Consider the following 54,407-nt stretch of genomic DNA (forward strand, 5'->3'; position numbering starts at 1 on the left):
ACGCCGGATGCTGCATCAACAGCATCCACGATGGCATCCACCCACCCGAGCGGCGTCGCCGATGCCATCCGCGCCTGGATCAGGTGCAGCGCGTGGCCAGGGGCATATGAGGAGCAGACGTCGCCGAACTCGCACATGCACGCCGCACGCTCACGCACCTCGAGGGGCGAAAGGCGAGTCAGTGGCGTGTTCACGGGAGTCCTCCTCAGGAATCGGATTCTCCGAGGCTACGTCCGGTTCGCGCTGCGGTCGATCTGCGCCGAAATGCGGCGAAACACAGCCGCCTCAGTCAAGGTCAGCAGCAGTCACAAGGTCAGCAGCAGGATGGCGCCGGTCACCGCGAGTCCGATGCCGATGCCAACGGCGATGCCGCGAGCCTGGCGGATCAGCAGCAGCACCAGCATCGCGAAGGCCAGGATTCCCAGCGGCCACGCCATCAGCTGCACGGTGCTCTGCGGTCCCGCGAACGGAAGGGCGAACGACGAGAACCCCATCCACCCCGCAGCGATGAGCACGCCGATCACGACCGACCAGACCCGCTTGCGCATCGGCACTGGAGGCAGTGCTCCATTCCAGCCATTGCGGGCCCGCGTGCGCGATTCGCTCGTCGCGGGCGTGGTGCTGCCGGCGGGTGTGGTGCGGTCAGTGGGCGCGGAGGTGTCCATGATGTTCTCAGTCTGACTGGCGCGGCGATGCGGCACCTGAGAGCCGCGGACGTCGCGCCGGGTGTACGCTCGTCGGATGCATTCGGAGCAGGAGAAGGTGATCGTCGGCGCATCTCGCGCCGACGGCAGAGGCTGACGATCAGCCGGTGGCGGACCCCGTCACCGGGCATTCGTCGCACCCGGCATCCGATCGGGCCTTCCTTCTCCTCTTCTTCGCCGCCTGACTCGGCGGCCGTACCGAAAGCACCTCATGCTCCCTCTTGACGAGCGCGCCATCCGCGCGTCCTTCATCAACGCCTCCCGCAAGGAGGTCTCGGTCCTGAACCTGCCCGCAGGGTTCGACGAGATCGACTTCGACCGGCTCGACTTCCTCGGCTGGTTCGACCCGAAGCTGCCCAAGCGCGCCTACGTCATCGCCATCGTCGACGACAAGCCGGTCGGCGTGGTGCTGCAGCGCACCGATCAGCGCACGGCGGCCAGGGCGCAGTGCTCGTGGTGCGACGACGTGACGCTCCGCAACGACGTGCAGTTCTTCTCGGCACGCAAGGCCGGACCCGCTGGACGCAACGGCGACAGCATCGGCACCCTGATCTGCGAGAACTTCGGCTGCTCCGACAACGTGCGCCGGCTGCCTCCGCTCGCCTACGAGGGCTACGACAGAGAACTCGCTCGAGACATGCGGATGCTGCGACTGCGCGAGCACGTCGCGGCGTTCCTGCACGAGGTGGGCTGACCGCCGGACTCAGGTCGTGGAGCGCGCGTGGGCGAGCGCGGGCGCTGACAGCTGCTTCGACAGATCCTGGAACACGGCCACGCTGCGTGCCCCGGGCCAATCAGCCGGCAGCAGCTCGGGTGCGAGCCCGGGATCGACGTAGGGCAGCACTCGCCAGCTGTCGATCAGGCGCACGTAGGCGTCGAAGGGCTGCGACTGATCGAGTGCGTCGGTGGATGCCAGGAAGCGGTCGTGCTCGGCGCGCAGCGCCGTCAGGTCCCACCAGTCGGCCACGGCTTCGGCCAGCGGGCGCGGCGGTACAGGGTCGGACGTGCGGAACAGGGTGGCGAACTCGCGCGCAGCGACCTCGACGAGCAGCTCTTCGACCTCGTCGGCCAGGTGGCCAGGCACGATCCACAGTCCAGGGGCGATGGAGCCGGCCCCCAGGAACAGCAGACGCCGGCGCAATTGGTGGCGCACGTCTCGCCTGGTCTCGGGGATGGTGGCTGATATCAGCATCCACTCGTCGCCCCGCGCCATCGTGCGCACCTGGAAGATGCGCCGGTCACCGCGCTCGAGCATCGACATCGCCGCCGGGTTGAGCGCGTAGCCGCGCGTCGCCGTCGGCAGCAGCAGACCTTTCTGCTTGATGCGGGCGATCGCGGTGCGCGCCTGCGGGGCGGGGATGCCGAGCTCACCGCCCAGTCGAACCAGCGCCGCCGATGAGATCTCGCCGCCGAGCGGACGCAGGTACAGCCCGATCACCGTGCGCAGCAGCGAGGTGGCGCTGCCCGGTCGCGCCTCGATGTCATCGAGCACAGATCCCGCAGGTGAAAGTGCGGTCATGTCAGCAGGGCGTCGCGCACCGCGAGCACGCCCCGAAGGGTCTCCTCATGCGAGGTGCTCAGCGGCGACAGGCCGAGTCGGATGCCATCGGGGAAGCGGAAGTCGGGGATCACGCCGTCCGCCCACAGATCCTGCGTGACCTGCTGGAACGAGTCGTGCCCGATCGTGACGTGTCCGCCGCGGTGCGAGGCATCGCGGGTGGAAAGCAGACGCACGCCGAGCGGTACGAGCAGAGCGTCGTAGGCGCGCACCGCGAAGTCGGTCAGCGTGATCGACTTCGCCCGCACGGCGCCGATGCCCTCGGCCTCGATGAGATCGAGCATGCCCTGCATGGCGAGCATCGACAGCACCGGCGGGGTGCCGCTGAGAAGCTGTCGGATGCTGCCGACCGGTGCGTACTCCGGACCCATCGCGAAGATGTCGGCGGCGCCCCACCAGCCGTGGATCGGCTGGGTGAGGGCGCCCTGGTGCTCGGCGCGCATATAGCCGAAGGCCGGCGAGCCTGGTCCGCCGTTCAGGTACTTGTACGTGCATCCGACGGCCATGTCGACGCCCCACTCGTCGAGCTGCATCGGCACGACGCCCACGGAATGGCAGAGATCCCAGAGCATCAGTGCCCCGGCATCCTTCACCACCTTCGTGATCTGCGGCATGTCGGCCAGTGCGCCCGAGCGGTAGTCGACGTGGCTGAGAACGACGAGCGCGGTGCGCTCGGAGACGATGGATGCCACATCCGCCGCACTCACGCCCGTGACCGGGTCTGGCTGCACCCAGCGTAGGGTCGCGCCGGTCTCGTTCGCGACGCCGGCGGCGATGAACCGGTCGGTGGGGAAGTTGCCCGATTCGATGACGATCTCATCGCGGCCTGGGCGAGCGGCGACTGCCGCCCGCATGAGCTTGTACAGCATGACGCTCGTCGAATCGGCGACGACAGTCTGCCCTGCTGCGGCGCCCAGCGTGGCGCGGGCGATGCGGTCGCCGAGCTGCATCGGCAGCTCCATCCACTGCTCGTCCCACGAGCGGATCAGCCGCGTGCCCCAGTCGTCGCGGATGAACGCCGCGGCCTTCTCGGGCATATCGCGCAGTGGGCGGCCGAGCGAGTTGCCGTCGAGGTATGCGGTCACGCCGGGGGCGTCGGCGAATGCGGTGAGGTGGTGCGCCAGAGGGTCGGCGGCATCGAGCGTGCGGGCCTCGGCGAGCAGGGCGGCGTCGCGGGTCTCGGCATCGGTCATCATCTCAGGGCTCCAGATCGGTGGTGGTGAGTCGGCGCGCCCGGTTCGGGTCGGCGTCGGGAAGAAGCAGCAGGGGAGTGCCAGGGACGAGCGGGTCGGCGGGGTCGAGGGTGCTGAGCAGGTCGAGTCCGTCGATGCCGGCGGCGCGCAGCGCGTCGATCTCGGCCTCGCGCAGATCGACCGGTGTGGGGCCGTTGCCCATGTCGCTGCCGTAGACGACCTCGCCGCCGGCGGCGAAGAACCGCCGCACGTTGTCGGTGACGATCGCCAGGGCTTCGCCGTCGTGGATCGCCATCGTCGAGATCCACGAGGCGGATGCCGCCTGCTCGCCGATCTCGTCGTCGGTCAGCCGCTCCGAGAAGGGCGAGTGCGCGAGACGGGTGGCGCCGAGGCGCACGACGCGCTGGGCCTGGCCAGGCCCCTCGGCATGTGCGACCAGCGGAATGCGGTGCTCGGCGGCGAGGTGCGCGAGGGTGCGCAGCAGATCGTCCCTCAGCACCGGTCCGGCGTCGCTGTTGCCGACGATCTTCAAGAAGGAGACACCTTCGGCGGCCAGGTCCGCGACGATCGCGGCCGCGTCGTCGGCATCGATGATCTGGTGCACGGAGCCGGTCGGCGCCCAGTCCCGGTCGGACGGGTAGCCGCCGACGGCAGTCAGGAACGGTCCGGCGTAGCGGACGGTCAGCGTGTCGCGTTCGGCCAGGTCATCCGAGAGGTCGCTGATCCATCCGATCTCGGCGCCAAGATCGACGACAGTGCCAAGGCGCGACCCCAAAAGCCCCGCAGGGTCGATCAGCTGCAGGTGCACGTGGTGGTCGGTGAACAGACCGGTGATCAGGCCGGGCAGGCGGGCAGTGCCCGCGGGGGCTTCGTCGTCACTGAGACGCCAGCCGTGGGTATCCGACGTCAGCGTCCCCTCACGGACCGTCGCGCCATCGAAGAACCGGACCGCCTTCATCCAGCGCTCGGCTTTCCGATCTCGGTGCGCACGCTGTACAGCTCGGGGAAGAAGGTGAGATCGAGCGCCTTCTGCAGGAAGCCGACGCCGCTCGATCCACCAGTGCCGACCTTGTGGCCGATGGTGCGGGCGACGGTGCGCAGGTGGCGGAAGCGCCAGAACTGGAAGTTGTCCTCGACGTCGACGAACTCCTCGCACGCCTCGTACAGGTCCCAGTGCTCGCGCGGGTTCTCGTAGATCTCGCGGATCGCATCGACCAGCTCGGCGTTCTCGCGGTACGGCTGACGCACGTCGCGCTCCAGGACCTCACGCGGCACTGGCAGGCCACGGCGGGCGACGAAGCGCAGGAACTCGTCGTAGAGCGTCGGCCGCTCCCACTCCGCCGTGAGCATGGCGAGGTTCGCCGGGTGGTCGCGGAACAGGCCCAGCATCCGCTCGTTCTTGTTGCCGAGCGCGAACTCGACGCAGCGGTACTGCACCGACTGGAATCCGGAGGAGCTGCCGAGGTCGCCGCGGAACTCGGCGTACTCGGTGGGAGTGAGCGTGGCCAGCACGGACCACTGCTGGGTGAGCACCTCTTGGATGTGTTTGACGCGCGCGATGTGCTTGAGCGCCGCGCGCAGGTCGTCGCCCGCGAGCCGGTCGCGGGCGGTGCCGAGTTCGTGCTGCACGAGCTTGAGCCACAGCTCGGTCGTCTGGTGCTGGATGATGAACAGCATCTCGTCGTGGTGCTCTGGTTTCGATACCGGATGCTGCGCCGTGAGCAGCCGGTCGAGATCGAGGTACGAGCCATAGGTCATCCGATCCTTCAGATCGGTGACGATGCCTTCTTCCAGGGAGCGCTCATTGTCGGCCATCCCGAAAACATATCACTTTCGTGGCGGCCGTCACAGGGGTGAAATCTCACGATGTCTGAGGCCGTGGAGCAGGTGATCGAGCCCATACGAGAAGGCGGCGTCGACATCACCGCCGAGCCGGAAGGCGCCGGCCAGTTCCATCTGCAGGAACCCGGTTGCCCACGCGGTGAACAGACGCGCGGCATCGAGCGCATGCTCGTCGCCCACGCGGGCGCGTGCCGCGCTGACGACAGGGGCCGCGGCCCGCTCCAGCGCGGCGATCGGGGCGGATGCGGTGAACATCAGCCGAAATCCCTCTGGCTGCGCGTGTGCGTGGGCGCGATAGGCCCTGGCGAGTGCGGCGAGGTCATCGTCGGCGGTGGCCAGCAGTGTGCCGAGCTCGTCGATGATGGATTCCGCGACGGCCGACAGCAGCGCGTCACGGTCTCGCACGTGCTTGTACAGCGAGGGTGCGCGCACTCCCACCCGCTCCGCGACGGCCTGCATCGTCAGCCCCGCGGGGCCACGGGCTTCGAGGATCTCGCGACCTGCGGCGATGATCGCCGCGAACGATGTGCGCTGCGGTGTCGGCATCCGAACCTCCAAAGACTGTTGACATCACCCACGATAGCTACGTATCGTAGCCATCGCAAGAGTCAGCGCCACCAGCCCCCGGAGGAATGTCATGAAGCTCGCCCCGCACCTGCACAGACTCGGTAACGACATCGTCGCGTCGTATCTCGTCGACCTTCCAGGCGGCATCACGCTCATCGACGCCGGCCTGCCGGGGCATTGGAACGATCTGCAGCGGGAGCTGGAGGTGATCGGCCGCCCACTGGCCGACGTCCGCGGGCTCGTTCTCACGCACGGCGACTCCGACCACATCGGCTTCGCGGAGCGACTGCGCGTCGAGGCGGGTGTTCCCGTCTACATCCACGCGGCCGATGCCCATCGGGCGCGCACCGGTGAGAAGCCGAAGACGCCGATGGGGCCGGCGCGCATCCGGGCGACGCTGGGGTTCTTCGCCTATGGGCTGCGCAAGAACGCGCTGCGCACCCGATACGTGCAGGAGGTCGTCGAAGTCGCTGACGGCGATGTGCTCGACCTGCCGGGCGCGCCGGTCGTGATCGGCATGCCGGGGCACTCGCCCGGCAGCATCGCCGTGCACATCCCGGCCGTGGATGCGGTCTTCGTCGGAGACGCGCTGACCACCCGCCACGTTCTCACCGGCCGCGAAGGCGCCCAGCCCGCACCGTTCACGGATGAACCCGCCGAGGCGCTGGCCTCTCTCGACCGCCTCGCATCGCTGCCGGCAACCTGGGTGCTCCCAGGCCACGGCGCCCCCTGGCACGGCTCACCCACCGACATCGCGGCTTCGGTGCGCGCCGCCTGACCCGCTCCCGCTCCCACTCTCTTTCGGTCGAGAGCACGGGATCTCGCCGAGTGCACGGGATCTTGGCGTGAACGAGTCGTGCACTCGGCAGCATACGGTGCACTCGGCGATCAGTCAGCGTGCGGTGAGGATCTCCGCCGTCGTCGCCAGCGCGATCTGCGGGGGATAGAGGCCCATCACGTGCAGGGCCGCCGCGTGGTTCTCGGCGGTCGAGCCCGCGCAGGCGTCGGTCGCGATCGTGAGGCGTGCGCCGGCATCCGCACCAGCCAGCGCCGTCGACAGCACGCAGCAGTCCGTCGAGACGCCGGCGAGCACGACGTGCGCGCCGCGACCGACAACCTGTTCGATCTCGGCACCCCACTTGCCGAAAGTGGGCAGGTCGAGCGTCGGATGCTGAGACACGCCGCGCGCCGCGGGAACGAGGTCGTAGAGCGGATCGGATGCCGGCTTGTCGGCGAACGGCCACGCGTCGAAGTACTCGCCCCACGAGGTCGAACGGTCAGCCGTCGGCATCCACCGCGTCACCAGCACGTTCTCGCCGAAGCTATCGGCGAGCAGCCGGATGTTGGCCATCGCACCCTCGAAGAACGGCGACCCCCATTCGGAGTCCGGCGAAGCGAAGATGTTCTGCGGATCGATGATGACCAGCCACGAGGACTGCGTCACGCCTGCTCCTGCCGCCTGATCTTGCCCGCACGGGCGAACCAGGTCACCACGAACGACAGCACCAGGGCGACGAAGACGCCCACGTTGGCGAATGCCCACTCGCCGTCCTTGCCGCCGATGAGGAACAGCAGGTAGCCCTGCCAGTTGTTCCAGGCGGCCTCCTCGGCGAACAGGTTCACGACGAGGCCCCAGCCGATCACGCTGGTGGCGACCATCGTGAGCACCGACGTCCAGTCCCAGGCGCCGTAGCGGCCGTTCGCGTCGAACAGGGCATCCTCGTCGTAGTCCTTGCGGCGACGCAGGATGTCGGCGATGAGGATGCCGGCCCACGATGCCAGCGGCACGCCGAGGGTGATGAGGAAGGACTGGAACGGGCCGAGGAAGTCGGCGGCGAAGAACACGACGTAGATCGTGCCGAGCGTGAGGATGACGCCGTCGATGGCCGCGGCGCTCGGTCGGGGGATGCGAATGCCGAGGCTGATCAGCGTGAGACCGGACGAGTAGATGCCGAGTACCGCGCCCGAGACCAGCGCGAGCACCGCGGTCAGAAGGAACGGCACGAGCACCCAGATCGGCAGGATGGTGGCCAGGGCTCCGATCGGGTCGGCGCCGACAGCATCCATCAGCTTCGGATCAGACCCGGCCAACAGCACACCGAAGATGACCAGGATCACCGGGGCGATTGCACCGCCGAAGGTGTTCCAGAACACGATCGCACCGTCGGACGCCGTGCGCTTCTGGTATCGCGACCAGTCGGCGGCGATGTTGATCCAACCGAGGCCGAAGCCGGTCATCACCATCACCAGCGCACCGATCACCGCGCCCGTGCTGCCGTTCGGGATGGCCATCACAGCGGCCATGTCGATGTGGCTGCTGGCGAGGATGATGTACAGGATCGTGACGGCGCCGGTGATCCAGGTGAGCACCGACTGCATCTTCATGATGGTGTGGTACCCGAGCACGGAGGCCGCCACGATGAGGGCTGCGACCACGATCGTCGCGATGATCTTCAGCGCCACGCTGTCGCCGTCACCGCCGAGCTGGGTGATGACCGTCGCGGTGGCGAGCACCGCCATGATCGCCAGGAACGTCTCCCAGCCGATCGAGGTCAGCCACGAGACGATGCCTGGCACCTTCTGCCCATGCACGCCGAAGGCGGCGCGCGAGAGCACCATCGTCGGTGCGGAGCCGCGTTTGCCGGCGATCGCGATCAGGCCGCACAGGAAGAACGACACGACGATGCCGATGATCGAGACGAGCGTCGCCTGCCAGAACGAGATGCCGAACCCCAGCACGAACGAGCCGTAGCTCATGCCGAACACCGAGACGTTGGCGGCGAACCAGGGCCAGAACAGGTCGCGTGGCTTGGCGGTGCGGTCGGATTCAGGGATGATCTCGATGCCGACGCGCTCGATCAGCGCGGGGGTGTTGTCGCTCATGCCCTCATCCTGGCACCGACTCCGCCAGGCCGCGAGGATATCCGCGGCGGCTCAGCGCCCGAGCAGTTCGGTGACGGTGTCGATCGCGCCGTCCGCGATGCGGAAGAACGCCCAGGTGCCGCGCTTCTCGCGCTCGAGGAATCCGGACTGCACGAGGATGCGCAGGTGATGCGAGACGGTCGGCTGACTGAGGCCGAGCGGCTCCGTCAGATCGCACACGCACGCTTCGCGGTCGGCATGGGCCGAGATCATCGAGAGGATGCGCAGGCGCGCCGGATCGGCCAGCGCCTTCAGCGAGGCGGCGAGCGAGACGGCGTTCTCCTGGCTGATCGGCGCGCGAGTCAGCGGTGCACAGCAGGATTGCAGGTCGCGCAGCGGGATGAGCTCGAGAGTCGGCATACCTCGATTGTGCGCAAGATATTGACAGACGTCAATATCTACGCGACGATCGCAACGTCCGAATATCGATGAGTATCGATGAAAGGAGTGCGAAATGGACGACTGCTGCGAAGCCGGCTGCGAGCCGATGCCTGACGGCACGTGCCCGACCGGATGCTGCTGACGCACACCGAAGCGGGGCCGCCGATCAGATGATCGACGGCCCCGCCGGGTGCGGCGGATCTCAGCCGGCGAAGAATGCGCGCGCGACGCGCGACAGATCGTGCAGGTCGCTGACGCCGGCGAGTTCGCGCGCCGAATGCATCGACAGGATCGGGATGCCGACATCGACCGTCCGGATGCCAAGGCGCGTCGCCGTGATCGGCCCGATGGTCGAGCCGCAGGGCACCGCATTGTTCGAGACGAACTCCTGCGAGGCGACACCCGCCGACTCGCACCAGTCCGCCCAGGCGGCAGCACCAAGGGCATCGGTCGCATAGCGCTGGTTGGCGTTGATCTTCAGGATCGGGCCCGAGCCCAGCAGGGGCTGCACGACGGGGTCGTGGCGTCCAGCGAAGTTCGGGTGCACCGAGTGGCCGACGTCGCTCGACAGGCACCAGGAGGTTGCATATGCGCGGCGCAGGTCTTCAGCATCCGCGCCGAGCGAGCCGTAGATCCGCTCCAGGATGTCTTCCAGGATCGGGCCAGCGGCCCCAGAGCGCGAGGCCGAGCCGAGTTCTTCGTGGTCGAATGCGGCGAGCATCGGGATGACTCCGGACGCCGAGGGCGCCGCTTCGATCAGCGCGACCACGCCGGCGTGCACCGATGCCAGGTCGTCGAGGCGACCCGAGGCGAAGAACGCGTCGTCCTTTCCGAAGACCGCTCCGCGGGCAGCATCCGCCACGACCGCGTCGAAGCCGCGGATCTCGGCGGCATCGACGTTCGCCGTCGCCGCCAGTTCGGCGAGGATGTCCGCCGACTCGGCTGAGCCGAGGCCCCACACCGGCTGCGTGCCGGTCTGCTTGTCGAGCGCGAGCCCGTCGTTCACGCCCCGGTCGAGGTGGATCGCGAGCTGCGGCAGGCGCAGCAGCGGTCCGGTGGCGGCGAGCACGACGCGGCCGTCGGCCAGAGCAAGCCGCCCGGCGAGACGCAGCTCGCGGTCGAGCCAGGAGTTCAGCAGCGGCCCGCCGTAGACCTCGACGGCGGCCTGCAGCCAGCCGTGCGAGCCGGTCGTCGGCTTGGGCTTCAGCTTGAAGCCGGGGGAGTCGGTGTGGGCGCCGAGAACGTTCGCGGGAGTGATGGCAGTGGCATCTGAAGGCACGGCCCAGCCGATCGCCGCGCCGTCGCGCACGATGACGAATCGGCCGCCCGGCTGCGTCGGCCAGGCGTCGGCTTCGTCGAGGCGGGTGAACCCAGCATCCACCAGCCGCCGCGCGACCTCTTCGGCCGCGTGATAGCTCGACGGCGAGGCGGCGACGAAGTCGGCGAGGTCGGCGGCGTGCGCCAGCGCGGCAGGAGAGGGTGCGGCAGAAGACGTGTCAGGCATGCCTTCGATGCTATCCCGCACCTTGCGCCGACGAGCATGAGCGCAGGGGTGATCAGTGGAATGGGCCGCCGCGCTCTGGGTATGCACCCGAGGTCTGTTCGCGAGCGCTAATGTCGGATCGGCTCGGTCGTTTCATGAGCCACACACGGAGGGGCGAGAGAAATGTCAGACATCAAGAGCACGAACGCCTGGCAGCGCTTCTGGGAGAAGGGCGGGTGGTGGCGGTCGGCGATCGCCGTCGCCGCGTACTTCGTCGTCTACCAGTACGTCCCGCTGCTGTTCGCGCCGCTCTTCCCGGATTCCGCGGGGCTGGATGACGCCGCAAAGGTGTGGATCTTCACGGTCATCCCGATCGCGTTCGGCGGTCTGGTGCTCGTGCTGTTCGCGTGGTCGCTCGGCTGGTTCCGCGAGCTGTTCGGTCCGCAGCCGATCCGTGGCCGTGGGTGGATGTGGATCGGCGTCGCGACCGTGCTGGTGTTCAACATCGTGCATTTCGCAACTGTCGACTACGGCACGGCCGGTGCCAGTGCCGTCATCGCATGGCTCGTCGCCGGGCTGTGCATCGGCTTCGCCGAGGAGACGCTGACGCGCGGCGTCGTGGTGAACCTCATGCGCAAGCACGGTTACCGGGAGATCGCCGTCGCCACCGTCTCGGCTGCGCTTTTCGCAGTGCTGCACGCCGGGAACCTGCTCACCGGTCAGTCGCTGCTCGCGACGCTGTTCCAACTGGTGTACACCTTCGGATTCGGCATCCTGATGTACCTCACCTTGCGCGTCACCGGCAGTCTGGTCTGGCCGATTCTGCTGCACGCGTCGACGGATCCCTCGATCTTCCTGGCGACGAGCTACCCGACCACGGGGCTGGGGGCCACGCTTGGAGGGCTCGGCAATCCGGCTGTGATCATTGTCGGACTCATCCTGCTGATCTTCATTCGCGGCAAGGTGACCCCGGCAGCCGATGTGATCAGCACTCCCGGCGAGGCGAGATTCTGACCCGCGCCCGCGAAGACGCCAACGCGCCTCGCGCCGTCACCGAGCTGTCTCGGCGCTCGTCGCCCCCGCGCTAAGGTCGTCGGGTGTCCGGTCTCGCCATCGCCCTGGCGCTTGCCGCCGCCGTCGCGCACGCCGCGTGGAACGTCATCGCGCACAACGTAAGCCGCGCGGGCGTGCCGTTCCTGTGGTGGGGCGCTCTGGCGAGTGCCGTGATCTGGGCGGGCGCGATCCCGTTCACCGGCGGGCTCGGCACCGACGACCTTCGCGGATTCCTGCTCGGCGTGGGCGTATCGGCCGTGCTGCACGTGCTCTACATGGCGGTGCTGCAGCGCGGATATCAGGTCGGGGACCTCTCGACCGTCTACGCCACCGCGCGGGGGAGTGGGCCGTTCCGGTCGGTCATCATCGCCATGGTGCTGCTGGGTGAGCGACCCTCTGCGGTTGCGCTGGGCGGTGTGGCGCTGGTGCTGCTCGGAGTCATCGGCATCGGACTCGTCGACCGCGACTCCTCAGGAGTGCGCCGCGGCGTCGACCCCGCGGTGCTGTTCGGACTGCTCACCGGCGTGATGATCGCGACCTACACGATATGGGACGCCCACTCGGTGCGTGAATGGAGCCTCTCGCCGGTGGCCTTCATGGTGGGCACCACGGTGCTGCAGTTGCCCTTCTACAGCGTCGTCGTGCGGCGGCGCTGGGCATCCGTCTGGCAATTGGGGCGTCGCGAGTGGCGCCGGATCATCGCCTTCGGCATCCTGTCGCCGCTGTCGTACATCCTCGTGCTTCAGGCGATCACGATCGCCCCGGTCGCGCTGATCGCGCCGCTGCGCGAGGTCAGCGTCGTGCTGATCAGCCTGTTCGGCGCGTTCGTGCTGAAGGAGTCGCGGCCAGGGCTCCGCATCGCGGCCTCTGTGGTCGTGGTCGCGGGCGTCGTGCTGCTCGCCTTCTGAAGGCGGTGGTCCGCGACGGTGTCGGTGGATACTGATATAGAACAACTGTACTATTCAATAGTTGCCTGCGCGAGAAGAATATAGAACAAAGCATTGACTTGCCTGCCTGGTCGGACGTAGGCTGAAGGCATGTCAGATCACCTGTCTGCACTGCATGAGGCGATGGATCGCCTCGACGCGGTGTGGGCGGATGCCGGCGACGCGGCGGGTCTCCCGCGGCCCCGGTTGGTCAGCACGAATGCGGCGATCGGGCTGATGCGGCGGCAATTGGATGCGCTGCAGGCCGAGGTGGCCGCCGAGATAGCGCATGAATCGCGTCCCGAGCTCGGGGCGGACTCGCTGGCGAAGCAGCACGGATTCCGCAACACGGCCCAGCTGATCGCGTCGACGACGGGGTCGTCGGCGGGTGATGCGGCCCGGCTGGTGAAGGTGGGCGAGGCGATCGCGCCGCGCACCAACCTGGTGGGGGAACCTGTTCCCGCGAAGTACCCGGCCGTGCGGCGGGCGGTATGCGCGGGTCAGATGAGCACGTCTGCCGCGGGCCTGATCATCGCCTTGTTGGACCGGAGTCGTCTGAAGGTCGGCGCAGACCGGATCGCCGAGGCGGAGGAGCTGCTGGCGGCGAAGGCGGTGGGATTCTCGCTCGACGACGTGCGCAAGCTGCTCGCCAGGGCGGAGGCATTCCTCGACCCCGACGGGATCGAGATGCGCGAAGACGAGCGCCGGAGTCGCCGCTCGGCGACCATGTTCGAACGCGACGGGATGTTCCACCTGAACCTGGTCACGACCGTCGAGGCGGGTGCCCCGATCAAGGCGTCCGTGCAAGGGCACGTGTCAGCTGTGTTCGGTGCTCGCAAGGGGGCTATCGCACCCGATGGGCTGGATGCGGATCAGCGAACTGTGCCGATGCTGCAGGCGGATGCGCTGACCGCGCTCTGCGAGCACGCGGTCGGATGCAGCACCGACCGAGTTCCCCTGAATGGCGCCACCGTCGTCGTGCGCGTCAACCTGGACGACCTGACGGACGGCAGCGGGTACGGCACGATCGACGGCGTCGACGAGCCGATCAGCATCAGCGCGGTGCGAAGGATGGCGGCCTCAGGCGCAGTCATCCCCTGCGTGCTCGGCGGAGACAGCGAGATCCTGGACTGGGGGCGCGAGAAGCGCCTGTTCACGCCCGCGCAGCGGCTCGCGCTCGGCGAGCGTGACGGCGGATGCGCCATGTGCGGACTGCCGCCCGGCATGGCGAAAGCGCATCACATCCGCTGGTGGATGCGAGATTCCGGGCCCACCGATCTCGACAACGGCGTGCTGCTCTGCGACAACTGTCACCATCGCATCCACGACAGCGGGTGGGAGATCAACATCGAGGGGGCCGGTGTGTCCGCTCAGGTCTGGTTCGTGCCGCCGCCGTTCGTCGATCCGTTGCGGACACCCCGCCTTGGTGGCAGAGCCAGATACGACATCGCCGCGTAGCCGCGCAGCTCACCCGCCGACAGCGCGCAGGTACTGGCCGTCGTTCGAGACGCCCGAGCCTGAGACGGTGAAGCGCACGACCTCGCTGAGGTAGCGGTCCTCCGAAGCCTCGAAGACGCGGCCGTCAGCGTCGCGCGAGATGCGACTCAGGCGCAGGATCGGCGAACCGGGTGCCACGCGCAGCAGCGCGGCATCCTGAGCATCCGCCGCCACCGCATCGATCTCGTGCTGCACGGTCACGATGCCATGCCCTCGCGACCCGAGGTACTCGGTGATCGACACGGCATCCGTGTCGACATCCAGCAGCAGCCGGCCCACGTCCTCGCGGTAGCACAGCCGCTCCAGCATGGTGGGTCGCCCGTCGAGAAGCCGCAGGCGCACGACGCTCACGATCGTGTCCCCCTCGGCGACGCCCAGCGCCGCCGCCCGCTCGGCACCGGCCTTGCGCAGACTCAGTTCCTGGGTGATCGCCCCCGGCGTCACCCCGAGGTCGTGCGCCCAGCGCGTGAACGGCACCGACATGTCGACTGCCTGATCGGCCTTCTTCGACACCACCCTCGCCGGGCGGCCACGGTGCGTCTCGATCAGCCCCTCGGCGCGCAGGGTGCTGAGCGCGTTGCGGATCGGGCCACGCGACGTGCGCCACCGTTCGGCGAGCTCGGCCTCGGTCGGGACGCGATCGCCAGGGCGCAGATCCCCGGTCGTGATCCGCGCCCGCAGGTCTTCCGCGATCCGGGTGTAGACAGCTTCAGTCACATAGGCATACTACTTGGCCGAGTAGGGTGATCGCCGCCCTGTTCGCCTGTCGTTCATCCTGGCGAATCCTGGGTGAACGGCTGCTGAACAGTGCCGAGATAGGTATATTTCTCGGCATTCGACCTGTCAGAGTTTCTCGCGGACACCTTCCCGTACCCCTCTGAAAGGTCCTCATGAAGCTTCGCGCTCTCCCCGCTCTTGCCGGTCTCGCCCTGCTCGGGCTCGGCCTCGCAGCCTGCTCCGGCTCGGCCGGTGCGGCCCCCGGCACCGACGCACCCGCAGCGGCAGGCGGCTACGCGGTCGACGAGAACACGCTCGTCTTCGGCGTCGTCCCCGACTCGGTCGACACCGAGACCAACTACAGCCCGCTGATGGACTACATCGCGCAGGAGACCGGTAAGAAGGTCGAGTACCACGAGTCGACCGACTACGCGGCCCTCATCGAAGCCGCCATCGCCGGCAAAGTCGACGTCGCCTCGTTCTCGGGCTTCACCTACATCACCGCGACGAACAACGGCGCGAAGCTCACGCCGATCTCGTCGATCGTCACCAAGGAGGGCCAGGAGCCGGGGTACTACTCCCAGGCCATCGCCCCCAAGGACAGCGACGTGAAGACCCTCGCGGACTTCGCGGGCAAGAAGGTCTGCTTCGTCGACCCGTCGTCGACCTCCGGCTACCTGTTCCCGAGCTACAACCTGCTGGACGCGGGCATCGACCCCGAGAAGGACGTCACCCCGGTCTTCGCCGGAAAGCACGACGTAAGCGTCACCAAGACCGGTGAGGGCAAGGAGTGCGAGGTCGGGTTCGCCGAGGACTCTGAGGTCGCCAAATCCGACAAGGTGAAGGTCATCGCCGAGACGATGGTGCCGGGTGCTCCGCTGGTGTACTCCGACAACCTGCCGGACGAGCTGAAGACGCAGCTGACCGACCTGCTCGCCGAAGTCACGATCGACCAGATCATCGAGTCCGGCGTGACCAGCGCCGACTCCGACGGCTTCCGCTCGGTCTTCTTCGAGACGAAGCCCGTTGACGACTCCTACTACGACGTCATCCGCGACATCTGCAAGAAGACCAACGCCAGCCAGTGCCAGGCCTGACCTCGACGCACTGACCCTGTGACGGACCGACCCCGAGAGACGAGCATGAACACGATCAACACCACCGAGCCGATCGTCCGCATCGAATCGCTCACCAAGCGCTTCGGTACGACAACCGCGCTCGCCGATGTGAACCTCACAGTCGGACGCGGCGAGATCGTCGTGCTGCTCGGTCTCTCGGGGTCGGGCAAGTCCACCCTGCTGCGCCACATCGACGCGCTCGAGATCCCCACAGCGGGGTCGGTCGGCGTGCTCGGTCAGGATGTGCCCACCCTGCGCGGTCGCGCCCTGCGTCGCCTCCGCAGCCGGGTCGGCTTCATCTTCCAGCAGTTCGAGCTGGTCAGTTCGCTGACCGTGCTCGAGAACGTGCTCACCGGGGCGCTCTCGAGTCTGCGCGGCCCGCGGCTCGGACTGTTCAGCTACTCCCGCGCGGACAAGCTGCGCGCGCTCGGCCATCTCGACAGAGTCGGGCTGCTCGATCGCGCCTACCAGCGCGCCGACACCCTCTCCGGCGGACAGCAGCAGCGCGTCGCCATCGCCCGCGCGCTCATGCAGGACCCCGAGGTGCTGCTCGCCGACGAGCCCGTCGCCTCACTCGACCCCGAGTCGAGCTCGCAGGTGATGGCGCTGATCCGCGAGATCGCCGCCGATGACGGCCTCACCGTACTGTGCAGCCTGCACCAGGTCGATCTCGCCATCGACTGGGCCGACCGCATCGTCGGACTGCGACACGGTGAGGTCGTGCTCGACACCACCACCGATGACCTCGACAAGGCCAAAGTCATGGAGATCTACGGACGCGTCGCGACCACCACCGCCGAGATGCGGATCCTCGAGCGCGAGCTGCTCGTGCCGGAGCCAGTGGCATGACGCTGCTCGCCCCGCCGCCCGCGGCGCCCACCGCACCACCGGCAGACCTCGAGGCCCGCGCCCCGCGCCGGCCGCTCAGCCCCGAGAAGATCAGCGCCGGGCTCACTCTGATCGTGATCGCCGGTCTCGCCGTCGGCGCGCTGATCGATCTGAACATCACCTTCGCCGGCGTCGCCGACAGCATGGCCAACGCCCAGAACTTCTTCGCCCGCGTCGGCGGACTCCGCTTTCCCGAGCCCGCGGAACTGCTGCACCTGACGGTGCTCACCGTTGGGCTCGTACTCACCGGCACCCTGCTCGCCGCCGTGCTTTCGGTGCCGATCGCGTACCTCGCAGCATCCAACACCACCCCGAACAGCACGGCTCGCGGCATCGCACGCTTCATCGGCGTCTTCACCCGCGCCCTGCCAGACGTGGTGCTCGCGATGGTGTTCGTGCTGATGTTCTCGCTGGGCACGCTGCCTGGAATCCTCGCCATCGGCATCCACTCCATCGGCATGATCTCGAAGATGTTCGCCGACGCGATCGAGCAGATTGACGAAGGCCCGCGCCTCGCCGTCCGTGCAGCCGGTGGCACGAAGCTGCAGGAGTTCACCGCCGGCATCCTGCCCCAGGTGCTGCCCAGCTGGGTCGCCACCGTGCTGCATCGCAACGACATCAACCTGCGCGGTTCGGTCGTGCTGGGCTACGTGGGCGTCGCCGGCCTTGGTCTGGAGATGTCGCACGCGTTCAAGTCGCTGAACTACGGACTCGGGCTCGGCATCGCACTCGTGATCTTCGTGCTGTGCGTGGCGATGGAGATCATCTCCAGCGCCGTGCGCGTGGCGATGCTGGGCGAGAAGGATGCCGGACGGGGCGTGTTCGTCAAGCTGTTCCGGCGCAGGAGCGGACGGCGGGCACGTCGGCAGCTGCACGGACCGACGTTCGAATCCATCGAGCAGGCCGCACACCGGCCATGGACCGTAACACGGGTGCGCAACACGATCGCGGGCTGGATCGCCGTGGCGGTGGTCGTGGCATCCGTCATCGTCAGCGACATCGTCTGGAGCGACTTCCTCACCTTCTGGGCCAAGGTGCCGGCGGTGCTCGCGAGCTTCTGGCCGCCGAACTTCGGCAGCTACGGCTTCGAGACGATCGCGCTGGCGATGTTCGACACGATCCGGATCGCGCTCGCCGCGACCCTCATCACCTTCGTGCTGTCACTGATCATCGGCTCGCTCGCCGCCCGCAACGTCGCCCCGAACGCCGGGGTGCAGGGCGGATTCCGGATGCTGCTGGTGATCATCCGCGGCATCCCAGAGCTGATCCTGGCGATCGTGCTGATCATCATCACCGGGCTCGGGCCGCAGGCCGGCACCATCGCCCTCGCGATCGGCGGCATCGGGCTGCTCGGCAAGCTGATCGCCGACTCGTTCGAAGAGGTGCCGCGAGGGCCGGAGCGGGCACTCGCGGCAACAGGCGCCACCCGGCTGCAGATGTACGCCGGTGCCACGCTGCCGCAGGGATCGCGCGCGCTGATCGGGCACACCTTCTACATGCTCGACACCAACGTGCGCGCGGCGACCCTGCTGGGTATCGTCGGCGGTGGCGGCGTCGGCTACTACCTGCTCAACGCCGGTCAGGGGTCGAACTACCAGCTCGTCGGCAGCATCGTGATCATGATCCTGGTCACCGTCCTCGCCGTCGAAGGACTCGCCATGTGGATGCGGAAGGTGTTCCGTTGAACGCCGCGCGCGCCGACGTCGTCGTCGTCGGCTCGGGGATCGTCGGACTCGGTGCGGCGTACGCGGCTGTGCGCCGCGGGTTGAGCGTGATCGTCGTCGACCGCACGGATGCCCCGGTGGGCGCCACCGTGCGCAACTTCGGTCACATCTGTGTGGGCGCGCAGGCCGGCGAAGCGCGCCGTTACGGCGAGATCAGCCGCGACCTGTGGCAGCGTCTGGCGACCGACGCCGGGTTCTGGCTGCGCGAATCGGGCACGCTCGTCGCAGCGCGGCACGTCGACGAAGTCGCGGTGCTCGAGACCGCGGCGCGCGATGGGGGCATGCAGATGCTGTCACCGTACGCGATGCTGCAACGGGCGCCGCTGCGTGCCGAGGGCCTGCTCGGTGGAGCGCTCATCGAGGGGGACCTGCAGGCGAATCCGCGGGAGGCCGCCGGCGCGATCGCTGCGCACCTGGCATCCGCCGGAGTCGACTTCCGCTTCCGCACCGCGGTGACCTCGGTCGACACGGGCCGCGTGCAGACCACCCGCGGACCGATCGAGGCCGGGCAGATCGTGGTGGCAGTGGGCCACGACCTCGACCAGCTGCTGCCCGATCTCGCCGAGCGCGGCGGCGTCGTGCGCTGCGCTCTCGACATGATGCGCGTGGCAGCGGACCTGCCGACGCCTCTTTCGGCGCCGCTGCTGACCGGCTGGTCGCTCGTGCGCTACGGACGCTTCGCGGATCTTCCGGAGACCGCCGCCCTGCGCGCGCGGCTGCACGGCGAGCGCCCAGACCACGCGGCTCTCGATCTCAACCAGATGTACACGCAGCTGCCCGATGGATCGCTGATCCTCGGCGACTCGCACGCCAAGGCCATTCAGCCGCCGCCGTTCCAGCCCGAAGCGGCGTTCGACGCCTTCTTGGAGGAGGCCGGTGCGCTGTTCGCCCCCGGCGGCTTCCGAGTGCTGGAGCGCTGGCAGGGCGTGTACGCGTCCGGACCCTCGGAGTTCCTGATCGAAACGCCCGCCGACGGCGTGCTCGCGATCGCGGCCACGACCGGCATCGGGATGACCTGCGGCCTCGGGCTGGCCGAATCCACTCTTTCCCACCACCTTCAGGAGGCACCAGCATGACCGCCATCGAACTCGTCGTCCTCGACATGGCAGGCACCACCGTTCGCGACGACGGCGTGGTGGAGCAGGCGTTCCAGCGCGCTGCCGAGCGCACCGGCGTCGCCGATCGGATGCCATGGGGTGACGCCCTGCAGTACGTGCGCGACACGATGGGGCAGTCCAAGATCGAGGTCTTCACGCACCTTTCCGGCGGCGACCGCGTCGCGGCCGAGCGCGCCACGGCCGCATTCGAGGCGGCATACGACGAGATCATCGCCGAGCAGGGCGCCGAGGAGATCCTCGGCGCGCGCGCTGCCATCGAGCAGTTGAAGTCCGACGGACTGAAGGTCGTCCTGACGACGGGCTTCGCACCAGTGACGCGTGATGCGCTGCTGGATGCCCTCGGCTGGCACGACCTCGTCGACCTCGCGCTGTCGCCGGTGGATGCCGGTCGCGGACGTCCGCACCCCGACCTGGTGCTCACGGCGCTGCTGCGCACGGGAGTCTCGTCCGTGCAGGCCGTCGCGGTCGTCGGCGACACGGCAAGTGACGTGCTGTCCGGCCGGCGGGCCGGAGCCGGATTCGTCGCCGGCGTGCTCTCGGGCGCGCACGATGAAGCCGCGATCCTTGGTGCCGGAGCCGACGCGGTGCTGCCGAGCATCGTCGATCTGCGCGAGACGCTGGCGGCCCGTGGGCTGCTCGCCCCGGTTCCGGTGAGCTGACGTGCGCTCGGCGCCGGCAGCACCGTTGCTGCCCCGCAGGTCGAAGACCGCTGATCCGGAGGGACGTCGCACCGAGGAACGCCGCACCGATGTGGTGCTGCGGCCGGCCGCGGTGGCGATGGCGTTCATCGCCCCGGAGCAGCCGCACGAGCCGATCGCCGTGCCAGGGGTCGCACTCGCAGCCGATGACGTGCTCGTCGCGATCGAGATGTCGACGATCTGCGGTTCGGACGTGCACACGGTGCATGGGCGGCGGTCCGCGCCTGCACCGCTCGTCCTCGGGCACGAGAGCGTGGGGCGCGTGATCGCGATCGGCTCCGCCGGGGTTGATGCCGCCGACGGCACGCCCGTGCGGATCGGCGACCGCGTCGTCTGGTCGGTGACGGTGTCATGCGGTCGGTGTGACCGCTGCACCACCGGGCTGACGCAGAAGTGCCGCGAGCTCGGCAAGTACGGGCACGAGCGAATCGCACCGCATCGTGAGCTCACCGGCGGGTTCGCCAGCCATGCGCAGCTGCGCCGCGGGACGACGATCGTGCGCGTGCCGGAGACGCTGCCGGCAGCCGTTCTCGCCCCGGCGTCGTGCGCGACCGCGACGGCCTGGGCGGCCGTGCAGCGCGGCGCTGCCGGGCGGGATCTCAGTGGGATGCGCGTGCGCGTCTACGGCGCAGGTCTCGTCGGGCTGTCGGCCGCCGCGATCGCGGAGTCACAGGGAGCGATCGTCGACGTGGCCGACCCGAACCCGCTGCGTCGCGCCGCTGCCGAGCGGTTCGGCGCTGTGTCCGCGGAGGCGATCCCGGCCGCTGTGCACCCGGAAACTGTGCACCCAGAAACTGTGCACCCGGAACCCGAGATCGTCATCGAGGCCTCCGGGCACGCCGTCGCGCAGGCAGCGGCCGATGTCGCCGTCGGGGGCACAGTGGTGCTCGTCGGCAGCGTGTTCCCCGCAGATCCCGTGCCGCTGGATGCCGAGTCGCTCGTGCGCCGGATGATCACGATCACCGGCATCCACAACTACACCGGAGCCGATCTCGCGGACGCGGTCTCGTTCCTCGCCGTCCGCGGGCGGGCGTATCCGTTCGCCGAGGTCGTCGGCACCGTGCATCCGCTCGTCGATCTCGATGCGGCGCTGCGCGCGGCATCCGCCCCCGACGCACCCCTCCGCGTCGGGATCATCCCCCGCTGACCAGGGCGCCCGCCGGCAGATTCAGGAGACCGGCAGGATCAGGCGATCGGCAGAGGGTAGCGGCGGCGCAGCAGGGCCCGCTGCACCAGCGTCCAGGTCACCGTGACGACCAGATACAGCGCAGCGGCGAGCGGCACGAACACGGCGAACACCGCGGTCAGGTAATGCAGGGCGTTCATCATGCCAAGCATCCCCGGCGTCGCGAGCGGCCCCTCGGCCGGTGCCTGCGGTCGGAAGACCCTGCGGGTGATGTCGGCGACCACGAGGATGACCACCAGCACGACCGCCCACACGACCGCTGTCGCCGGATCGATGCCGGCGCCGATGGCGTGCAGCAGCGAGGTGCCCAGCGGTGCGCCGAACAGGTCGTGGGTGAGCAGCTCGTTCGCGTGACCAGCGATCTCGGGACGCAGGAAGAGCGTGTAGAGGATGCCGACGACGGCGGCCTGAACGATCAGCGGCAGGCAGCCGGCGAGCGGCGAGGCGTTCTCCTGCTTGTACAGCGCCAGCGTCTCGCGCTGCAGGCGCTCGGCGTCCTTGCCGTGACGCTTCTGCAGGTCGCGCAGCTTCGGTGCGAGGCGGGCGCGCATCTGCTCGGCTCTGGCCTGCGAGACGCCGACCGGGATGAGCAGGGTGCGCACCAGAACGGTCACGAGCACGACGGCGAGAGCCGCGGCATTCGCGCCCGCAAGAGGTTCGAGCAGATGCGAGAGAGAGAGGAGGGCGTTGTAGGCGGTGTCGAGAAGAAGGGTCAGTGGCGGGAAGGCGAAGATGTCCAAGGTGTGTCCGTTCGAGAGCAGGAGAAGGGTCGGCGAAGGCCGCGTTCTCCTGCCTCGACGTCACATCTCATGGATGCGCGTCACCGGGCAGGTCACGCGGCGAGCGCGACTCCCGGTGCTCGCGGACGCGGATGCCCATCGGCATCCGGATGACTCTGCGCGAGACGCGTGGACACGTCGATCGCGCGGCGCGGGTGTGGTGCGGATCGGATGCCGGCGTGCGGTGCCACCACGGCGATCACGAGGGTCAGCACAGCGAGGGCGACGAGGACCGCCGCAACCCCCAACATTCCGTCGACTGGCAGGGGCACGGCGCCGAGCGCTGTCAGCATCAGCTGCAGCAGCGTGTTCAGCGTGTCGATCACGTGCACCTCCCGTCAGGGCAAGAGGTTAGCATCCGATCCCGACTGCGAAGCCAGCCACTCATCCAGCGTCGTGGGCAGGATTCGCGCGCCGTCTCGCGGCAGCAGTGTGTCGGGCTCCAGCGGCCCGCCGAAGTAGCGCCCGTCGGCGGCGGCGTGCACGGTTCGGTCGTCGCCGCGAGCCCGCAGCGAGCGGGTGATGAAGTCCGTGAGTGGCATGCGCTCGGGCCCGGCGATCTCAACATCCGACCGCAGTGGCACGGCGAGTGCGATCTCGATGATCGCATCCGCGACATCAGCACCCGCGGCGGGCTGCACGAGGGCATCCGGCAGGGTGACGACCCCGTCGATCGCGGAGGCAGCGGCGATGCCGGGGGCGAATTCGAAGAACTGCGTCGCGTGGACGATCGAGAAGGGGACGCCGGAGTCCCGCACGATCTGCTCGGCCGCGGCCTTGCCGCGGTAGAACGGCACTTCGGCGCGGGCAGAGCCGACGATGCTCAGCACGACGTGGTGTCGGATGCTGAAGGCGCGCTCCGCGCGCAGCACGTTCTCGGTGCCGGTCTGGAAGAAGTCGTGCATGGCACGCTGGTCGTGCGTCGGCGGCTTGGACACGTCGATCACGATCTCGGCGCCGTCGAGGACGGACTCGAGCCCGGCTCCGGTGACGGTGTCGACGGCGGTGCTGCGCGCGGCCACCCGCACCTCCCTGCCGAGGTGGCGCAATCGGCTGACCACCTTCGTGCCGATCTGGCCGGTGCCGCCGATGACGACGATGCGTGACACGGTCGTCGGTTCAGGATTCGGCGTCGGCGGCGTCCGCCACGGCTGTCGGAGCGGATGCTGCGTCATGTGCGTGGATCGTCGCCGGGTAGTCGGGACGATCGGGCTGCCGACCCTGGTGCCCGCCCTCGCCGCCCTGGCGGCCGCCGTACGGACGGCCGTGGTCGGCGAACTCCTCGCGACTGAAGACGAGCAGCCACTCGCCGATCGTGAAGTGCAGTCCGGTCCGAAGAATCGCGGAGCGCTCCTCATCGTGCTCCTCCTGGCGCACCATGCTCATCGTCCCAGCGCCGTGCATCGTCAGCACATACTCATCGTGCTCGTCGTGCACGATCGTGGCGTGCAGCGGGTCGGCACCTGGCAGCTGCAGGGTGCTGGCTTCGTCGGAGCCGATCGTCACCTCGTCGAGGGTGATCTGGAAGACGAGGCGCTCTTCGTCGAGGCCGGTGATCCGCAGATGCGGCTTGCCTGAACCCCACTCGCCATGCGTGGTGGTCGGCTTGTACCCGTAGCTCTGGTCGTTCATGATGCCTCCTCGATGCGACAGCAGGCCTCTCGTTCAAAGGTATCCCCGGCCGCGGGCGTGTTCCAGGGGTTGTCGCGCGGTGACTGTCAAGCCCCTCGCGGTGACGGTGCTCCGCGACGAGACTTCTGATGAAGACGAGACTTCTGATGAAGACGAGAGGAGCCCGAGATGACCGAGCCCGAGATCCACACCTGGTGGCCCTATCTGTCCATCGCATCCAAGAACGCCATGCAGCAGGTGCTTGCGGACCCCGATCGGGGGCTGCCAGTGCTGATCTGCGAAGAGATCGAGATCCTGACGGGCGCTCCGGTGCGCCCCGACCGGCGTCTGACTCAGGCGGAGCAGGACTTCATCCACACCCAGCAGGAGATGGTCGACTGACCCTCAGCCGTCCCTGACTTCTTCCTGGCGAGGGGCGTCGCGCTCGCCCGTGTACTCGGGGCGCTCAGGCTGCGAGTCCTGATCCGAGAGTTCGCCGCCCTCTCGTCCTCCGTACGGACGCCCGTGGTCCGCGAACTCGTCACGGCCGAAGACCAGCCGCCAGCGGCCGACAGAGAAGTGCGCGCCCGTGCGCAGCACCTCGGAGCGGGCTTCGCCGTCCTCGTCGCGTTGCGCGTTCATATCTCCGGCACCGTGCATGGTCAGGACGTGCTCGTCGCGGTCGTCGTGGACGATCGTGGCGTGCAGCGGATCAGCGCCCGGCAACAGCAGCGTGCTGCCGCCCGCCGAACCGATCGTCACCTCGTCGACCGTGAGGTCGAACGTCAGGCGCGCCCCGTCCTCGGCGGTGATGAGCAGGTGCGGTCCGCCCGCGCCCCACTCCGCGTGGGTGGTCGTGGGCTCGTAGCCGTCGGATCGATCGTGCATGTCTCCTCCTCTTTCACAGTGTCGGATGCTGAGAACTCGCGGCCGTCGCCGGCGTCAGCGTGAGATCACTTCGACGGTTCGGCCCGTCGTCTCGGGCTCCAGATGCCGGGCGATGTCGGCCTGGCTGATGATCCCGGCCAGACGATGGTCCCTTATCACCGGGATCCTGCGGATCTGATGCTCCTCCATGAGCGCCAGCGCCTGCGCGATGTCTGCATCCGCGTCGATGGTCACTGGCTTGTCCTCTGCGAGGCGTCCGGCGTTCGTCGTCTCGGGGTCGAGCCCGATCGCGACGGCTTTCACCACGATGTCCCGGTCGGTCAGCATCCCCTTGAGCCGGCCGTCTTCGCCGCAGATCGGCAGCGAGCCGACGTTCAACTCGCTCATCCGCTCGGCGGCGATCGAGAGTGCATCGTTCTCGCCGATGCACTGGGCGTTCGGTGTCATGATTTCTCGCGTCAGGGTCATGGCCCTGCCTCCCTCTCTTCCGTGCAGTCTCTCTGCGCAATGTCTCTGTGCAATGTGCCCACGACCGTACGCAGGGCGACGCGCAGCTGGAAAGGGGTTGACAGGTCGACGATGACGCGTCACGTGCCTCAGGCGATCGCGACGGAACTCGCGTTCCCCGGCATCAGTCGTTGCTGTCGAGGTGCTCAGGCAACAGCGTGATGCCGCCTGTGCTGCTGGCGGAGTTCGCCATTGAAGTGATCCACTCGGCGCTGAGCTCGGGGCGCTCCGGATCGACGAAGACGAACCTCAAGGGGATCGACGGGTGCAGCCAGATCGTCGAGCGGCCGGTCGGATGATCGGCGGGGTGCTGCCATGACAGCGTGAAGCTCTCATTGCGGCGCAGCTTCGTGGCGATCACCACCTTGAGATGCGCGAGCGCGCGATCGTCGATGTCGATCGGCTCAGAATTGTCGCCGTAGTACAGCCAGCCCATGGGCCTAAGCTTGCCCCACTGGCATGGTGCGCACCAGTGGGCAGTCGTCGTCACGCAGAAAGGCGCCACACATGGGAAAGTTCGTCTACGACGGCACGGTGAAGACCGAGATCGAGGACCGCGCGCTGACACATGTTCAGCTGGTCATCACCGCGAAGCTGCGCCGCGGGGAGCCGTTCCCGTTCAGCTGGCGTGAGGATGCCAGTGTCGGCGGTGGCCGGACGACGGTGTGGGTCCAGCCGGGCAGCTCGCTGGTCTTCAAGTACTTCGGCAGTCGGCAGCCCGAAGTGAACCGGGCGTGGATCGAAGCCCTCGCGTACACGGCGAACACCCCGGCCGGCCTCTACCTCGTGCCGGAGCCCGCCGAGGGTGAGCAGGCGCCCGCAGCGGACTAGTGCGTCGGGGGTGTCTGGCTGTCAACCCCCTGGAACTCCTTGCGCCGACGATGGAGAGTGCGTCGTATCCATCGAACCGCGCAAGAGGAGCAACGATGACTGCCACGACGCCCGATCCCCGCCACCAACAGCATGACGAGGGGTTCCCCTCGCAGCACCAGGATCAGCCGGGGCTCACCTCGCAGACCCACCCCACGCCCGATCACGGTGAACAGACCTATCGCGGACACGGGCGGCTCGCCGGTCGTCGTGCGCTGATCACGGGTGGGGACTCCGGCATCGGCAGAGCGGTCGCGATCGCGTTCGCCAGAGAGGGTGCCGATGTCGCGATCGTGCACATGCCATCGGAGCAGGAGGACGCCGACACCACTCTCGAATACATTCGCGACGCAGGGCGAGAAGGCCTGAGCCTGGCGGGTGATCTGCGCGACGAGCGATTCGCCGAGAGCGCCGTGCGAAGAACTCGCGAGACGTTCGACGGACTGGATCTGCTGGTGCTGAACGCGGGCTACCAGCACGACATCGATGGCTTCGACTCGCTGCAGACCGAAGACATGCGGCGGGTCTTCGACACGAACCTGGTCGGCATGCTCGTCACCGCGAGGGCGGCGTACCCGCACCTCGAACCAGGGGCTGGCATCATCGTGACCGCGTCCATCCAGGCGTACAACCCGTCGCCGGGCCTGATCGACTACGCGATGACGAAGGCCGCGCAGGTCGCCTTCGTCAAGGCGCTCGCCGAAGAGGCCGGCGAGCGGGGCATCAGGGTGAACGCCGTCGCACCCGGGCCGATCTGGACACCGCTCATCCCCGGCACCGGCTGGGACGCAGCGAAGCTCGAGCACTTCGGCACGGATACCCCGCTCGGCAGAGCCGGCCAGCCGGCCGAACTCGCCGGGGCGTATGTCTACCTGGCATCCGAGGAGTCGTCGTACACCTCCGGAAGCGTGCTGGCCGTCACTGGAGGCAAGCCGCTATGAGTGCCACCACCGACGAAGGTCCGAGTCGACCGGCCGCACACGGCGCCTGGGAGTTGACCCGCCTGGGGCATGACAGCTGGCGGATCTGCGATCCCGCCCGACGCCAGGGCGACGCCGACTGTCTGATCGCGTATGTGGATCGGCATCCCACCGGAATGCTCGACGTGCTGTGGTTGCGCACGCCCTGTCCGCGCTCAACCCGGTTCCGCGACTTCGACCGCCTCTTCGAAGCACTCGACCTGGCGGTCGCGAACGCCTCTGACAGGTCGCGCGCGCCGTCCCCGATCCGACACCGCCCGCCGATCTGAAGCACGGCGTCACGTCCCGGCGCGGCCCCGACGCGGGCGTAGCCTCGAAGGATGACTGATCTGCGCGAACTGCTCGGCATCCGGCATCCGATCATCCTCGCCCCGTTCGGCGGACTGTCATCGGTGCCGCTGACGGCCGCCGTCAGCGAAGCGGGCGGGCTCGGATCCTACGGTCTGTACGGCTACGACGGTCAGCGCATCCGCGAGACGGCGGCAGCCCTTCGGGAGGTGACCGACGCGCCGTTCGCGTTGAACATCTGGCTCCCCACCGGCGACGAAGTCGCACCCGGCCGTGAGCACGACGCCTACGCCGCCGCGCTGCTGCCGTACTTCACCGCCGTCGGCATGGATCCGCCCGCCAGACCCGAGCGCTATCTGCCGTCGCTCGACGAGCAGCTCGACGCGATCTGGGCGGCCGCCCCGGCAGCGCTCAGCGTTGTGTTCGGCGTGCCGAGCGCAGCCATCGTCGACGAGGCGCACCGCCGTGGCATCCGCGTCATCGGCACCGCGACCACGGTCGCCGAGGCCGTCGCGCTCGAGGCCGGAGGGGTGGATGCCATCGTCGCGACCGGCGCGGAGGCCGCGGGCCACCGGGTGTCGTTCCTGCGCCCGGCAGAGCAGTCGCTGGTCGGGTTGTTCTCGTTGCTGCCGCAGGTGTCGGATGCTGTCGCCGTACCGGTCATCGCCGCTGGTGGCGTCGCCGATCGGCGTGGCGTCACTGCGGCCCTCGCGCTCGGGGCCGCCGGCGTGCAGGTGGGCACCTCGTTCCTGGTCACCGGGGAATCGGCCGCGAACGATGCGCACCGCGCGGCGATCCGCGCGACTGCGGCTGATGAGAGCGTGCTCACGAGAGCGATGAGCGGGCGCCTCTCACGAGGTGCCCGTAATCATGCGGTCGCCGAGATCGAGGCATCCGGTGCCATCGCGCCGTTCCCCGCGCAGAACTGGCTCACCGGGCGCTTCCGCGCCGTCGCCGGTCAGCGGGGGATGGGCGAGCTGCAGTCGCTGTGGCTGGGACAGTCAGCGCCGCTCGCGACCAGGGGGACCGCCGATGACGTGTTCGCGGAGCTCGTGGCGGGACTGACTCTCTGACGGTCTAGAGGATGACGGTCGAGCGGCCGTGCACGATCACGCGATCCTCGGCATGCCACTTCACGGCGCGGGCGAGGACGAATCGCTCGACGTCCGCCCCACGGCGCTGCAGCTCGGCGGCCGACTCGGCATGCGTCACCCGCGTGACGTCCTGCTCGATGATCGGCCCCTCGTCGAGGTCGGCCGTGGCGTAGTGCGCGGTCGCACCGATCAGCTTCACGCCGCGATCCTTGGCGCGCGCATACGGATTGGCTCCGATGAACGCGGGCAGGAACGAGTGGTGGATGTTGATAACCGGCGCGCCGATCCGCTCGATGAAATCGTCGGTGAGGATCTGCATGTACCTGGCGAGCACGACCAGGTCGACATTGCCCTGCAGCAGCTCGAGTTGTCTGGATTCCATCTCGGCCTTGGCATCAGCGCCCGAGCCGCGGGGGATGTGCACGAACGGCACGCCGAACGAGCGGGCCGACTCCGCGAGATCGGGGTGGTTCGAGACGACCATCGTCACGTCGATGTCGAGTTCGCCGCGCTGCGTGCGCCACAGCAGCTCCATCAGGCAGTGGTCGTATTTCGACACGAAGATCGCGACGCGCTTGCGCTTGGACGTGTCATGCAGCGACCACTCCATGCCGAAGCGTCCGGCGACATCGGACAGTGAGGCCTCCAGTGCAGGGCGCTTCGCCGACAGTCCCTCGAGGTGGATCACGGTGCGCTGGAAGAAGCGTCCGCCGATCTCATCGGTCGAGTGCTGGTCGAGCGAGATGATGTTCGCCCCGTGTGCTGCCAGCACCCCGGCGACGGCCGCGACGATTCCCGGCTGGTCATCGCAGGCGATGAGAAGGCGGGCGGTGTCGGTGTGCGGCATGACAGCTCCTTGCAGGGGTATCTGTCGATTCTGCCCTCCTCGCACCGTGCGTGCGAATCAGTCCGCGGTCCGTGTCGTCCTAGCGGCGGAAAGGCGACACGGCAATCCCCTTCTCTGCGGCGAATCCCTGGCCATAGCGTGAGCGCATGCCTCGTCTGGTCAAGGTCTCCCCGGATGCGCCCGGTTACCGCCGGGTGGCCAGCGGCCGTGGGTTCCGCTATCTCGACCAGGCGGGCGCCGCAGTGGCATCCGCAGAGCGCAAGCGCATCAAGGCACTGGCGATCCCGCCTGCCTGGCACGACGTGTGGATCAGCCCAGAGCCGAACGGCCACATCCAGGCGGTCGGCGTCGATGCGGCCGGGCGCCGACAGTACATCTACCACCGCCGCTGGCGCGCACGCCGCGACGCGCGAAAGTTCGCGCGCGCACTGGAGCTGGCCGAGGGGCTGCCGCGGGCACGTGCGCAGGTGACGAAGGCGCTGCACGCGGAGGGCATCGGCCGTGATCGCGTGCTCGCGGTCGCCTTTCGGGTGCTGGACGCCGCCGCCCCGCGCATCGGCTCAGCCCGATACCTGGCGCGACACGGCAGCAGGGGGCTGACCACCCTGCAGCGACGACACGCGCATGTCGACGAAACGACCGTGACGCTCGCGTTTCCCGGCAAGAGCGGCAGGCGGGCGATGATCGAGATCGACGATGCCGACCTCGCCGCTGCCGTGGACGATCTCACCGCAGGGCGGCCGCGAGCAGCGCTGCTCGCGTACCGGGAGGGGCACCGGCGCCGCGCACTGACACCTGCCGACGTGAACGCGCACGTGCGGGCACTCACGGGCGGCGCGTTCACGGCCAAGGACTTCCGCACACTGCACGGCACGATCGTGGCATCCGACACCCTCGCGCGCATCGGTGCGACGGACACCGCGCACCTCCGTCGCCGGGCCGAGACGCTGGCGGTGCGCGCGACAGCGGATGCCCTTGGCAACACGCCCGCCGTGGCGCGGGCCAGTTACATCGACCCGCGGGTGTTCCGCGCTTACCGTCGTGGCGCGCTTCTGCGCCTCGACGTCGCGCCGGAGTCAGCGCTCCGACGACTCATCCTCGAGAACTGAGAGTCATGCCATGTCCTACCCAGCAGAGTCCCAACCCGCAGAGTCCCGTCTCGACGAAGGTCCGGCTGTCGTCATCCTGGCCAATCCGTCCGATCGCGAGCTCAGCGCGCTGCAAGAGCGGTTCGGCCTGCACCCGCTCATCGTCGACGATCTGCGGGCCGGTCGGCAACAGCCGAAGTTCGAGCGTCCCGGTGATCACCTCTACCTGTCGCTGTGGGACCTCAACGCCGCGGGCGACAGGGAGAAGGGCGACACCGACAGCGACCTCGCAGTGATCTTCGATGAGAAGGTCCTGCTGCTGGTGCAGCGCGGTTCGCCGCAGGTGCTGCGCGATCTGGACGCAGCGCTGTCGACACCGGGAGCGATGCCGGTGGCATCCACGATCTCCGCCGTGTATCGCATTCTCGGAACGATCGTGGCGGACTTCGTCGAGCTCGGCGCCGCGATCGAGCGGGAACTCGACTCAGTGGAGGAGGAGGTGTTCGACAGCCGTGTGCGCGAGGACTACCGGCGCATCTACCGACTGCGCGGTCGGATCGGCCAGATCGATCGCGCGGCGTCCGGCCTTGCAGAGGCGGTCCGCTCGGCACGGCGTGAGATCCAGGCGATCACGGAAGACGATCCGGAGCTGCGGCCCTATTTCGTCCACCTCGAACACGACGCGGTGGGAATCGCGCATCTCGCCGGGGCGGAGCACAGGGAGTTGGATGCTGTGGTCGCGAGCCATGAAAGCAACGTCTCCACCCGGCAGAATCAGGACATGCGCACCATCTCTGCGTACGCGGCGCTGTTGGCCGTTCCGACCGTGATCGCCAGCGTCTACGGGATGAACTTCAAGGCCATGCCGCTGCTCGGCTGGGAACTGGGCTGGATCGTCGTGATCGCCCTCATGCTCGCGCTCGACGTGGTGACATACGTCCTGTTCCGCCGTCGCGGCTGGCTCGGAGGGCCGCCGTCCACGCGCAGCGACGGCGAGCGCTCCGACCAGAGATGAGTTGCGTCAGGGTGCCGGCGTGCGATTCTCGGCGCTGACCATCCAGGCGAACTGCTCAAGCTCCTCCAGTACGACGTGCAGGATGTCTGCGGTCGTCGGATCCTCCTCGTCGACGGGGTCATGCACCTCGCGGACGGTGGCGATGGTGGCCTCGAGGCGCTCGGTGATCAGGTCGACCGTGTCGGTCGTCGAGACCTCGCCCTCGGGGTACGACGGCAGCGACGTCGACCCCGCGACAGCGCTGCTGCGTCCGTCGGGCAGCGCATGCAGCGCGCGCATCCGCTCGGCGACCGTGTCTCCCAACCGGCGGGCGGCAGCCACGATCTCATCCAGCTGCAGGTGCGTGTCGCGGAAGTTCGTGCCGACGACGTTCCAGTGCGCCTGCTTGCCCTGGAACTGAAGTTCCAGCAGGTCGACCAGCACCCGCTGCAGGCTCTTGCGCAGTTTCGCGGATGCCCGGAAGCCGCTCTCGGCGTTCTGCTTCTTGGTGAGTTGTGCCATCATCTTCTCCTTGTCGCGATGCTCTGCGCTGCGCGTCAGCGGTTGAGTTCAGTGGTTGCGGAGCATCGAGATCAGCTCCGCCTTGCGCTTGCCGGAGTACCCCGTGATTCCGAGCTCTTTCGCTCTGGCTCGCAGCTCGTCGACCGTGCGGTCGTCGTAGTCCTCTGCTTCGCCGCCTCGTCTGCCGACTGTTCTGCGACCGTCTCGGGCCGCGGCGTTCGATATCCGGGCCGCCTTCTCCTTCGACGCTCCATCGTCCCGGAGCTCCTCATAGAACTCGGGGTCCTTCAGGCTGTTCGATCCGCGTCCGCGGGGCATGATGTTCTCCCTGATCGTGTCGGTGGTGATCGAGCCAGCATGTGCACGTTCTGCGGATGCCCGTCAGGGGGTTGACAGGGTCAGGTCAACGGGGGAGCTAGCACCGGCATCCGACCGCGTCAACCCCCGCGACCGCAGCCGCAGGCACTGGCAGGCTCGACCCACAACGCAACGCACGGATCCACCCGTGCCGCACGTCAACAGAAGGAGCTCAGTATGAACATCGCTCTCATCATCATCATCGTCATCGCGATCATCGTCGCCATCGTCTCGGGGCTGAACGCCGCGCTGAGCTGGTTGCTCTGGGTTGCCCTCATCATCGGTGCGATCGCACTGATCGCGTTCCTCATCAGGGTCATCGGCGGCCGCAACACCACGGTCTGACGATTCCACGATGACTGCCCCGCTCACCGCACTGACCATCTCGTGCACGCTCAAGCCGTCGCCAGGACAGTCGAGTTCTGAGGTGATGAGCCGCCAGCTGCAGGAGATGCTCAGTGCACACGGCGTCACGAGTGAGCATGTGCGGGCCGTCGACCATCGCATCCTCCCCGGTGTCGAGAAGGACATGGGGGAGGGTGACGATTGGCCGACGCTGCGCGAGAAGGTGCTCGCCGCCGACATCCTCGTCTTCGTCACCCCGACCTGGCTCGGACAGCACTCGAGCGTCGCCCAGCGCGTGCTGGAGCGTCTCGACGCCGAGTTGGCGGAGACGGATGCCGCAGGGCGACCGATCCTGTTCGACAAGGTCGCCATCGCCGGCGTCGTCGGCAACGAGGACGGCGCGCACCACATCGTCGCCGTGCTGTACCAGGCGCTGAACGACGTCGGCTTCACCGTGCCGGCGCAGGGGTGCGTGTACTGGAACGGCGAAGCCATGCACAAGACCGACTACAAGGACCTGTCGCAGACGCCGCAGAAGGTGGCGTCTGCGACGAAGACGGCGGTCGAGAACGCCGTGCACCTGGCGGGCCTGCTGAAGACCAGTGCGTATCCGTCCGCAGAATGACTGCTGATCGTCCGCCGGCGCCCAGTACGCTGGGCGAGTGGAAGAGAGCGCCCTCGGACTGGTTCTGATCCCTCTGCTGGCCGTGATCGCGCCGATCCTGGCGCGCGCGATCGGCCCGGTCCTGCGGATCCCGGTGGTCGTCTTCGAGTTGGTGCTCGGCATCATCGTGGGCCCCGCCGTGCTCGGCTGGGTGCATCCGACGGAGATCATCGGAGCGCTCAGCGAATTCGGTCTGGCGATGCTGTTCTTCCTCGCCGGCACCGAGATCGACTTCGCCGCGATCGGCCGTCGGCCGCTGGCTCGTGCCTCGCTGGGCTGGCTGCTCAGCATCGCCCTCGGCATCGGGGTCGGCTTCCTGATCGCGCCGGGTGACGGGATGATCGTGGTCGCGATCGCGCTCAGCTCGACCGCGCTCGGAACGCTGATGCCGATCCTGCGCGACGCCGGCGAGATGACGACCCCGTTCGGACGCGCTGTCACGGCGATCGGCACGGTGGGCGAGTTCCTGCCGCTGATCGCCATCTCGATCTTCCTCAGCGTGCGCTCGGCGCCGCTGGCGACCGTCGTCCTGCTGGTGTTCGTCGCCCTCGCGCTGCTCGCCGTCTATGCAGCCCGCCGCATTCCTCATGGTCGGCTGCATGCGTTCGTCAACGCGACGCTGCACACCTCAGCACAGTTCGGCGTGCGGTTCGTGCTGCTGCTCGTCGCGGCACTGGTGGCGCTGAGCGTGTGGCTTGACCTCGACATGCTGCTCGGTGCCTTCGTCGCCGGCGCCGTGTGGCGGATCGTCATGTCGAGTGCATCCGAGAAGGATGCCGAGCAGGTCGAGAGCAAGCTCGAGGGCATCGCCTTCGGATTCCTGGTGCCGATCTTCTTCCTCTACACAGGCGTGACCTTCGACCTGCAGGCGCTGTTCGCCTCGCCGCTGGCGATGGCGCTCGTGCCGCTGCTGCTGATCGCGTTGCTGGTGATCCGGGGAGCCGCCGCCCAGTTCTCGGCCACTCGTGACATGAGCGGCCGCGACCGGACGGCGCTGGCGCTGCTCGCAGCCACCGGATTGCCGATCATCGTCGCGGTGACGGCCATCGGCGTCGATCAGGGGATGCTCGAAACCGACGTCGCCGCGGCGCTCGTCGGCGCGGGGATGCTGTCGGTGCTGCTGTACCCGCTGATCGGCATGACGCTGCGCGGTGAGCGCGCAGCCGTGCAGAACGCGAAGGGCACGCTGCAGGGGGAACTGTGACCGCCACCGCCGAACTGCTCGCCGACGCGCGGCGGCGCCTCGCGGGCGTGCCGCAAGAGGGGCTGGGTCTCGAGCGCACCTCCCGCTGGCGGGGCGCCCGCATCGTACGGGCGGGGACGGCTTGGCACCTGGGCGTGCTGCTGCTCACCGAAGATGCCGTGCTCGCGACCGACGAGATCCTGCGCGCGGCGGAATCCGTCCGCCGCGGGTACACAGCCGAGTCGTCGCGCGCCCGCGCCGAGCGCGCTGGGCAGGCGAGCAGAGGCGGCTTCGCCGATGGCGAGGTCGTGCACGTCGGCTGGCGGACGCTCGATGTCGCCGCAGTGGATGCTGGTGCAGCATCCGATCCGCTCGCGCTCGTCGGCGGCGTGCCGCACGTGCGCTGGGCGCCCGGCGCCGCGCTCGTGCCGTTGGCGGGGTACCTCGACGAGCAGATCGCGCTCGCGCGCCGCTGAGCCGGGGTCAGCCGCCGAGCAGGCGGGGGAAGCGTGCGAGCAGGTCGTCGCCGTCGACGGATGCTGACAGCACGGCCCGCTCGGTGGCGTCGTACTGTGCCGGGTCGAAGTATCCGGATGCCCGGTACACGGCCATCCGGTCGGCGAAGTCCTGCGGTGAGGCCTCGGGGTGGAACTGGGTCGCGTACAGGTGGTCGCCCACGCGATACGCCTGCACGCGGCAGGCCGCGTTGGTCGCCAGCAGCACGGCCCCTGGCGGGGTCTCGCGGGCCGATTCCTTGTGCGCCGTGAACACCGACAGATCCTGGCCCCCAGGCCCGAACAGCGGATCTGCAAGACCCGCCTCGGTGAGCGTGATGCGGGTCGCGCTGGCCTGCTCGGGCTGGGTGGTGTCCACCGTGCCGCCGAGCATGCGCGTCACGACGCCGATGCCGTAGCAGGTGAACAGCGCCGTCGTCTCGCCGTCGAGCGCGCGGGTGGCGATGCGCTCGAGGTCGTGCTCGACCGCCTGCTGGTAGTCGCTCTTGACCGCGTCGGTGACGTTGAAGGGTGAGCCGCCGATCACGAAGCCGTCGTACTGCTGCCATTCCACCGTCTCCAGCGATGCGTGCAGCAGGTCGATCCGATCGAGCATCCCGAGCCCGAGGCCGCGGCTGAACGAGCGATGCTCGGCGTCTGCCGCACTCCGCTCGGGGCGGACGCACACATACAGCACCGAAGACATGTCGCGAGTCTATTGCGACGAATCGGGGCATGCGGGAATACCCGTAACCGGACGTCGTTGAACTTGAGTGAAGTACGCTCAACTTTAAGGAGGACGCGATGTCCAACGACTTCACCGATGGCGGCTCGGGCTCGTTCGACGAGTTCCTTTCCCGCTATCTCGCCGGCGAACAGGCGCGCCAAGCGCGCTCCATCGACCTCAGCCGGTTCCTCACCGCGCGCACGCAGCAGATCCTGCAGCGCGCCGGCCGCTTCGCCCTGGAGCGCGGCCAGACCGAGCTCGACGCACTGCACGTGCTGCGCATGATCGTCGAAGACGACGCCGTCGTGCAGGCGGTCGAGCGGATCGGCGTGCGTCCGGCGTCCATCATCGAGGCCGTCGAAGCGCGCCTGCCCATGCCTGGCGAACCCTCGTCGCAGGATGCGGCGACCATCACGCCCAGCGCCAGCCGGGCGCTGTTCCACGCCTACCAGGTCGCCCGGTCGTCCGGCTCCACCTACATCGAGCCAGAGCACCTCTTCTTCGCACTCGTGCTCGGGCAGGACGTGCCAGCAGGGCAGATCCTGGCGCGCGCCGGCGTCACCGCCGAAGCCCTCACACAGGGGCTGCGCGAGCCCGTGCACGCGGGTGGCGAGGCTGTGCCCGAGACTGCTGCGGCTGCAGCATCCGACACTCCGATGCTCGACCAGTACGGCCTTGACCTCACCGCGCAGGCCAGGGCGGGTGAACTCGACCCCGTCATCGGCCGCGCCGGAGAGATCGAGCAGACCATCGAGATCCTCAGTCGTCGAACGAAGAACAACCCGGTGCTGATCGGGGAGGCCGGCGTCGGCAAGACCGCCATCGTCGAGGGGCTCGCCCGCGCGATCGTCGACGACGCCGTCCCCGCGCAGCTGCACGGCCGCCGCGTCATCGCACTCGACCTGCCCGCGATGCTCGCCGGCACCCGCTACCGCGGCGACTTCGAGGAGCGTCTCACCAAGACCATGGATGAGATCGCCGCGCACAAGGGCGAGATCATCGTCTTCATCGACGAGGTGCACACCGTCGTCGGCGCCGGCGGATCCGGCGAGGGCGGGATGGATGCCGGCAACATCCTCAAGCCGCGCCTGGCGCGCGGCGACCTGCACCTCGTGGGCGCGACCACGCTGAGCGAATACCGCCGCATCGAGAAGGACCCGGCGCTGGAGCGTCGGTTCCAGCCGGTGAAGGTGGCGGAGCCGTCCATCGAAGACGCGGTGAAGATCCTGGAGGGACTGAAGCCGGCCTATGAGGAGCACCACGCCGTGACGTACGCCGACGAGGCGCTGCGCGCCGCCGTCGAACTCAGTGCCCGCTACCTGCCCGACCGCGTGCTGCCGGACAAGGCGATCGACCTGATCGACCAGGCCGGTGCCCGACTGCGGCTGCGCCTCGGCGTGCCGACCGATGTCGAGTCGCTGTTCGCCGAGCTCGCCGACCTGGAGGCGCAGAAGAACGCCGCCGTCGGCGCGGAGCATTATGAGGAGGCGCTGCGCTTGCGTGATGAGATGTCTCGCGTGCAGCACCGCATCGATGAGGCCCGGCCGTCCGGGGGCGGTGCACAACTGGCATCCGGCTCGCAGTCGGCCGTCGGCTCGCGTTCCGCGTTCGGCTCGCAGCCGGCCGCCGTCGTGGACGAGGTCGAGATCGCTGCGGTGATCTCGCGCGCCACCGGCATCCCCGTCAGCCGCCTCACCGAGACCGAGCGCGCGCGACTCGGCGACCTCGAGTCCGACCTGCACACCCGCGTGATCGGGCAGGATGACGCAGTCGCCGCCGTGGCGCGCGCCGTCCGCCGCAGCCGCACCGGCATGGGCGACGCGCGTCGCCCTGTCGGCTCGTTCCTGTTCCTCGGTCCCACCGGGGTCGGCAAGACCGAGCTGGCGAAGGCTCTGGCCGACCGCCTGTTCGACGACGAGAACGCCGTGATCCGCTTCGACATGAGCGAGTTCGGCGAGCGGCACACCGTGTCGCGTCTTGTCGGTGCTCCTCCTGGATACGTCGGCTACGACGAGGCCGGGCAGCTCACCGAGCGCGTGCGGCGCAACCCGTACTCGATCGTGCTGTTCGACGAGATCGAGAAGGCCCACCCTGACGTGTTCAACCTGCTGCTGCAGGTGCTCGACGATGGGCGTCTGACCGATGGCCAGGGCCGCACGGTCGACTTCCGCAACACGGTGATCGTGATGACCTCCAACATCGGGTCGGAGTTTCTCGCGTCGCGGTCGGGTGCGCTCGGCTTCGTGGCATCGCAGGACGGGTCGGCGAACGGTTTCGCGTCGCAGAAGGACCTTCGCGACCGCGTGATGGGCAAGCTGCGTGAGGCGATGCGTCCGGAGTTCCTGAACCGCATCGACGAGATCGTGCTGTTCCAGAAGCTGTCGCGCGACGAGCTCGGACGCATCGTGCGCCTGATGCTGGATGCCAGTGCGCAGCGCCTGTCGGCGAGGGACATCACGCTCGAGGTGACGGATGCCGCGGTGGAGTGGCTCGGCGAGCACGGCTACGAGCCCGAGTACGGTGCGCGTCCGCTGCGCCGGCTGATCCAGCGTGAGGTCGACGATCGCATTGCCGACCTGCTGGTCGCAGGGTCGCTGGCCGATGGCGGTCGGGTGCGGGTGGATGCTGTGGACGACGCGCTGCGCGTGGAGTCCGCTGCGCTCGCCGCGGTCTGACGTAAGACCTCAGCGCGAGGAGTTCGTGGTGCGGCCGCGCACGATGCCGACGAAAGCGTCGACGTCGGGCGTGGTCGTGTCGCGGCGCCATGCGACGCCCACCGGCGAGACGGGACCGGCCAGGAGAGGGCGGTAGTCGACGTCCTTGCGGTGATGCAGGCGCGCCAGCGACATCGGCACCACGACGATCCCGACGCCGCTCGCGGCTGTGGCGATGGCCTCTTCGGTGGTCGCGACCTGCGGGAAGCTCGGCGCGATGGTCGGCAGATCCAGCGGCCCGAGCACATCGTCGGCCGGGGTGATCAGCACCTGTCGGACCAGGTCGTCGGCGGTCAGTCGATCGGTCGCCAGCAGGAACGAATCGATCGCAGCCACCACGACCGGGATCTCTTCGTACAGCGGGATCACATGCAGGTCTTCCGGGCGCTCGACCGGCAGTCGCACGATCCCAGCATCCACCTGCTCTGCGCCGTCATCGAAGAACTCGCGCTGCGCGGCGACGGTGAGCGGAACGAGCTCGATCTCGACGTGCGGCATGCGCTCTTTCCACGCGTCGATCCACTTGCCGGGCGTCGCACCAGGGATGATCCCGAGGCGGAACGTGCGCGGCTCTTCGGGGGCCGGCTTGGGCTCGTCGAAGCGCTTCGCCGGGGCCTTCTTCTGCGTACTCTTGCCCGGTGCTCCCTTGCCCTGTGCACCCTTCTTGGGCGCGGGCTTGCCCGAACCAGGACGCGCCGGACGGGCCCCACGTGCAGGTCGACGCCGGTCGTTCTTCATCGGTTCAGCGTAGCGGCCGCCGCCAGCGGGGTGGTTCAGGCCGGGCGCACGGCCACACAGCACTGGCCTTCGTGCGGTTCGCCGTGCGCGCAGAGCTGCTCGCAGCCGAGTCCGTCGAGGATGCCGTCGATCAGCGCGAGGTTCGCCGAGCACACCAGCTGGGTGTGGTCGCGGGCGAGCGAGTCGAAGGGGCAGTTCGCGAGTGTGAGCGCATCGCCCCCGCGGCGCGGCTCGTAGCCATGCGCGTCGAGCACCGTGGCGATGCGCACGAGGTCGTCGGGGGCCTCCCCGTCGGGCGAATCGGATGCTGTCGCGGATGCTGCGATGAGGCGTCCTTCTTCGCGGGCGACCGCGTCGACAGCATCCGACAGCGGCATCCCGTCGCCGGCGCGTTCGATCGCACCGGCGAGCAGGTGGCCGACCAGGTCGTAGCGGCGCTCGGGCAGTGAGACGGCGATCGTTCCGGTGGCGCGGCGGTACAGCTTGGACGGGCGGCCCGCTCCGGGGCCGGTGCGGCCGCTCAGTCGGCGGAACTCCGTTTCGAGCAGCCCCACCTCGACGAGCTTGTCGAGGTGGAAGCGGGCCATGTGCGCCGGTATCTCGATGGCGTCAGCGGCGGTGTCGCGCGTGACGGGGTCTGGCTGCGCGGCGATGAACTCGTAGAGGGCGCGCCGGGTCTCGTCGGCGAGTGCGCCGATGCTCACTGCACGGTCGGTGGTGCTCATGGGTCTCTAACAAACAGTGTACTCGCTTTTAGAAACGACCGGACCGACCACTGAGGGGCAGGGTTACGGCTGGCTCGGCCGCGCCGCGCGCTGAGCGCGGCGGATCAGGCCGACCAGCCCAGCGATCAGGACGAGCACCCCCAGCGACAGCAGGCTGACGGCGGCTATCGTGCCAGGGGTGAGGCCGGCGAACCAGTCGGTCAGGTCGTCGCGTCGGGCGGACGAGCTGAGAATCCAGATCCCAGTCCACGCCAGGGCCGCGAAGAAGACGCCCCAGACGATCGCAGCCCAGCGGGTGCGCGGGGTGAGAGCGGGGGAGGCAGCAGGACCGGTGGATGCTGCGGTGTCGGGGGACGCCACAGCATCCACCGTCGTGGCGTCGGCCACCTCGGCAGCCAGCAGCGGCAGCGTCGGCTGCGCGTTCAGGGGTTCGGGGTTGATCCGCTCGGTGTTCATTCGGAGGTCTCCTCGTCGGCGCGCACGTAGTAGGTGACGTAGATGGTTCCGGAATCCTGGTCGATCGTGACCGGTGCTCGCGTGATCACGGTGGTCTCAGCTGTCGGATCATTGGCGGAGGTGACGGACTCGTGGATGATGTTCGTGCCGTCGCCGAGCGGCCGGCCGGTCCACGTACCGCTGTCACCGGGCTCGGAGGAGCCATCCGCGTGGAGCGCCACCTGCGTCCAGTTCACACTCACGTCGTCGCCGATCGTGGCGGTGAGATCCAGCTGCACGCCCTGATCGACGTTGATCTGGGTGAAGCCTTCGCCCTTGTGCACCGTGATCGGCTCAGACCGACCCTCCTCGAACGGATACAGCCAAAGAGCTGTGAAGCCGAACGGCTGGCGCAGGTCGACCGGTGCGGCATTCGACAGTTGCACCTGGCCGAACCTCACATCGCCCACCGTCGCGCCGATGCCGGCGATCATCGCACCGAACAGCGTCACCGCTGTGACGAAAGCCAGGAAGCCGCTGCGTCGCCGCGCGATGCCGGTGATGATCATGCCGAGCGCCAGCACGAGGGAGGCCGAGAACAGCGCAAGGCCGACCGTGACAGCATCCGGAGTCTGCGACCACAGCCACACGACCGCACCGGTGACCAGCGCGAGACCGATCGCCGTGGCGACGTACGCGAAGCTCGCGCGCGGCTTCGAATCCCTGCGCACGCGGCGTCTCTCGGCCGCCTCGGCCGAGAATGCGGCCGCGGTCTCCTCGCGTTCGCGGCGAGCCTGCTCGCGTGCGACGCGATCGGCATCCTGCTGCTGGTCGCGCCATGCGCGCTCCTGCTGCTGCCAGGCGGCGTGCTGCTCACGCCAGGCGCCGAGGTCGGAAGGATCGGAGGGCTGGGCGGGTTCGGCCGGTTCGGCCGGGCGTTCGAGGGCGGGGGCGGATGCCATCATCGCAGCGAATGCGATCCCCCCGGCATCCGCCCCTCGCCCGTCCGTCTCAGCGGCGATACCCGAGTCGCCGGCTGAGACGAACGAGACCGGAGCGACCGTCGCCGCGGAAGCCGTTCGCGGGTCGGTCGGAGAACCTCCGGGGGTGCGGCGCGCAGCGCGCACGATGAAGACGAGCAGCACGATGACCAGTGCCAGCCCGAGGAAGAAGCCGAAGATGCTGAGGCCTGACGGGCCGCCGAAACCGTAGTCGTACCCGTTGTAGGGCCCCGTGACGATGCGGAAGAACAGGCTCAGCGCCGAGAGCGGCCACAGCGTCATCAGCCCGATCACGACACCGGCGAGGATGCCGAGCTGCGCCGGCTCGTAGTGCCCATGCACCAGTGTGCGGGCGTGGATGCGGCCCTCGGCGTCAGGCAGCAGCGCCCAGGCGATGGCGTACAGCAGGATCAGCGGCAGACCGCACAGCGTCGCGACCACGAGGATGCCGCGGACGATCAGGGGATCGATGCGCAGGCGGGCGGCGATGCCGGCGGCGACCCCGCCGATCCAGCCCTCCGACCGCGCGATGCCGAGTCCTGCGACCCACGAGAAGAACCGGTTGTCGCCGGACGGCGGTGCGGTCGGAATCGTCATGCTTCGATCCTGTCGGTCAGGTGGTGGTGCGTGCCATGGGGTGAACCCCTGACTGAACCCTGATCCTGTGCTCTCAGGGGGTCTGGCGAGGGCATCCGATGATTGGATGGCGTCATGTCCTCTTCCGCCGCGCACGCAGCATCCGATGCGCACGTCGCACAGGCCGCGCACTTCGCGCCGCGTCCGCGCCGCGTCGCCGCCCCGCCGCGCCCCGCACTGACGCGGGTGCGCGAGTGCGCCGTCTCTGGCACCGCCGCCGGCGTCGCCCGCCACCTCGGCGCGCGCGTGTGGGTGGTGCGGATGCTGTTCCTCGCTCTCACGCTGCTCGGTGGCGCCGGTGTGCTGCTGTACGTGTGGTGCTGGGCGTTCATGCCGTGGGAGCAGGGCGAGTCGGCGCCGTCGCGGAAGGTTCCGGTCGCGTGGATCCTGCTGGCGAGCGCCGTCGTGCTCGAACTCATCGTGTTGCCGCAGGTGGGCTCGGGGTACTTCTACTTCGCGGGGATCCCTCAGTCGGATCTCGGTGATCTGTCGTCGTTCGCGTACGACGTGGCTTCACTGGTGCTCGTCGTGGCGCTGCTCGCCGGAGCAGGGCTCTGGGCCGAGCTGGTGGATCGCACCGACCCCGCGCGGGGCACACGGCACGCCAGCATCGTCAGAGGGATCGCCGTGGCGCTGCTCGTGCTGCTGCTCATCGTGCTGACGATGCGACCCGCATCGCCGATCCTGATGCTGCTGCCGATCCTCGGCCTGCTCGCGGTGTTCTCGTCGTCGTTCGCGCATCGCTGGCGTGAGCTGCAGGGCGAGCGCATCCGCCGTATCCGCGAGGAGCAGCGCAGCGAGATGGCCGCGCACCTGCACGATTCGGTGCTGCAGACCCTCGCCCTGATCCAGAACCGTGCCGGGGCGTCGAGCGAGGCTGCGCGCCTGGCCCGCGCGCAGGAGCGCGAGCTGCGGGCATGGCTGTACGACGGAGATGCCCCTGCCGACAGCGACCTGGCCACCGACTTGCGCGACTACGCCGGGGCGCTCGAGCTCGACTACCCCGCGCACATCGATGTGGTCTCGGCTGGACTGTCCACCGAGCGGGCCAGCGGTGAGCTGGCCGCTGCCGCACGCGAAGCGATGCTGAACGCCGCCAGGCACGCGGGCGGCGACGTATCGGTGTACATCGAAGGTGCGGTGACCGGCGTCGACGTCTACATCCGCGACCGCGGTGCCGGGTTCGCCCTGAGTGCGGTGCCGAGTGACCGGCTCGGCGTGCGCGAGTCGATCATCGGTCGGATGCGACGGGCCGGCGGATCCGCGACCGTGCGCAGCGACGGAGGAGGCACCGAAGTGCACCTGTGGATCGTCGGCACGGGGACTGGTGGTGTCGGATCGCCGGTGGCGACGGCTGCGTCGGGATCGGCGGCCGTGGCGCCCGCGTCGGGATCGGCGAGTGCGGAGGAGAGTCGTGGTTGACAGCATCCGAGTGGTGATCGTCGACGACCACTCCATCTTCCGCTCCGGCCTGCGGGCCGACCTCGACGCGACCGTCGAGGTCGTCGGCGAGGCGGCCGACGTGCCGTCGGCGATCGCCGTGATCGGCGAGACGCAACCTGACGTCGTGCTGCTCGATGTGCACCTGCCCGGTGGCGGCGGGGCGGACGCGACTGGCGGCGAGACGGTGATCCGCAGCTCGACGCCGACCAGCGCGCGCTTTCTCGCGCTGAGTGTGTCGGATGCTGCTGAAGACGTCGTGCGCGTGATCCGCGCCGGTGCTCGCGGCTACATCACGAAGGGCTCCTCCGGCATCGAGGTCTCGCAGGCGGTGCATGCCGTCGCAGACGGCGACGCCGTGTTCTCACCGCGTCTGGCTGGATTCGTGCTCGATGCTTTCGGCGCTGTCGCCGGCGAGACCGCGGCTGTCGATGACGAACTCGATCGGCTGTCGTCCCGCGAGCAGGAGGTCATGCGGCTGATCGCCCGCGGATACGCCTACAAAGAGGTCGCGAGCGAGCTGTTCATCTCGATCAAGACCGTCGAGACGCACGTGTCGTCGGTGCTGCGCAAGCTGCAGCTCTCGTCGCGTCACGAGCTCACGGTGTGGGCGTCGGAGCGGCGACTGCTCTAGAGCGAAGTCGGCTCGAGAATGGAACCGAGGAGGTGACGCAGTGCAGAAGAGAACGAGACGACGGGTCGCGGCGATCGTCGTCCCGCTCGTCGGACTGCTCTCCGGCGCACTCTTCGTGCGCCTTCTGCTCGACTGGTCGGACTCTCAGCCGTACGCCGGAGCGGAGACCGAGACGAGGTATATCGTGATCGCCGTCGGCGCAGTGGCCTGGGTCGCGGTCAGCTGCGCGATCGGCGTCTGGCTGTGGTGGTCCAGCCGGCGCTCTTCGCCCGCGCTCGATCGCGAAGCGTCGCGGTGACTGGCGGGCTCAGGCCGCCAGCCACAGTCCCTTCTGGTCGGTGACGACCTTCGTTCCCGGTGCCACGATCTCGTCGTGCCCGATTCGCGTGCCGCGTGCGACCCGCGCGCCTGCGCCGATCTCAGTGCGCACGCCGATCCAGGCGTTCTCGCCGACGGCGGCGCCGGATCCGATGTGCGCGTGCGCGTCGATCCGCGCGTTCTCGCCGATCACGGCATCCGGTTCGATCCACGCGCCACGGGCGATGCGCGCCCCCGCTCCGACGCGCGCACCGGGTTCGATATAGGCGCCGATCTCGACGAAGGCCTTCGGATTCACCTTCGCACCATGCGCGACGAGGCCGCGACCGTTCACGTGCTTGCGATATCGCAGCGTCGCGCCCTGGTCGTCCTCGATATCGATGTAGTTCTTACCCACGATTCCTCCCGAATTCCGGGCTAGTCCCAGTAAGTGAACAACCACGGACCCGCTCGATACATTCCCGATCGGGGATGTCGGCGAGTGCGTTGGCGTAAAGCTGCCATCTCGTGCCGCTTTCCGGGCGACGCGGGCTAGGCTTCAAGGATTCCGACGACGAAGGCGTGCCGATGGATGCAGTGGAACTCACCGATCGACTCGAAGCGCTCCTCCGCTCCGCCCGAGCGTCTGGTGAGACGAGCGCGACGGGGCTGGATGTCACACGTGAGCAGCCTGATGAGCCGCCTCTGGGTGAGGCGATAGCTACGCACACGGACATGAATCAGCTGTTCAGCTCTCTCCAGCTCTCGGCGACGCACTCGGTCGACGCGCTCGACAACGGCGACTACTGCGCCGAGACGCGAGGTCAGAGCCCCTCGCAGACCGTCGCACTCGCCACCGGCGTGAGGTATCGGGTCGTGTACTCGACGGGCATCTTCGATCAGGACGCCCATCTCGAGGCGACACTCAGCGCGATAGCGCAGGGGGAGGACGCCCGCGTCTTCGACCATGTTCCCTCGCGGGTGCTCATCCGAGATGGTCAGGAGGTGCTGGTCATCGCCAGCGGGTATCCCGATGCCGAGCAGCTCGGCTTTCACTCAGCGCATCCCGCGGTCGTGAGCTACTTCTGCGAGATGTTCGACATGGTGTGGACCCGCGCGATCCCGGTGACTGAGCGGCGCCCCGACATCGTGGGGATCCTCACCGGTGATCAGATCCAGCTGCTCAGATACCTTGTGCTCGGGCGCACCGATGCCAGCATCGCCCGATCCCTCGGCGTCAGCACCCGCACGGTTCAACGGCAGATTCAGACCATCCAGCTGCGGCTCGGCGCACGGGGAAGATTCCAGTTGGGGCTGTTGGTGAGCCGGTTCTTCCCGAGTCTCGGGAATGACTCCCAACCTCAGACGCACGTGGAGGCCCCGGCGCGTTGACGCCGAAGCCTCCACGATGCCCGATCGTCACTCGACGATCGGGCATCGACCTCAGTAGTGGGCGATGACGCTCACATTCGCGAAGTCCTCGACTCCCAGCAGCGTGACGTAGTTCCATCCCGACGCTGGCCAGTCGATCACGACCTGCTCGCCGTTACCGGCACTGGTTGAGCGCGCCACGTGGTTCTGGGGGCTGGCCCAACCAGAGTGACCGACGTAGAGATCGGCGTCACCGCTCCCTCCGCCCGACGTGACAGTCAGCTGCGGGGTGCCGGACGGAACCCACACGAGCAGGTACGCGGTGTCGCCCTCCTCGGCGGTGAGCCCCATTCGTCCGCACGCCTGACCGAGCAGTCGCACGTCGGGATCGGCGCATTCCGGAACCGTCCACGTGTCATCGGGGTCGGGGTTGCCCGTGTCTGGCGCCGTGACGGTCACCGAGCGCGTGGCTGTGGCCGTCGCGCCCTTGTCATCGGTGACGGTGAGCTTCACGGTGAACGTGCCCGTTTCTGCGTAAGTGACGACTGGGCTCTTCTCGGTGGAGGTCGTTCCGTCTCCGAAGCTCCAGGTGCGGTTCGCGATCTGGCCGTCGGTGTCGCTGGAACCGTCGGTGAACGTCGCTGTCAGACCATCAGCCTCGACCGTGAAGGCCGCAGTCGGAGCCTGGTTCTGCGGCGGCTGCTCGCCTCCGCCGAGATCTGCCGAACAGTCACCCTGCGCGCATTTGGCGAGGAATGCAGCGAACGCGTCGTCGTCCGCGGTGCCGATGCTGTCCTTCAGATAACTGCGGGCGGCGGCCCAGTCACCCGAGCGGTACTTGCCGAGTACGGTCTGCATCTCGTCCGGGCGCTCGTTCAGCATGAAGCTGACTGCCAGGTAGCCCCAGCGGTAGATGCGATCAGTGCCATGGTCGTACGTCGTGTCGAACAGGGTGCTGAGCTTGTACTGCCCTGTCGCCGCGAGCTGCTGTGCTTCCGTGTACGGCACCGCGCGGTAGTGGTACGAGATGTACTCTGCGAAGCCTTCGACCCACCAGATCGTCGGTGTCGAGATGTTCTCGGTGAAGTCGCCGTGCATGTTGAACCGGCCGTCGAGGTAGTGCGTGTACTCGTGGTTGAGGTTCCAGATGGCGAAGTCGGGCCGGAGCCACTCGGCTTCGTAGGCGATGAAGCGAGCCTTGTTGTTCGCCTGCGAAGGGTCGCCCTCCAGGTACATGCCGCCGTTGTTCGTGTCGATTCCGAACAGTGAGCCGGCGTACGTCTGGTAGTCGTCGCTTGAGTCGAAGACCACCACTTCGATGTTGGTGTTCACGTCGTCCGGCACGGGGCCGGGATCCTTCGCGACGGCGTGGAAGTAGGCGTCCTGCGCGTTGAGGCTCGCGCAACTGTCGTCCAGCTCTGCCGAGTTCATGTCCTGTGCGCGAATCGTGATGCTCGAGCTGCAGACGTGGGTCGTCGGCAGCACGTGTGCTTCGATGCGCTCCTGCAGATCGCACGTGCCGTAGTAGCTGCAGTCCGCGGCGTCATACCAGTCAGCCATCTGCGCGACAGCGACCCAGAGGCCAGAAGTCGCGCCGTCGAGGGATGTCTGATCGAGCACGGACTTCACCATCGGCTTCACAGCGGCCTTCACCTCGGGATCGCCGAGGAATCGACCCAGTTCGCGACCCGCGTTGGTCACGAGGTACGCATTGTCGCCGCCGATCAGATCGACATGCTCGAGCGCGAAGTCGCGCAGAACGCTCAGCAGCGAGGTGTCAGCGGCGACCTGCTGGACGAACGCGGGTACCTGATGCCCTCGGAACAGCACTGTGAATGTGCCGTTGACGGCATTCAGCATCCACCAGGAAGAATCGTAATTCGCGTCGTAGTCGGTCAGCAGCCGCTTCACGACGTGGATGTAGCGGTCATTGAGTTCGGCGCTGTCGATGAGCGTCACGGCCTCGGAAAGCGTCTCTCCGTTCGCGTCGCTGACATCCTGCGACCGCGGGTTGCCGAAGAACTCATCGAGCGCACCGCTGACAGCGGCACGCAGCGCGGTGCCGAAGGCGGGGACGACGGAGGAGTTGTAGTACTGCACGTAGTACCCCGCGCGCAGGAACAGCACCAGTTGAGCCGCGGACGTCGAGTTGTCACCCGCATAGGACTGCGCGACCGTTCTCAGCGCGTTCGCCGCCGCGACCATCTTCGACTCGGTGAAGATATCAGCGGCCTGCTCACCCGTCACGGAGAAAAGGGTGTTCACGCAGTCGGTCGTGCTGGAGGTGATGAGATCCGAGAGTGCAGAGGGAGAGGCCGCCGCGAAGTCGGCGGTCGTGCAGGCCGCTGCCGCAGCCCGAGCTCCCATCGTCTTCGACGCGGTGCGCTGCTGCATCGAAGGCCGCTCTGGCGCGGTCTCCGGCTCGCCGGCAACGGTGCGCAGCGCGTCGGTGTTCGCCGAGATCGGAGGAAGCGCCGCGACTTCTTCCACGCTTTCCGGACTCACAAGCCCCGAGATATAGGACGGAGCGGATGTCGAATCGTCCTGACCCGGGTCCGGCGCCGCGGAGGTGCCGAATGCCGCCGTGGGTGACACGAGGGCGATCCCCGCGCACACAGCGACGCTGAGGAGCATCGTCGCTCCTCGACGCATCATGCGTACTGTCATGGTTCCTTCTTCCTGCGATCGGAATGTTCGAGGCCTTGTCTGAGGCACTCGTCTCGGAGAACGCAGGCCGGTCGAAGATCAAGATGCACCGACGCGCGCCTCTCCTGCCGACACTGTCGCACGACGATAAAGCCCTGTTCAACGTCGGAAATACGCCATCCGTGCGGGTGAAATGCGGTGTCGTGAAGACGCCAATCGTGTCAGGTGACGGGACGTTTCAGCCGAATTCCTGCACCAGGATGACGTTCAGCGCTGGCATCGCGGGCACCAGAAGGTGACGCGCTCGCGGGTCGGATCGGCGCCGATCCGACCCGTCTGGATCAGGGTTCCGCAGCGGCGGCATGGACGCTGCGCGCGGCCGTAGACCCAGTTCGTCCGGCCGCGTCTGGCGTCGCCCGTGAAGGTGCGGTCGGCGCGATCGCGGTTCGCGCGGATGGTGCGCACACCGAGGTCGAGGAGGGCCGCGATGTCGACCTGCGAGGTCGGCGTCTCCGGCAGGACTCCGCGCAGGAAGAGCAGCTCCGCGGCATACTCGTTGCCGAAGCCCGCGACGTTGCGCTGGTCGAGCAGGGCGACGTGGATGCTGCGGATGTCGCCGCTCAGGCGATGCGCGGCTTCAGCAGCATCCCAGTCGTCCGCGAGGGGATCGGGGCCGAGATGACCGACGAGTTCGTGCTCGTCACGTGCGGCGACGACCTGCACTTCGGCGATGTCGACGCCCACCGCCTCCGCACGGTCGGTCGCGACGATCGCGCGGACCTTGAACGCCGGATGCTGCCACCTCTCACCCGGCCGGTAGACGCGCCAGGAACCATCCATGCGCAGATGGGAATGAAGGGTCCAGTCGCCGATGCGCATGAGGATGTGCTTGCCGCGCGGGACGACCTCGCGCACGGTGTGCCCCGCGAGGTCGATCGTCGCGGCCTGCGGGACCCGCAGATCGAACCGCGTCGCCGTCTGCCCGTGCAGGGCGGCATCCAACCGCTGTGCGGTCTTGAAGACAGTGTCGCCCTCAGGCATGTCAGCGGGGTTCGCTCGGTGGCGCGGGTGGCGCGGGTGGCGTGCTGGGCGTGCTCGCGGGAGGCGGCGCCGGTGCGGTGTGCGCGGGGGCGGGCGGCGCCGGCGGCGAGGGTGCAGCGTTCGCGGGCGGCAGCACTGGTCGGCGGTCGAGCAGGTCTCGGGACAGCAGGGTGGCGCCGACGACAGCCGTCGGCATGACGAACACCGCACCGAACGGCACCATGAAACACAGCTGGGTCGCGGCACCGAAGCCCAGCAGGCGCCCGCGATGCGCGGCGAACAGCTGAGATCGGTCGTAGGTCGTCATGTCGCGGGCGTTCAGGGCGCGGCCGGTGAGCTCGCGGGCGAGGATGCGGCCGGTGAGCAGCACACTCGTCACGGTCGCGACGACGGCGCCGACCAGCGGGATGAAGCCCAGAGCGAGGGCGAGCAGCGCGACGAGCGCGCCAAGGGCGATGAGCCGGACGCTCTCGCCGAGGGCGACGAGGAAGCCGCCGTCCTCAGCGGGGACGTCGCCGCCGAGGTCGGTCTCGACGGTTCGCCAGATGCGCTGGTAGAACGGGTCTCCGATGAGCAGCGTCAGTGCGGTGAAGATGACTCCGGCGAGCACGAGTGCGGCGACTGCGATCACGATGCCGAATGCCACGCGCAGTGCGCTGCGCCAGAACGGATTCCAGCCATCTGCGAACGGCGTCGCCCAGTCGGTGATCCCGCCGAGTGAGAGCAGCAGCGGGATGACGCCAGCGGCGAGCACCACCAGTGAGATGAACGCGGGGACAAGACCCAGCGCCATCATTCCCGGGCGCTTCTTCCAATACCCGAACCCCCGCCCGAGGAATCGGATGCCGGTGATGAACTCGCTGATCAAGGGCCCGCCAATCTGAAATCGTCCTGCCTGCCCATGCTATTCGCCGCCGCGGACGTCCTGCCACGCGCACATACGGCACATATTTCCCCGCCCGGCACACGGATCGGCCGGTTTCCTGTGCAGAACGGGGAGACGTGTGCAGGCGCGTACGCTCAGGCAGCCGCGCGGCGCAGCGCGTAGCCGCGCGGCGTGGGGACGAAACCGGCCTCCTGCAGAGCCAGGGCGAAGGGAGTCCCGTAGATGGCCGCCCCGTTGATCTTCTCGACGGTCAGCGTCTCGAGGCGCCGTGCGCGCGAGGTCGCGGCCAGATCGGATGCTGCCGCGCGCAGCACCTCGGGGTCATCGTCGAATGCCAGAACCGTGCGCCCACCGCGCTCGAGGTAGAGCACCAGGGCGCCATCGATGAGCACCACCAGACCGCCCGCTTTACGGCCGGGACGGTGCGACACCGCGTCGAGCCGCGGCCAACCAAGCGCCGCGCCATAGGGGTTCGCGGGGTCTGTCGCGGCGAGCGTGACAGCCCGGCGCGGGGGAGGGTCGGTGAGACCTGCGAAGGTGCGCAGTCGGTCGACGGTGGTGGATGCTGCGAACTGCGCGGCCCCGAGCCTCTCGATCACGTAGCCGCGCCGACAGTGCCCTGCCTCTTCGAATCCGGCCAGCACCCGGTACGCCTGGGCGAAGCCACCCGGCACGCCCTCAGCCTGCACAGCACCACGCGTGACCACGCCGTAGCGGTCCAGCAGGAGCCCCGCGGTGACGGTCGCGCGGCGCGCAGCATCCGACTCCGCTTCCGGCAGCACCGCCCAGCGGCCGCCAGAGCCGACCGACGGACCTCGTCCCGCAGGCCGCGCCAGCGAGATGCCCCGATAGGTGCGCGTGCGCGGCGCGCGCCGCGCCGCCTTATGCGCCTGCGAGCCACCCGCGATCAGAGCGCGCACCGGCGCGAACGTGTCATTGGTGATGTGCCCCTGCCATGCCAGAGTCCACAGCGAATCCAGCACGGACTGCTCATTCTCGGCATCCGTCATCGTCCTCACGGCACCGGTGAACGACGCACCGCTCAGACGCAGCACGTCGAGCACCCGCTCATCGAGCGAGCCTGCGGCCGGCATCTCCTCTGGGATCGGCAGCGTGAACGGCGCGAGGTCCGCGGGGTGCAGCGACACCCAGCCGTCGCGACCGGGCAGTGCGCCGTGACCGGCCCAGACCACCTCGCCCGCTGCGGTCAACTCATCGAGCAGCGCCGGCGTGTAATCGCGCACGCGGCTGGGCAGCACGAGTGACTCCCAGGCGCTGGCGGGGATCGGCACGCCGGCGAGCTGTTCGACGATGCTCAGCACACCGTCGATGCCCTCCACCGGCCTCGTCAGGTGCTGCCAGTCCGGCAGGAAGCGCGCATAGGCCCCAGGGCTCACCGGCTCGACGCTGCCGCGGATGGCCGCGAGTGAGCGCATCCGCAGGCGGCGCAGCACCTCGGAGTCGCACCACTCCTTCTCGCCACTCGGGTCGGCGTCGGAAGCAGGAAGGAAGAACCCGCTGGTCAGACGCCCGGCCGACTCCAGCCGCTGCAGGGTGTGCCGAGCGACGGCAGCGCCGACGCCGAAGCGCTCGGCGACCGATGCCGTCGTGAACGGCCCGTGCGTGCGCGCATGTCGTGAGGCGAGGTCGCCGAGCGGGTCGGCGACGGGGTCGAGGAAGGCGACGGGGATGCCAGTGGGCAGCGCTGCGCCGAGTGCGTCGCGCAGCCGCCCGGCGTCCTCGATGACGGCGAAGCGGGCGTGACCTGCGATGGTCATAGGGATCACGCGGCGGGCCGTGACGAGCTCGGACAGGAGAGCAGTCGCCGGTGCACCGGGTTCCAGACGGGCGGCGACCTCCGCGGCATCCAGCGGCCCGAGCTGTCGCAGCAGATCAGCGACGCCCTCGACCCCGCGGGCCTGCCGCTGCGGATCGAGGCGCTGCGCCTCGCGTTCGAACTGGGCGATCACATCGGGGTCGAGCAGTTCGCGCATCTCGACCGTGCCGAGCAGTTCGCCCAGCAGTGAAGGATCCACCGACAGCGCGGCCGCGCGGCGCTCGGCGAGCGGTGAATCGCCCTCGTACATGAACGCGCCGACGTAACCGAAGAGCAGGTCGCGGGCGAACGGCGACGGCTGCGCGGGCTCGGTCTCGACCAGCCGGATGCGGCGCTCGGAGATCTCGGTGATCAGCCGCCGCAGCGAGGGGAGGTCGTAGACGTCCTGCAGCACTTCGCGCAGCGTCTCGAGGATGATCGGGAACGTCGGATAGCGGCGCGCGACCTCGAGCAGCTGCGCCGAGCGCTGCCGCTGCTGCCACAGCGGCGTGCGCTTGTTCGGGTTCATCCGCGGCATCAGCAGCGCCCTGGCAGCGCACTCACGGAAGCGCGACGCGAACAGCGCCGACCCGCCGACCTCCGCCGTGACGATCTGCTCGAGCTCGTCCGCATCGAAGAAGAACAGCTCCGCTCCCGGCGGCTCGGCGTCGGCATCTGGAATCCGCACGATGATGCCGTCATCGCTCGCCACAGCCGAGCCCTCGACGCCGAGCCGCTCGCGCACCCGCGCGTTCACCGCGAGCGCCCACGGCGCGTGCACCTTCATGCCGTAAGGAGAATGCAGGATCACCCGCCAGTCGCCGACCTCGTCATGCCCACGCTCGACGGTGAGCGTGCGGTCGGTCGGCAGAGTGCCGGTTGCCTCGCGCTGCTCCGCGAGATGACTCATCAGATTCGCGCGGGCGCTCTCGTCGAGACCAGCGTCGATGAGCCGCTGCTGCGCCTTCGCAGGAGCGGCTGCGGACACCTCGCGCGAGAAGCGCCCCAGTGCCTCGCCGAGCTCGTACGGACGACCGATGCCGTCGCCGTGCCAGAACGGCACCTTGCCCGGCTGTCCGTAGGCGGGCAGCACGTTGACGCGGTCGTGCGTGATCTCGGCGATCCGCCAGCTGGTGGTGCCGAGGGTGAAGACGTCGCCGACGCGTGATTCGTAGACCATCTCCTCATCGAGCTCGCCGACCCTGGCACCCGTGGTCTCGCCGGCGACGAAGACGCCGAACAGCCCGCGGTCGGGGATGGTCCCGCCGCTGGTGACCGCGATCCGCTGCGCACCCGGGCGCCCGGTAAGCGTGCCGGCATCCCGATCCCACACGAGCCTAGGGCGCAGCTCGGCGAACTCGTCCGAGGGGAATCGCCCCGCGAGCAGGTCGAGAGTCGCCTCGTAGGCAGAGCGGGGGAGAGTCTGGAACGGCGCGCTGCGCCGCACCGTCTCGAACCAGTCCTCCACCGAGATCGGCGCGAGTGCGCACGCCGCGATCGTCTGCTGTGCGAGGATGTCGAGCGGATTGCGCGGAACGGCGATCGCCTCGATCTGCCCCGCCAGCATCCGTTCGGTGACGATGGCGGTGTGCAGGACGTCGCCGCGGTGCTTGGGGAACAGGGATGCCCGGCTCACCTCGCCGACCTGATGGCCGGCGCGGCCGACGCGCTGCAGACCGGATGCCGCTGACGGCGGGGCCTCGACCTGGATCACCAGGTCGACCGCTCCCATGTCGATGCCCAGCTCGAGACTGCTGGTGGCGACGACGCAGCGCAGGATGCCCGATTTCAGCTCGTCCTCGACCTGTGCGCGCTGTTCCTTCGACACCGATCCGTGGTGTGCTTTCGCGAGGACCGGATCGGCGCCAGCTGTGGAACCCGCCTGCGCCATCATGGCCGCAGGTGGCGCAGTCGGCTCTGGCAGCGCGACGCCGATGCGCTCGGAGTAGATCTCGTTCAGCCGCCCGGTGAGTCGCTCGGCGAGGCGCCGGGAGTTGGCGAACACGATGGTCGAGCGGTTCTCGAGGACCTTGTCGACGATCGCCTCCTCGACGTGCGGCCAGACCGAACCGGTGACTTCTGTGTACTCCGCTGGTTCGTCAGAAACGGCTGCAGCGCCGGGCGGTGGAGGAGGATTGCGCATGTCGTCCATCGGCACGACGACATCGAGTTCGAATGTCTTCACCGCTCGAGGAGCGACGATCTCGACCGGGG

General features: G+C 68.5%; 59 protein-coding genes (2 of these 59 cut by a window edge). 27 read left to right on the forward strand and 32 right to left on the reverse strand.

What is annotated here, in order from left to right; all coding sequences use genetic code 11:
* Both MNR00_RS03370 and MNR00_RS03375 read right to left on the reverse strand, forming a co-directional pair.
* Positions 1-194: the 5' portion of a hypothetical protein gene (locus MNR00_RS03370; protein WP_241927767.1), read on the reverse strand. Its footprint begins 181 nt before the window's first position; the window shows 194 of its 375 coding nt (coding positions 1-194); the start codon lies at positions 192-194; its stop codon lies off the left edge, out of view.
* Between the two features lie 111 nt (positions 195-305).
* Positions 306-665, reverse strand: coding sequence for a hypothetical protein (locus tag MNR00_RS03375; protein ID WP_241927768.1), 360 nt, complete (start codon positions 663-665; stop codon positions 306-308).
* A 250-nt stretch (positions 666-915) separates the two neighbouring features.
* On the opposite strand from MNR00_RS03375, the gene MNR00_RS03380 reads away from it, so the two are divergent.
* A complete protein-coding gene (locus MNR00_RS03380; RefSeq protein ID WP_241927769.1) occupies positions 916-1,398 on the forward strand; it encodes an FBP domain-containing protein in 483 nt (160 codons plus the stop codon).
* Between the two features lie 9 nt (positions 1,399-1,407).
* Here the strand turns inward: MNR00_RS03380 and MNR00_RS03385 are convergent, their stop codons facing one another.
* Genes MNR00_RS03385 through MNR00_RS03405 form a run of 5 tightly spaced genes read right to left on the reverse strand, consistent with a single transcriptional unit; the run spans position 1,408 to position 5,843 of the window.
* Positions 1,408-2,223, reverse strand: coding sequence for a PaaX family transcriptional regulator C-terminal domain-containing protein (locus MNR00_RS03385; protein ID WP_241927770.1), 816 nt, complete (start codon positions 2,221-2,223; stop codon positions 1,408-1,410).
* Entirely contained in the window at positions 2,220-3,455 is a 1,236-nt protein-coding gene (locus MNR00_RS03390; protein ID WP_241928752.1) for an aminotransferase class V-fold PLP-dependent enzyme, read from the reverse strand. The genes MNR00_RS03385 and MNR00_RS03390 overlap by 4 nt, the downstream gene beginning before the upstream one ends.
* Positions 3,456-3,459: 4 nt before the next feature.
* Positions 3,460-4,413, reverse strand: coding sequence for a hydrolase (locus MNR00_RS03395; protein WP_241927771.1), 954 nt, complete (start codon positions 4,411-4,413; stop codon positions 3,460-3,462).
* Positions 4,410-5,270, reverse strand: coding sequence for a tryptophan 2,3-dioxygenase family protein (locus tag MNR00_RS03400; RefSeq protein WP_241927772.1), 861 nt, complete (start codon positions 5,268-5,270; stop codon positions 4,410-4,412). The genes MNR00_RS03395 and MNR00_RS03400 overlap by 4 nt, the downstream gene beginning before the upstream one ends.
* A gap of 30 nt (positions 5,271-5,300) precedes the next feature.
* Entirely contained in the window at positions 5,301-5,843 is a 543-nt protein-coding gene (locus MNR00_RS03405; protein ID WP_241927773.1) for a TetR/AcrR family transcriptional regulator, read from the reverse strand.
* A gap of 91 nt (positions 5,844-5,934) precedes the next feature.
* Here MNR00_RS03405 and MNR00_RS03410 point away from each other — a divergent pair, with 91 nt between their 5' ends.
* Positions 5,935-6,642 carry an MBL fold metallo-hydrolase gene (locus MNR00_RS03410; protein ID WP_241927774.1) on the forward strand — a complete coding sequence of 236 codons (708 nt, stop codon included), beginning with the start codon at positions 5,935-5,937 and terminating at the stop codon, positions 6,640-6,642.
* Between the two features lie 114 nt (positions 6,643-6,756).
* Here the strand turns inward: MNR00_RS03410 and MNR00_RS03415 are convergent, their stop codons facing one another.
* The 4 genes from MNR00_RS03415 to MNR00_RS03430 all read right to left on the reverse strand — a co-directional run bounded on the left by MNR00_RS03415 (position 6,757) and on the right by MNR00_RS03430 (position 10,671).
* Positions 6,757-7,308, reverse strand: coding sequence for a cysteine hydrolase (locus MNR00_RS03415; RefSeq protein WP_241927775.1), 552 nt, complete (start codon positions 7,306-7,308; stop codon positions 6,757-6,759).
* On the reverse strand, positions 7,305-8,747 hold the full coding sequence (locus tag MNR00_RS03420; protein ID WP_241927776.1) for a cytosine permease: 1,443 nt from the start codon (positions 8,745-8,747) through the stop codon (positions 7,305-7,307). Before MNR00_RS03420 ends, MNR00_RS03415 begins: the two co-directional genes overlap by 4 nt.
* Before the next feature lie 51 nt (positions 8,748-8,798).
* A complete protein-coding gene (locus MNR00_RS03425; RefSeq protein ID WP_241927777.1) occupies positions 8,799-9,146 on the reverse strand; it encodes a metalloregulator ArsR/SmtB family transcription factor in 348 nt (115 codons plus the stop codon).
* Positions 9,147-9,369: 223 nt separating this feature from the next.
* Complete coding sequence (locus tag MNR00_RS03430; protein ID WP_241927778.1) at positions 9,370-10,671, reverse strand: M18 family aminopeptidase; 1,302 nt, start codon at positions 10,669-10,671, stop codon at positions 9,370-9,372.
* A 162-nt stretch (positions 10,672-10,833) separates the two neighbouring features.
* Here MNR00_RS03430 and MNR00_RS03435 point away from each other — a divergent pair, with 162 nt between their 5' ends.
* The 3 genes from MNR00_RS03435 (at position 10,834) to MNR00_RS03445 (ending at position 14,087) form a co-directional block, all read left to right on the forward strand.
* A complete protein-coding gene (locus MNR00_RS03435) occupies positions 10,834-11,664 on the forward strand; it encodes a CPBP family intramembrane glutamic endopeptidase (RefSeq protein ID WP_241927779.1) in 831 nt (276 codons plus the stop codon).
* Positions 11,665-11,747: 83 nt separating this feature from the next.
* Positions 11,748-12,611 (forward strand): EamA family transporter, encoded by an 864-nt coding sequence (locus MNR00_RS03440; protein ID WP_241927780.1) that lies wholly within the window; start codon positions 11,748-11,750, stop codon positions 12,609-12,611.
* A gap of 129 nt (positions 12,612-12,740) precedes the next feature.
* Positions 12,741-14,087 carry an HNH endonuclease signature motif containing protein gene (locus MNR00_RS03445; protein WP_241927781.1) on the forward strand — a complete coding sequence of 449 codons (1,347 nt, stop codon included), beginning with the start codon at positions 12,741-12,743 and terminating at the stop codon, positions 14,085-14,087.
* 9 nt (positions 14,088-14,096) lie between these two features.
* Here MNR00_RS03445 and MNR00_RS03450 read toward each other — a convergent pair whose 3' ends face one another.
* Complete coding sequence (locus MNR00_RS03450; RefSeq protein ID WP_241927782.1) at positions 14,097-14,843, reverse strand: GntR family transcriptional regulator; 747 nt, start codon at positions 14,841-14,843, stop codon at positions 14,097-14,099.
* 173 nt (positions 14,844-15,016) lie between these two features.
* On the opposite strand from MNR00_RS03450, the gene MNR00_RS03455 reads away from it, so the two are divergent.
* From MNR00_RS03455 to MNR00_RS03480, 6 genes are read left to right on the forward strand one after another with little or no spacing between them, the layout of a single operon-like run.
* On the forward strand, positions 15,017-15,940 hold the full coding sequence (locus MNR00_RS03455; RefSeq protein ID WP_241927783.1) for a phosphate/phosphite/phosphonate ABC transporter substrate-binding protein: 924 nt from the start codon (positions 15,017-15,019) through the stop codon (positions 15,938-15,940).
* A gap of 45 nt (positions 15,941-15,985) precedes the next feature.
* Entirely contained in the window at positions 15,986-16,810 is an 825-nt protein-coding gene (phnC, locus tag MNR00_RS03460; RefSeq protein ID WP_241927784.1) for a phosphonate ABC transporter ATP-binding protein, read from the forward strand.
* Positions 16,807-18,534: an ABC transporter permease subunit gene (locus MNR00_RS03465; RefSeq protein WP_241927785.1), complete on the forward strand. Its 1,728-nt coding sequence runs from the start codon at positions 16,807-16,809 to the stop codon at positions 18,532-18,534. Before phnC ends, MNR00_RS03465 begins: the two co-directional genes overlap by 4 nt.
* On the forward strand, positions 18,531-19,649 hold the full coding sequence (locus tag MNR00_RS03470) for a TIGR03364 family FAD-dependent oxidoreductase (protein WP_241927786.1): 1,119 nt from the start codon (positions 18,531-18,533) through the stop codon (positions 19,647-19,649). Before MNR00_RS03465 ends, MNR00_RS03470 begins: the two co-directional genes overlap by 4 nt.
* Complete coding sequence (locus MNR00_RS03475) at positions 19,646-20,350, forward strand: HAD-IA family hydrolase (protein WP_241927787.1); 705 nt, start codon at positions 19,646-19,648, stop codon at positions 20,348-20,350. Before MNR00_RS03470 ends, MNR00_RS03475 begins: the two co-directional genes overlap by 4 nt.
* Position 20,351: 1 nt before the next feature.
* Positions 20,352-21,536 (forward strand): alcohol dehydrogenase catalytic domain-containing protein, encoded by a 1,185-nt coding sequence (locus MNR00_RS03480; protein WP_241927788.1) that lies wholly within the window; start codon positions 20,352-20,354, stop codon positions 21,534-21,536.
* Positions 21,537-21,574: 38 nt separating this feature from the next.
* Here MNR00_RS03480 and yidC read toward each other — a convergent pair whose 3' ends face one another.
* The 4 genes from yidC to MNR00_RS03500 form a co-directional block, all read right to left on the reverse strand.
* The gene (yidC, locus tag MNR00_RS03485; protein WP_241927789.1) at positions 21,575-22,315 is read right to left on the reverse strand and encodes a membrane protein insertase YidC; all 741 of its coding nucleotides are present in this window, start codon (positions 22,313-22,315) and stop codon (positions 21,575-21,577) included.
* Positions 22,316-22,407: 92 nt separating this feature from the next.
* On the reverse strand, positions 22,408-22,680 hold the full coding sequence (locus MNR00_RS03490; RefSeq protein ID WP_241927790.1) for a DUF6412 domain-containing protein: 273 nt from the start codon (positions 22,678-22,680) through the stop codon (positions 22,408-22,410).
* A gap of 12 nt (positions 22,681-22,692) precedes the next feature.
* The gene (locus tag MNR00_RS03495) at positions 22,693-23,463 is read right to left on the reverse strand and encodes a LysR family transcriptional regulator (protein WP_241927791.1); all 771 of its coding nucleotides are present in this window, start codon (positions 23,461-23,463) and stop codon (positions 22,693-22,695) included.
* Between the two features lie 10 nt (positions 23,464-23,473).
* The gene (locus MNR00_RS03500) at positions 23,474-23,986 is read right to left on the reverse strand and encodes an FHA domain-containing protein (RefSeq protein WP_241927792.1); all 513 of its coding nucleotides are present in this window, start codon (positions 23,984-23,986) and stop codon (positions 23,474-23,476) included.
* Between the two features lie 168 nt (positions 23,987-24,154).
* On the opposite strand from MNR00_RS03500, the gene MNR00_RS03505 reads away from it, so the two are divergent.
* On the forward strand, positions 24,155-24,367 hold the full coding sequence (locus MNR00_RS03505; protein WP_241927793.1) for a hypothetical protein: 213 nt from the start codon (positions 24,155-24,157) through the stop codon (positions 24,365-24,367).
* Positions 24,368-24,370: 3 nt separating this feature from the next.
* Here MNR00_RS03505 and MNR00_RS03510 read toward each other — a convergent pair whose 3' ends face one another.
* The 3 genes from MNR00_RS03510 to MNR00_RS03520 form a co-directional block, all read right to left on the reverse strand.
* Entirely contained in the window at positions 24,371-24,853 is a 483-nt protein-coding gene (locus MNR00_RS03510; protein ID WP_241927794.1) for a hypothetical protein, read from the reverse strand.
* Positions 24,854-24,907: 54 nt separating this feature from the next.
* Complete coding sequence (locus tag MNR00_RS03515) at positions 24,908-25,321, reverse strand: CBS domain-containing protein (protein WP_241927795.1); 414 nt, start codon at positions 25,319-25,321, stop codon at positions 24,908-24,910.
* 163 nt (positions 25,322-25,484) lie between these two features.
* Positions 25,485-25,796, reverse strand: coding sequence for a hypothetical protein (locus tag MNR00_RS03520; protein WP_241927796.1), 312 nt, complete (start codon positions 25,794-25,796; stop codon positions 25,485-25,487).
* 71 nt (positions 25,797-25,867) lie between these two features.
* Here MNR00_RS03520 and MNR00_RS03525 point away from each other — a divergent pair, with 71 nt between their 5' ends.
* From MNR00_RS03525 to MNR00_RS03540, 4 genes are all read left to right on the forward strand, one after another.
* On the forward strand, positions 25,868-26,191 hold the full coding sequence (locus MNR00_RS03525; protein ID WP_241927797.1) for an ATP-dependent DNA ligase: 324 nt from the start codon (positions 25,868-25,870) through the stop codon (positions 26,189-26,191).
* Between the two features lie 95 nt (positions 26,192-26,286).
* The gene (locus tag MNR00_RS03530) at positions 26,287-27,171 is read left to right on the forward strand and encodes an SDR family oxidoreductase (protein ID WP_241927798.1); all 885 of its coding nucleotides are present in this window, start codon (positions 26,287-26,289) and stop codon (positions 27,169-27,171) included.
* Positions 27,168-27,479 (forward strand): hypothetical protein, encoded by a 312-nt coding sequence (locus tag MNR00_RS03535; protein ID WP_241927799.1) that lies wholly within the window; start codon positions 27,168-27,170, stop codon positions 27,477-27,479. Before MNR00_RS03530 ends, MNR00_RS03535 begins: the two co-directional genes overlap by 4 nt.
* A 51-nt stretch (positions 27,480-27,530) precedes the next feature.
* The gene (locus MNR00_RS03540) at positions 27,531-28,571 is read left to right on the forward strand and encodes a nitronate monooxygenase (RefSeq protein ID WP_241927800.1); all 1,041 of its coding nucleotides are present in this window, start codon (positions 27,531-27,533) and stop codon (positions 28,569-28,571) included.
* 4 nt (positions 28,572-28,575) lie between these two features.
* On the opposite strand, the gene purU is transcribed toward MNR00_RS03540, so the two are convergent.
* A complete protein-coding gene (purU, locus tag MNR00_RS03545; RefSeq protein ID WP_241927801.1) occupies positions 28,576-29,439 on the reverse strand; it encodes a formyltetrahydrofolate deformylase in 864 nt (287 codons plus the stop codon).
* Between the two features lie 146 nt (positions 29,440-29,585).
* Here purU and MNR00_RS03550 point away from each other — a divergent pair, with 146 nt between their 5' ends.
* Positions 29,586-30,548 (forward strand): DNA topoisomerase IB, encoded by a 963-nt coding sequence (locus MNR00_RS03550; protein ID WP_241927802.1) that lies wholly within the window; start codon positions 29,586-29,588, stop codon positions 30,546-30,548.
* Positions 30,549-30,558: 10 nt separating this feature from the next.
* Positions 30,559-31,542 (forward strand): CorA family divalent cation transporter, encoded by a 984-nt coding sequence (locus MNR00_RS03555; protein WP_241927803.1) that lies wholly within the window; start codon positions 30,559-30,561, stop codon positions 31,540-31,542.
* A gap of 6 nt (positions 31,543-31,548) precedes the next feature.
* Here MNR00_RS03555 and MNR00_RS03560 read toward each other — a convergent pair whose 3' ends face one another.
* Positions 31,549-32,043 (reverse strand): DNA starvation/stationary phase protection protein, encoded by a 495-nt coding sequence (locus tag MNR00_RS03560; protein ID WP_347271925.1) that lies wholly within the window; start codon positions 32,041-32,043, stop codon positions 31,549-31,551.
* 48 nt (positions 32,044-32,091) lie between these two features.
* Positions 32,092-32,361, reverse strand: a complete 270-nt coding sequence (locus MNR00_RS03565) for a Rho termination factor N-terminal domain-containing protein (protein WP_241927805.1) — start codon at positions 32,359-32,361, stop codon at positions 32,092-32,094.
* 216 nt (positions 32,362-32,577) lie between these two features.
* Here MNR00_RS03565 and MNR00_RS03570 point away from each other — a divergent pair, with 216 nt between their 5' ends.
* The 4 genes from MNR00_RS03570 to MNR00_RS03585 are packed head-to-tail and all read left to right on the forward strand — an operon-like array spanning position 32,578 to position 35,068.
* Positions 32,578-32,745, forward strand: a complete 168-nt coding sequence (locus tag MNR00_RS03570; RefSeq protein WP_241927806.1) for a hypothetical protein — start codon at positions 32,578-32,580, stop codon at positions 32,743-32,745.
* A gap of 10 nt (positions 32,746-32,755) precedes the next feature.
* Positions 32,756-33,370 (forward strand): NAD(P)H-dependent oxidoreductase, encoded by a 615-nt coding sequence (locus tag MNR00_RS03575; RefSeq protein WP_241927807.1) that lies wholly within the window; start codon positions 32,756-32,758, stop codon positions 33,368-33,370.
* A gap of 37 nt (positions 33,371-33,407) precedes the next feature.
* On the forward strand, positions 33,408-34,613 hold the full coding sequence (locus MNR00_RS03580; protein WP_241927808.1) for a cation:proton antiporter: 1,206 nt from the start codon (positions 33,408-33,410) through the stop codon (positions 34,611-34,613).
* On the forward strand, positions 34,610-35,068 hold the full coding sequence (locus tag MNR00_RS03585) for a glutaminase (RefSeq protein WP_241927809.1): 459 nt from the start codon (positions 34,610-34,612) through the stop codon (positions 35,066-35,068). Before MNR00_RS03580 ends, MNR00_RS03585 begins: the two co-directional genes overlap by 4 nt.
* Before the next feature lie 7 nt (positions 35,069-35,075).
* Here MNR00_RS03585 and MNR00_RS03590 read toward each other — a convergent pair whose 3' ends face one another.
* Positions 35,076-35,792, reverse strand: a complete 717-nt coding sequence (locus tag MNR00_RS03590; protein ID WP_241927810.1) for a GMP synthase — start codon at positions 35,790-35,792, stop codon at positions 35,076-35,078.
* Between the two features lie 98 nt (positions 35,793-35,890).
* On the opposite strand from MNR00_RS03590, the gene MNR00_RS03595 reads away from it, so the two are divergent.
* Complete coding sequence (locus MNR00_RS03595; RefSeq protein ID WP_241927811.1) at positions 35,891-38,488, forward strand: ATP-dependent Clp protease ATP-binding subunit; 2,598 nt, start codon at positions 35,891-35,893, stop codon at positions 38,486-38,488.
* Between the two features lie 9 nt (positions 38,489-38,497).
* Here the strand turns inward: MNR00_RS03595 and MNR00_RS03600 are convergent, their stop codons facing one another.
* The 4 genes from MNR00_RS03600 to MNR00_RS03615 all read right to left on the reverse strand — a co-directional run bounded on the left by MNR00_RS03600 (position 38,498) and on the right by MNR00_RS03615 (position 42,023).
* Positions 38,498-39,265, reverse strand: a complete 768-nt coding sequence (locus MNR00_RS03600; RefSeq protein ID WP_241927812.1) for a LysR family substrate-binding domain-containing protein — start codon at positions 39,263-39,265, stop codon at positions 38,498-38,500.
* A 35-nt stretch (positions 39,266-39,300) separates the two neighbouring features.
* Complete coding sequence (locus MNR00_RS03605; protein WP_241927813.1) at positions 39,301-39,990, reverse strand: helix-turn-helix domain-containing protein; 690 nt, start codon at positions 39,988-39,990, stop codon at positions 39,301-39,303.
* A 63-nt stretch (positions 39,991-40,053) separates the two neighbouring features.
* Positions 40,054-40,446, reverse strand: coding sequence for a hypothetical protein (locus tag MNR00_RS03610; RefSeq protein WP_241927814.1), 393 nt, complete (start codon positions 40,444-40,446; stop codon positions 40,054-40,056).
* Positions 40,443-42,023, reverse strand: a complete 1,581-nt coding sequence (locus tag MNR00_RS03615; RefSeq protein ID WP_241927815.1) for a PspC domain-containing protein — start codon at positions 42,021-42,023, stop codon at positions 40,443-40,445. The genes MNR00_RS03610 and MNR00_RS03615 overlap by 4 nt, the downstream gene beginning before the upstream one ends.
* A gap of 114 nt (positions 42,024-42,137) precedes the next feature.
* Between MNR00_RS03615 and MNR00_RS03620 the strand changes: the two genes are divergently transcribed.
* The 3 genes from MNR00_RS03620 to MNR00_RS03630 are packed head-to-tail and all read left to right on the forward strand — an operon-like array spanning position 42,138 to position 44,434.
* Positions 42,138-43,484 carry an ATP-binding protein gene (locus MNR00_RS03620; protein WP_241927816.1) on the forward strand — a complete coding sequence of 449 codons (1,347 nt, stop codon included), beginning with the start codon at positions 42,138-42,140 and terminating at the stop codon, positions 43,482-43,484.
* Positions 43,477-44,136, forward strand: a complete 660-nt coding sequence (locus tag MNR00_RS03625) for a response regulator transcription factor (protein WP_241927817.1) — start codon at positions 43,477-43,479, stop codon at positions 44,134-44,136. The genes MNR00_RS03620 and MNR00_RS03625 overlap by 8 nt, the downstream gene beginning before the upstream one ends.
* Positions 44,137-44,176: 40 nt before the next feature.
* On the forward strand, positions 44,177-44,434 hold the full coding sequence (locus MNR00_RS03630) for a hypothetical protein (protein ID WP_241927818.1): 258 nt from the start codon (positions 44,177-44,179) through the stop codon (positions 44,432-44,434).
* A 9-nt stretch (positions 44,435-44,443) separates the two neighbouring features.
* Here MNR00_RS03630 and MNR00_RS03635 read toward each other — a convergent pair whose 3' ends face one another.
* Positions 44,444-44,851 carry a transferase gene (locus MNR00_RS03635; RefSeq protein WP_241927819.1) on the reverse strand — a complete coding sequence of 136 codons (408 nt, stop codon included), beginning with the start codon at positions 44,849-44,851 and terminating at the stop codon, positions 44,444-44,446.
* 170 nt (positions 44,852-45,021) lie between these two features.
* Between MNR00_RS03635 and MNR00_RS03640 the strand changes: the two genes are divergently transcribed.
* The gene (locus MNR00_RS03640; RefSeq protein WP_241927820.1) at positions 45,022-45,825 is read left to right on the forward strand and encodes a helix-turn-helix transcriptional regulator; all 804 of its coding nucleotides are present in this window, start codon (positions 45,022-45,024) and stop codon (positions 45,823-45,825) included.
* A 51-nt stretch (positions 45,826-45,876) separates the two neighbouring features.
* On the opposite strand, the gene MNR00_RS03645 is transcribed toward MNR00_RS03640, so the two are convergent.
* The 4 genes from MNR00_RS03645 to MNR00_RS03660 all read right to left on the reverse strand — a co-directional run.
* Positions 45,877-48,438, reverse strand: a complete 2,562-nt coding sequence (locus MNR00_RS03645; RefSeq protein ID WP_241927821.1) for a collagenase — start codon at positions 48,436-48,438, stop codon at positions 45,877-45,879.
* Positions 48,439-48,717: 279 nt separating this feature from the next.
* Positions 48,718-49,491, reverse strand: coding sequence for a DNA-formamidopyrimidine glycosylase family protein (locus tag MNR00_RS03650; protein WP_241927822.1), 774 nt, complete (start codon positions 49,489-49,491; stop codon positions 48,718-48,720).
* Position 49,492: 1 nt separating this feature from the next.
* Positions 49,493-50,359, reverse strand: a complete 867-nt coding sequence (locus MNR00_RS03655; protein WP_241927823.1) for an EI24 domain-containing protein — start codon at positions 50,357-50,359, stop codon at positions 49,493-49,495.
* 152 nt (positions 50,360-50,511) lie between these two features.
* Positions 50,512-54,407, reverse strand: partial view of an ATP-dependent helicase gene (locus MNR00_RS03660; RefSeq protein WP_241927824.1) — the 3' portion only. The gene runs 691 nt beyond the window's last position; only the last 3,896 of its 4,587 coding nucleotides appear in the window; its start codon lies off the right edge, out of view; its stop codon occupies positions 50,512-50,514.

This window comes from Microbacterium sp. H1-D42, assembly GCF_022637555.1.
Lineage (GTDB): Bacteria > Actinomycetota > Actinomycetes > Actinomycetales > Microbacteriaceae > Microbacterium.

What these genes read in the sequence shown, in the direction of transcription:
- MNR00_RS03375 (WP_241927768.1), bottom strand. Translation starts at nt 665, where the DNA reads ATGGACACCTCCGCGCCCACTGACCGCACCACACCCGCCGGCAGCACC.
- MNR00_RS03380 (WP_241927769.1), top strand. Translation starts at nt 916, where the DNA reads ATGCTCCCTCTTGACGAGCGCGCCATCCGCGCGTCCTTCATCAACGCC.
- MNR00_RS03385 (WP_241927770.1), bottom strand. Translation starts at nt 2,223, where the DNA reads ATGACCGCACTTTCACCTGCGGGATCTGTGCTCGATGACATCGAGGCG.
- MNR00_RS03390 (WP_241928752.1), bottom strand. Translation starts at nt 3,455, where the DNA reads ATGACCGATGCCGAGACCCGCGACGCCGCCCTGCTCGCCGAGGCCCGC.
- MNR00_RS03395 (WP_241927771.1), bottom strand. Translation starts at nt 4,413, where the DNA reads ATGAAGGCGGTCCGGTTCTTCGATGGCGCGACGGTCCGTGAGGGGACG.
- MNR00_RS03400 (WP_241927772.1), bottom strand. Translation starts at nt 5,270, where the DNA reads ATGGCCGACAATGAGCGCTCCCTGGAAGAAGGCATCGTCACCGATCTG.
- MNR00_RS03405 (WP_241927773.1), bottom strand. Translation starts at nt 5,843, where the DNA reads ATGCCGACACCGCAGCGCACATCGTTCGCGGCGATCATCGCCGCAGGT.
- MNR00_RS03410 (WP_241927774.1), top strand. Translation starts at nt 5,935, where the DNA reads ATGAAGCTCGCCCCGCACCTGCACAGACTCGGTAACGACATCGTCGCG.
- MNR00_RS03420 (WP_241927776.1), bottom strand. Translation starts at nt 8,747, where the DNA reads ATGAGCGACAACACCCCCGCGCTGATCGAGCGCGTCGGCATCGAGATC.
- MNR00_RS03425 (WP_241927777.1), bottom strand. Translation starts at nt 9,146, where the DNA reads ATGCCGACTCTCGAGCTCATCCCGCTGCGCGACCTGCAATCCTGCTGT.
- MNR00_RS03430 (WP_241927778.1), bottom strand. Translation starts at nt 10,671, where the DNA reads ATGCCTGACACGTCTTCTGCCGCACCCTCTCCTGCCGCGCTGGCGCAC.
- MNR00_RS03435 (WP_241927779.1), top strand. Translation starts at nt 10,834, where the DNA reads ATGTCAGACATCAAGAGCACGAACGCCTGGCAGCGCTTCTGGGAGAAG.
- MNR00_RS03445 (WP_241927781.1), top strand. Translation starts at nt 12,741, where the DNA reads ATGTCAGATCACCTGTCTGCACTGCATGAGGCGATGGATCGCCTCGAC.
- MNR00_RS03455 (WP_241927783.1), top strand. Translation starts at nt 15,017, where the DNA reads ATGAAGCTTCGCGCTCTCCCCGCTCTTGCCGGTCTCGCCCTGCTCGGG.
- phnC (WP_241927784.1), top strand. Translation starts at nt 15,986, where the DNA reads ATGAACACGATCAACACCACCGAGCCGATCGTCCGCATCGAATCGCTC.
- MNR00_RS03465 (WP_241927785.1), top strand. Translation starts at nt 16,807, where the DNA reads ATGACGCTGCTCGCCCCGCCGCCCGCGGCGCCCACCGCACCACCGGCA.
- MNR00_RS03475 (WP_241927787.1), top strand. Translation starts at nt 19,646, where the DNA reads ATGACCGCCATCGAACTCGTCGTCCTCGACATGGCAGGCACCACCGTT.
- MNR00_RS03500 (WP_241927792.1), bottom strand. Translation starts at nt 23,986, where the DNA reads ATGAACGACCAGAGCTACGGGTACAAGCCGACCACCACGCATGGCGAG.
- MNR00_RS03505 (WP_241927793.1), top strand. Translation starts at nt 24,155, where the DNA reads ATGACCGAGCCCGAGATCCACACCTGGTGGCCCTATCTGTCCATCGCA.
- MNR00_RS03510 (WP_241927794.1), bottom strand. Translation starts at nt 24,853, where the DNA reads ATGCACGATCGATCCGACGGCTACGAGCCCACGACCACCCACGCGGAG.
- MNR00_RS03515 (WP_241927795.1), bottom strand. Translation starts at nt 25,321, where the DNA reads ATGACCCTGACGCGAGAAATCATGACACCGAACGCCCAGTGCATCGGC.
- MNR00_RS03520 (WP_241927796.1), bottom strand. Translation starts at nt 25,796, where the DNA reads ATGGGCTGGCTGTACTACGGCGACAATTCTGAGCCGATCGACATCGAC.
- MNR00_RS03525 (WP_241927797.1), top strand. Translation starts at nt 25,868, where the DNA reads ATGGGAAAGTTCGTCTACGACGGCACGGTGAAGACCGAGATCGAGGAC.
- MNR00_RS03530 (WP_241927798.1), top strand. Translation starts at nt 26,287, where the DNA reads ATGACTGCCACGACGCCCGATCCCCGCCACCAACAGCATGACGAGGGG.
- MNR00_RS03535 (WP_241927799.1), top strand. Translation starts at nt 27,168, where the DNA reads ATGAGTGCCACCACCGACGAAGGTCCGAGTCGACCGGCCGCACACGGC.
- MNR00_RS03540 (WP_241927800.1), top strand. Translation starts at nt 27,531, where the DNA reads ATGACTGATCTGCGCGAACTGCTCGGCATCCGGCATCCGATCATCCTC.
- purU (WP_241927801.1), bottom strand. Translation starts at nt 29,439, where the DNA reads ATGCCGCACACCGACACCGCCCGCCTTCTCATCGCCTGCGATGACCAG.
- MNR00_RS03550 (WP_241927802.1), top strand. Translation starts at nt 29,586, where the DNA reads ATGCCTCGTCTGGTCAAGGTCTCCCCGGATGCGCCCGGTTACCGCCGG.
- MNR00_RS03555 (WP_241927803.1), top strand. Translation starts at nt 30,559, where the DNA reads ATGTCCTACCCAGCAGAGTCCCAACCCGCAGAGTCCCGTCTCGACGAA.
- MNR00_RS03560 (WP_347271925.1), bottom strand. Translation starts at nt 32,043, where the DNA reads ATGGCACAACTCACCAAGAAGCAGAACGCCGAGAGCGGCTTCCGGGCA.
- MNR00_RS03565 (WP_241927805.1), bottom strand. Translation starts at nt 32,361, where the DNA reads ATGCCCCGCGGACGCGGATCGAACAGCCTGAAGGACCCCGAGTTCTAT.
- MNR00_RS03570 (WP_241927806.1), top strand. Translation starts at nt 32,578, where the DNA reads ATGAACATCGCTCTCATCATCATCATCGTCATCGCGATCATCGTCGCC.
- MNR00_RS03575 (WP_241927807.1), top strand. Translation starts at nt 32,756, where the DNA reads ATGACTGCCCCGCTCACCGCACTGACCATCTCGTGCACGCTCAAGCCG.
- MNR00_RS03590 (WP_241927810.1), bottom strand. Translation starts at nt 35,792, where the DNA reads ATGTCTTCGGTGCTGTATGTGTGCGTCCGCCCCGAGCGGAGTGCGGCA.
- MNR00_RS03595 (WP_241927811.1), top strand. Translation starts at nt 35,891, where the DNA reads ATGTCCAACGACTTCACCGATGGCGGCTCGGGCTCGTTCGACGAGTTC.
- MNR00_RS03600 (WP_241927812.1), bottom strand. Translation starts at nt 39,265, where the DNA reads ATGAAGAACGACCGGCGTCGACCTGCACGTGGGGCCCGTCCGGCGCGT.
- MNR00_RS03605 (WP_241927813.1), bottom strand. Translation starts at nt 39,990, where the DNA reads ATGAGCACCACCGACCGTGCAGTGAGCATCGGCGCACTCGCCGACGAG.
- MNR00_RS03610 (WP_241927814.1), bottom strand. Translation starts at nt 40,446, where the DNA reads ATGAACACCGAGCGGATCAACCCCGAACCCCTGAACGCGCAGCCGACG.
- MNR00_RS03615 (WP_241927815.1), bottom strand. Translation starts at nt 42,023, where the DNA reads ATGACGATTCCGACCGCACCGCCGTCCGGCGACAACCGGTTCTTCTCG.
- MNR00_RS03620 (WP_241927816.1), top strand. Translation starts at nt 42,138, where the DNA reads ATGTCCTCTTCCGCCGCGCACGCAGCATCCGATGCGCACGTCGCACAG.
- MNR00_RS03640 (WP_241927820.1), top strand. Translation starts at nt 45,022, where the DNA reads ATGGATGCAGTGGAACTCACCGATCGACTCGAAGCGCTCCTCCGCTCC.
- MNR00_RS03645 (WP_241927821.1), bottom strand. Translation starts at nt 48,438, where the DNA reads ATGCTCCTCAGCGTCGCTGTGTGCGCGGGGATCGCCCTCGTGTCACCC.
- MNR00_RS03650 (WP_241927822.1), bottom strand. Translation starts at nt 49,491, where the DNA reads ATGCCTGAGGGCGACACTGTCTTCAAGACCGCACAGCGGTTGGATGCC.